Annotated in this window: 52 protein-coding genes and 1 riboswitch (2 of these 53 cut by a window edge); of the genes, 26 read left to right on the top strand and 26 right to left on the bottom strand. The window is 51.8% G+C overall.

The features are described 5' to 3' along the window. From HRM2_RS03490 to HRM2_RS03445, 10 genes are all read right to left on the bottom strand, one after another. Positions 1-2,108 carry the 5' portion of a PEP/pyruvate-binding domain-containing protein gene (locus HRM2_RS03490; protein ID WP_012663080.1) on the bottom strand. 442 nt of this gene lie to the left of the window's left edge, so the window shows 2,108 of its 2,550 coding nt (coding positions 1-2,108); the start codon lies at positions 2,106-2,108; its stop codon lies beyond the left edge, outside the window. A 32-nt stretch (positions 2,109-2,140) separates the two neighbouring features. Next, positions 2,141-2,521, bottom strand: coding sequence for a response regulator (locus HRM2_RS03485; RefSeq protein WP_012663079.1), 381 nt, complete (start codon positions 2,519-2,521; stop codon positions 2,141-2,143). Positions 2,522-2,611: 90 nt separating this feature from the next. Continuing rightward, positions 2,612-2,803, bottom strand: coding sequence for a hypothetical protein (locus HRM2_RS27540; protein WP_041273023.1), 192 nt, complete (start codon positions 2,801-2,803; stop codon positions 2,612-2,614). Positions 2,804-2,847: 44 nt separating this feature from the next. Next, entirely contained in the window at positions 2,848-3,852 is a 1,005-nt protein-coding gene (locus HRM2_RS03475; protein WP_012663078.1) for a hypothetical protein, read from the bottom strand. A gap of 139 nt (positions 3,853-3,991) precedes the next feature. After that, positions 3,992-4,417, bottom strand: a complete 426-nt coding sequence (locus HRM2_RS03470) for a response regulator (protein ID WP_012663077.1) — start codon at positions 4,415-4,417, stop codon at positions 3,992-3,994. Between the two features lie 33 nt (positions 4,418-4,450). After that, positions 4,451-5,242 carry a cytidylate kinase family protein gene (locus HRM2_RS03465; protein ID WP_012663076.1) on the bottom strand — a complete coding sequence of 264 codons (792 nt, stop codon included), beginning with the start codon at positions 5,240-5,242 and terminating at the stop codon, positions 4,451-4,453. Between the two features lie 56 nt (positions 5,243-5,298). After that, positions 5,299-6,111 carry a cytidylate kinase-like family protein gene (locus HRM2_RS03460; RefSeq protein WP_012663075.1) on the bottom strand — a complete coding sequence of 271 codons (813 nt, stop codon included), beginning with the start codon at positions 6,109-6,111 and terminating at the stop codon, positions 5,299-5,301. Positions 6,112-6,139: 28 nt separating this feature from the next. Beyond that, positions 6,140-7,972, bottom strand: coding sequence for an SLC13 family permease (locus HRM2_RS03455; RefSeq protein WP_012663074.1), 1,833 nt, complete (start codon positions 7,970-7,972; stop codon positions 6,140-6,142). Between the two features lie 136 nt (positions 7,973-8,108). Next, a complete protein-coding gene (locus tag HRM2_RS03450; protein ID WP_012663073.1) occupies positions 8,109-8,552 on the bottom strand; it encodes a universal stress protein in 444 nt (147 codons plus the stop codon). A gap of 216 nt (positions 8,553-8,768) precedes the next feature. After that, entirely contained in the window at positions 8,769-10,097 is a 1,329-nt protein-coding gene (locus HRM2_RS03445; RefSeq protein ID WP_012663072.1) for a sigma-54-dependent transcriptional regulator, read from the bottom strand. 851 nt (positions 10,098-10,948) lie between these two features. On the opposite strand from HRM2_RS03445, the gene HRM2_RS03440 reads away from it, so the two are divergent. The 10 genes from HRM2_RS03440 (at position 10,949) to HRM2_RS03395 (ending at position 22,951) form a co-directional block, all read left to right on the top strand. Further along, positions 10,949-11,971, top strand: coding sequence for a molybdopterin-binding protein (locus HRM2_RS03440; RefSeq protein ID WP_012663071.1), 1,023 nt, complete (start codon positions 10,949-10,951; stop codon positions 11,969-11,971). A gap of 42 nt (positions 11,972-12,013) precedes the next feature. Next, positions 12,014-14,731 carry a molybdopterin-dependent aldehyde oxidoreductase gene (locus tag HRM2_RS03435; RefSeq protein WP_012663070.1) on the top strand — a complete coding sequence of 906 codons (2,718 nt, stop codon included), beginning with the start codon at positions 12,014-12,016 and terminating at the stop codon, positions 14,729-14,731. Positions 14,732-14,846: 115 nt separating this feature from the next. After that, the gene (locus tag HRM2_RS03430) at positions 14,847-17,171 is read left to right on the top strand and encodes a pyridine nucleotide-disulfide oxidoreductase/dicluster-binding protein (protein ID WP_012663069.1); all 2,325 of its coding nucleotides are present in this window, start codon (positions 14,847-14,849) and stop codon (positions 17,169-17,171) included. A 1-nt stretch (position 17,172) separates the two neighbouring features. Further along, entirely contained in the window at positions 17,173-17,385 is a 213-nt protein-coding gene (locus HRM2_RS03425; RefSeq protein WP_012663068.1) for a DVU_1557 family redox protein, read from the top strand. 3 nt (positions 17,386-17,388) lie between these two features. Then, positions 17,389-18,123 (top strand): DVU_1556 family methyltransferase, encoded by a 735-nt coding sequence (gene trsM, locus HRM2_RS03420; RefSeq protein ID WP_012663067.1) that lies wholly within the window; start codon positions 17,389-17,391, stop codon positions 18,121-18,123. Beyond that, the gene (locus HRM2_RS03415) at positions 18,116-18,571 is read left to right on the top strand and encodes a DVU_1555 family C-GCAxxG-C-C protein (RefSeq protein WP_012663066.1); all 456 of its coding nucleotides are present in this window, start codon (positions 18,116-18,118) and stop codon (positions 18,569-18,571) included. The genes trsM and HRM2_RS03415 overlap by 8 nt, the downstream gene beginning before the upstream one ends. 2 nt (positions 18,572-18,573) lie before the next feature. Beyond that, positions 18,574-19,947 carry a radical SAM (seleno)protein TrsS gene (gene trsS / locus HRM2_RS03410; RefSeq protein WP_012663065.1) on the top strand — a complete coding sequence of 458 codons (1,374 nt, stop codon included), beginning with the start codon at positions 18,574-18,576 and terminating at the stop codon, positions 19,945-19,947. Further along, entirely contained in the window at positions 19,937-21,307 is a 1,371-nt protein-coding gene (locus HRM2_RS03405; protein WP_041273022.1) for a DVU_1553 family AMP-dependent CoA ligase, read from the top strand. The genes trsS and HRM2_RS03405 overlap by 11 nt, the downstream gene beginning before the upstream one ends. Next, a complete protein-coding gene (locus HRM2_RS03400; protein ID WP_041273021.1) occupies positions 21,300-22,343 on the top strand; it encodes an XdhC family aldehyde oxidoreductase maturation factor in 1,044 nt (347 codons plus the stop codon). The genes HRM2_RS03405 and HRM2_RS03400 overlap by 8 nt, the downstream gene beginning before the upstream one ends. Next, a complete protein-coding gene (locus tag HRM2_RS03395; RefSeq protein WP_012663062.1) occupies positions 22,340-22,951 on the top strand; it encodes a nucleotidyltransferase family protein in 612 nt (203 codons plus the stop codon). Before HRM2_RS03400 ends, HRM2_RS03395 begins: the two co-directional genes overlap by 4 nt. Here HRM2_RS03395 and cobC read toward each other — a convergent pair. The 11 genes from cobC to HRM2_RS03340 form a co-directional block, all read right to left on the bottom strand. After that, a complete protein-coding gene (gene cobC / locus HRM2_RS03390; protein ID WP_012663061.1) occupies positions 22,875-23,486 on the bottom strand; it encodes an alpha-ribazole phosphatase in 612 nt (203 codons plus the stop codon). The two genes, HRM2_RS03395 and cobC, sit on opposite strands and share 77 nt — an antisense overlap. Then, positions 23,461-24,003 carry an HD domain-containing protein gene (locus HRM2_RS24920; RefSeq protein WP_012663060.1) on the bottom strand — a complete coding sequence of 181 codons (543 nt, stop codon included), beginning with the start codon at positions 24,001-24,003 and terminating at the stop codon, positions 23,461-23,463. Before HRM2_RS24920 ends, cobC begins: the two co-directional genes overlap by 26 nt. Positions 24,004-24,014: 11 nt before the next feature. After that, complete coding sequence (gene nqrF / locus HRM2_RS03380) at positions 24,015-25,226, bottom strand: NADH:ubiquinone reductase (Na(+)-transporting) subunit F (RefSeq protein WP_012663059.1); 1,212 nt, start codon at positions 25,224-25,226, stop codon at positions 24,015-24,017. Between the two features lie 21 nt (positions 25,227-25,247). Further along, positions 25,248-25,856 (bottom strand): NADH:ubiquinone reductase (Na(+)-transporting) subunit E, encoded by a 609-nt coding sequence (gene nqrE / locus HRM2_RS03375; protein WP_012663058.1) that lies wholly within the window; start codon positions 25,854-25,856, stop codon positions 25,248-25,250. A 151-nt stretch (positions 25,857-26,007) separates the two neighbouring features. Then, complete coding sequence (locus HRM2_RS03370) at positions 26,008-26,640, bottom strand: NADH:ubiquinone reductase (Na(+)-transporting) subunit D (RefSeq protein ID WP_012663057.1); 633 nt, start codon at positions 26,638-26,640, stop codon at positions 26,008-26,010. A 33-nt stretch (positions 26,641-26,673) separates the two neighbouring features. Further along, positions 26,674-27,426 carry an FMN-binding protein gene (locus tag HRM2_RS03365; RefSeq protein WP_012663056.1) on the bottom strand — a complete coding sequence of 251 codons (753 nt, stop codon included), beginning with the start codon at positions 27,424-27,426 and terminating at the stop codon, positions 26,674-26,676. Next, positions 27,419-28,579 carry an NADH:ubiquinone reductase (Na(+)-transporting) subunit B gene (locus HRM2_RS03360; RefSeq protein WP_012663055.1) on the bottom strand — a complete coding sequence of 387 codons (1,161 nt, stop codon included), beginning with the start codon at positions 28,577-28,579 and terminating at the stop codon, positions 27,419-27,421. The genes HRM2_RS03365 and HRM2_RS03360 overlap by 8 nt, the downstream gene beginning before the upstream one ends. Further along, positions 28,576-29,904 (bottom strand): Na(+)-translocating NADH-quinone reductase subunit A, encoded by a 1,329-nt coding sequence (locus tag HRM2_RS03355; protein ID WP_012663054.1) that lies wholly within the window; start codon positions 29,902-29,904, stop codon positions 28,576-28,578. Before HRM2_RS03355 ends, HRM2_RS03360 begins: the two co-directional genes overlap by 4 nt. 120 nt (positions 29,905-30,024) lie before the next feature. After that, positions 30,025-30,954: a cysteine synthase A gene (cysK, locus tag HRM2_RS03350; protein WP_012663053.1), complete on the bottom strand. Its 930-nt coding sequence runs from the start codon at positions 30,952-30,954 to the stop codon at positions 30,025-30,027. Then, positions 30,938-31,915 carry a serine O-acetyltransferase EpsC gene (gene epsC, locus HRM2_RS03345; RefSeq protein WP_012663052.1) on the bottom strand — a complete coding sequence of 326 codons (978 nt, stop codon included), beginning with the start codon at positions 31,913-31,915 and terminating at the stop codon, positions 30,938-30,940. Before epsC ends, cysK begins: the two co-directional genes overlap by 17 nt. Before the next feature lie 85 nt (positions 31,916-32,000). Further along, entirely contained in the window at positions 32,001-32,501 is a 501-nt protein-coding gene (locus tag HRM2_RS03340) for a ferritin-like domain-containing protein (RefSeq protein ID WP_012663051.1), read from the bottom strand. Between the two features lie 294 nt (positions 32,502-32,795). On the opposite strand from HRM2_RS03340, the gene HRM2_RS03335 reads away from it, so the two are divergent. After that, positions 32,796-33,590, top strand: a complete 795-nt coding sequence (locus HRM2_RS03335; RefSeq protein WP_012663050.1) for a TatD family hydrolase — start codon at positions 32,796-32,798, stop codon at positions 33,588-33,590. On the opposite strand, the gene HRM2_RS03330 is transcribed toward HRM2_RS03335, so the two are convergent. Then, positions 33,577-34,767 carry a vWA domain-containing protein gene (locus HRM2_RS03330; protein WP_041273020.1) on the bottom strand — a complete coding sequence of 397 codons (1,191 nt, stop codon included), beginning with the start codon at positions 34,765-34,767 and terminating at the stop codon, positions 33,577-33,579. The two genes, HRM2_RS03335 and HRM2_RS03330, sit on opposite strands and share 14 nt — an antisense overlap. A 259-nt stretch (positions 34,768-35,026) precedes the next feature. Beyond that, positions 35,027-35,884 (bottom strand): AAA family ATPase, encoded by an 858-nt coding sequence (locus tag HRM2_RS03325; RefSeq protein ID WP_012663048.1) that lies wholly within the window; start codon positions 35,882-35,884, stop codon positions 35,027-35,029. A gap of 328 nt (positions 35,885-36,212) precedes the next feature. On the opposite strand from HRM2_RS03325, the gene HRM2_RS03320 reads away from it, so the two are divergent. The 7 genes from HRM2_RS03320 to HRM2_RS03290 all read left to right on the top strand — a co-directional run bounded on the left by HRM2_RS03320 (position 36,213) and on the right by HRM2_RS03290 (position 45,009). Further along, on the top strand, positions 36,213-36,413 hold the full coding sequence (locus HRM2_RS03320) for a twin-arginine translocase TatA/TatE family subunit (RefSeq protein ID WP_012663047.1): 201 nt from the start codon (positions 36,213-36,215) through the stop codon (positions 36,411-36,413). 258 nt (positions 36,414-36,671) lie between these two features. After that, positions 36,672-39,287 (top strand): [protein-PII] uridylyltransferase, encoded by a 2,616-nt coding sequence (gene glnD, locus HRM2_RS03315; RefSeq protein WP_012663046.1) that lies wholly within the window; start codon positions 36,672-36,674, stop codon positions 39,285-39,287. Between the two features lie 29 nt (positions 39,288-39,316). Further along, positions 39,317-39,655: a P-II family nitrogen regulator gene (locus tag HRM2_RS03310; RefSeq protein WP_012663045.1), complete on the top strand. Its 339-nt coding sequence runs from the start codon at positions 39,317-39,319 to the stop codon at positions 39,653-39,655. A gap of 35 nt (positions 39,656-39,690) precedes the next feature. Then, entirely contained in the window at positions 39,691-41,103 is a 1,413-nt protein-coding gene (gene glnA / locus HRM2_RS03305) for a type I glutamate--ammonia ligase (RefSeq protein ID WP_012663044.1), read from the top strand. A 263-nt stretch (positions 41,104-41,366) separates the two neighbouring features. Next, positions 41,367-42,509 (top strand): MFS transporter, encoded by a 1,143-nt coding sequence (locus HRM2_RS03300; RefSeq protein WP_012663043.1) that lies wholly within the window; start codon positions 41,367-41,369, stop codon positions 42,507-42,509. 5 nt (positions 42,510-42,514) lie between these two features. After that, the gene (locus HRM2_RS24915; protein ID WP_012663042.1) at positions 42,515-44,260 is read left to right on the top strand and encodes an ExeA family protein; all 1,746 of its coding nucleotides are present in this window, start codon (positions 42,515-42,517) and stop codon (positions 44,258-44,260) included. Then, a complete protein-coding gene (locus HRM2_RS03290) occupies positions 44,257-45,009 on the top strand; it encodes a general secretion pathway protein GspB (protein WP_012663041.1) in 753 nt (250 codons plus the stop codon). The genes HRM2_RS24915 and HRM2_RS03290 overlap by 4 nt, the downstream gene beginning before the upstream one ends. Positions 45,010-45,172: 163 nt before the next feature. On the opposite strand, the gene HRM2_RS03285 is transcribed toward HRM2_RS03290, so the two are convergent. After that, positions 45,173-47,323: an acetate--CoA ligase family protein gene (locus HRM2_RS03285; protein ID WP_012663040.1), complete on the bottom strand. Its 2,151-nt coding sequence runs from the start codon at positions 47,321-47,323 to the stop codon at positions 45,173-45,175. Between the two features lie 305 nt (positions 47,324-47,628). Continuing rightward, positions 47,629-47,823, top strand: a riboswitch (cobalamin riboswitch). A gap of 87 nt (positions 47,824-47,910) precedes the next feature. On the opposite strand from HRM2_RS03285, the gene thiC reads away from it, so the two are divergent. Continuing rightward, positions 47,911-49,230 (top strand): phosphomethylpyrimidine synthase ThiC, encoded by a 1,320-nt coding sequence (gene thiC, locus HRM2_RS03275; RefSeq protein ID WP_012663038.1) that lies wholly within the window; start codon positions 47,911-47,913, stop codon positions 49,228-49,230. A gap of 4 nt (positions 49,231-49,234) precedes the next feature. Continuing rightward, the gene (gene cobT, locus HRM2_RS03270) at positions 49,235-50,296 is read left to right on the top strand and encodes a nicotinate-nucleotide--dimethylbenzimidazole phosphoribosyltransferase (protein ID WP_012663037.1); all 1,062 of its coding nucleotides are present in this window, start codon (positions 49,235-49,237) and stop codon (positions 50,294-50,296) included. Positions 50,297-50,330: 34 nt separating this feature from the next. On the opposite strand, the gene HRM2_RS03265 is transcribed toward cobT, so the two are convergent. Then, positions 50,331-50,534 carry a hypothetical protein gene (locus HRM2_RS03265; RefSeq protein WP_012663036.1) on the bottom strand — a complete coding sequence of 68 codons (204 nt, stop codon included), beginning with the start codon at positions 50,532-50,534 and terminating at the stop codon, positions 50,331-50,333. Positions 50,535-50,555: 21 nt separating this feature from the next. Then, positions 50,556-51,935, bottom strand: coding sequence for an asparagine--tRNA ligase (gene asnS, locus HRM2_RS03260; RefSeq protein ID WP_041273018.1), 1,380 nt, complete (start codon positions 51,933-51,935; stop codon positions 50,556-50,558). Between the two features lie 144 nt (positions 51,936-52,079). Between asnS and HRM2_RS03255 the strand changes: the two genes are divergently transcribed. The 6 genes from HRM2_RS03255 to yidC all read left to right on the top strand — a co-directional run. Beyond that, positions 52,080-54,653, top strand: a complete 2,574-nt coding sequence (locus tag HRM2_RS03255) for a TIGR03960 family B12-binding radical SAM protein (RefSeq protein WP_012663034.1) — start codon at positions 52,080-52,082, stop codon at positions 54,651-54,653. Next, positions 54,647-56,206: an Rne/Rng family ribonuclease gene (locus HRM2_RS03250; RefSeq protein WP_012663033.1), complete on the top strand. Its 1,560-nt coding sequence runs from the start codon at positions 54,647-54,649 to the stop codon at positions 56,204-56,206. Before HRM2_RS03255 ends, HRM2_RS03250 begins: the two co-directional genes overlap by 7 nt. A 151-nt stretch (positions 56,207-56,357) precedes the next feature. After that, a complete protein-coding gene (gene rpmH / locus HRM2_RS03245; protein ID WP_012663032.1) occupies positions 56,358-56,492 on the top strand; it encodes a 50S ribosomal protein L34 in 135 nt (44 codons plus the stop codon). 14 nt (positions 56,493-56,506) lie between these two features. Beyond that, the gene (gene rnpA / locus HRM2_RS03240; RefSeq protein WP_012663031.1) at positions 56,507-56,860 is read left to right on the top strand and encodes a ribonuclease P protein component; all 354 of its coding nucleotides are present in this window, start codon (positions 56,507-56,509) and stop codon (positions 56,858-56,860) included. After that, on the top strand, positions 56,853-57,065 hold the full coding sequence (gene yidD, locus HRM2_RS25825; protein WP_012663030.1) for a membrane protein insertion efficiency factor YidD: 213 nt from the start codon (positions 56,853-56,855) through the stop codon (positions 57,063-57,065). The genes rnpA and yidD overlap by 8 nt, the downstream gene beginning before the upstream one ends. Before the next feature lie 103 nt (positions 57,066-57,168). Then, positions 57,169-57,671: the 5' portion of a membrane protein insertase YidC gene (gene yidC / locus HRM2_RS03235; protein ID WP_012663029.1), read on the top strand. 1,171 nt of this gene lie beyond the right edge of the window; the window shows 503 of its 1,674 coding nt (coding positions 1-503); it begins with the start codon at positions 57,169-57,171; the stop codon falls past the right edge of the window.

Below are 57,671 nucleotides of genomic sequence, written 5' to 3'. Positions count from 1 at the left end.
TTGAAATCCGACGGCATTCCCCGCATCTGTTTTTCCCACCGCTCGGGCCATGCAAGCCGTTTGTCCATGATCCCCTGCCACAGGGCTTTGAACGGCACGGATGCCACATTTTCCGGAGTCACTTTTTTCAAATGTTCCGGAATGGTGTTGTCAAGGTCGATGAGTTGAAATTTGATGGGTAAATCCGTGACCAGTTTTTTGCTCTTTTTGCTCCAGCCCCGGTCCTGCCTGTCGCCGAACCCAAACATGGTGCGCACGGCCATTTCATGCATGAAGCGAAGGGTATCATGGACGGATCGGCATGCACCGGCTTTGAATGAGGAGGCATCCGGGTCCAGCAGGTTGAGGGCAAGGATCAAATCGTACAGGGGACCGGATTTTTTCTGCTGACGGTTTTTCCTGGCAATTCTTGCCAGGACCCGTTCCCGGATACCGGGCCATCTCACCCCATCGTACACGGTTCTTTCGGTGGCATTGACGCTGAGGGTATTTTTCTTTAAAAGGTTGTGTGCAGTTTCTCCCATCCGGAATATGGATGGCACGGAAAATTCCCGGACAAGGGTTGCCAGATGGCCCACGGGGCTTCCCTCCATGACCAGCAACGCCGCTATTTTGGGAAGCACGGCCCCAAGCTCGGGCCGGGGATGGGCAACCAGGACAACGGCCCCTTCAGGAATCTGTGACAGTTTATCCCCGGGTGTCCAGAAGACCAGGGGACCTTCAGCCCGTCCGGGAAATATGGTTATACCCCTGGCAAGGATGGGCAGGCTCTCTTTTTTAATGGTCGGCCTTACCGATGCCGGGGTTCCATCCCCGGTGATGTTAAGGGGCCGGGCCTGTAAAAAACGGATTTTACCGGTTTTATCAATGGCCCATTCAATATCAAGTTCATGGCCGAATCGATCGACCACATCCATGGCAATCCGGGCAATTTCAAGAACTTTTTCCTGGGGGATATACCCTGCAGTACCGGGGTTTTCACCATCCGCTGCGGGCTTGACTTCTTTTGCCCCCATGACCTGGGTGATCAACGGCTCTTTCCCCTTTGCGACCATGAAGGTATCTGCCTGCTCCTCACCGGTTACCATACGGTTGGCAAGCCCTTGAACGGTGCTGACCACCAGGGTGTTAGCGTCTGGATTCCGGGTGTCACAGGTGTGCACCACACCGGCTGATGCGGCATCCACCATGGGCATGAACAAAACAGCCATGGGCGTATCAACTTCCCGGAAATGATGGTGGGTCCGATATCGAACGGCCCGGTCGGTAAATCTGCCAGCCAGGACATTAAGATAGGCATTGATGCAGTTTTCTTTTTTAATCTGCAGCTCACTGTCAAACTGACCGGCAAAGGAATGAACAGAGTCTTCACACACAGCCGAAGACCTGACGGCCCACAGCCGGGTGGAAAACCGCTGCTCAAAAAGTTCCATCTGCTCGACCATGGCGGTTTCGATCTCTTTACACACGGTTGATTCCCGTATCAGCCGCCGGATGGTTTCTGTCCGGGATTGAAAAAGGTCCTGGTCCTCGATTACATCCAGGTCGGTCAGGAGCAGTCGGATGCGGTCATGGAGATGGTTATCCTGGATGATTCGGTTGTATGCCGCGGTTGTGACCACAAATCCCGGGGGAGTCAGATCCTCAAATTCACGGCCAAGCTGCCAGATCCCGAACGCCTTGCCACCGATGACTGCAGGGTCCGGTGGCAACTCGGACGCAGAAGCCGTGGTTGCCATGGGATCAAGGGACACCACAAAGGGTTTATGGGCCGTTGACCGTTCTGCATCCGCATCCAGGGTCTTGTCGAGAAACAGCCCATCGGCCTGGTAACGCAGTCGAAAAAGGACCTCATACAACTCTGAATAGCTGTTTCCAGTCATGAGGTTGAGCTCCTGGGCCATGAGCAGGGCCTTGGTGATCAACATCTGGATAGGCAGTTTGATCCTTGGGTCATAGTGGCGCATGTGGTTTAAGTCGGCTTCAAGATCACTCAGGATCTGAAGGGCATTGCCGTTTTTATCAAGCAGGGACCTGAGTGTCTCATATTTAAATCTGAAATCATAATCCATCGCATAAACCTCATTTTTTTTGGACTGAACAGACATATCGATCCTCCTTCATCAATTAAGTTGTAACATCAGCATCCCAGTTCTTTGGATGCACGTTTGATGATTTCCCGGAGATCCACGGGTTTGAACGGTTTGGCAATAAAATCAAAGGCGCCTTTTGACAGGGCTTCCCTTGCAATCTCAACGGTGGCATACCCCGTGATGATGATGACCTTTGTGGTGCTTGATCGGGCAAGGACCTTTTCCAGGATTTCAATTCCATCCATTTTTTCCATGCGGATGTCGGTCACAACAATATCAAAGGGCATTTCATTAAACCGGGCCAGCGCCTGTTCACCATCTTGAAAGGTTTCAACCAGGTCCCCTGTTTTTTCCAGGGCAGGTTTGAGCCGTTTACCAACGATATCTTCATCATCAATAAGCATGATCTTCAGCGGTTTGTTTGGCATTTGTATTTCCCCGTTAGAAATAAAAGGTTGATAATTCATCTCAACGTTAAAGCAACCCACCCCAGAGGACAGGTCGTTTCGTTGCTCCGGCTATGCCGGTTTTATAAGAAACTTGCTTCGATCGGTCGGCGGAAACGGGTGTTGCCCTTCACTCATTCTCCCAGGCCGTCCATGGCCTGCTCCGAGGGAAATGGCAACTCCTTGGACCTCGTGTCCACCGTTGCCATTTAATCCGTTCAGGGCAACACCCGTTCCCACCAGCCTAATACTGTCGAGTTTCATGTTTCGTTGTGGCCGGATACCATCCCTCGCTCCGGCCGTGCCGGTTATTTGAAAAGGGTGTGGCCAATCATCATAAGCTCCTCTTCAAGGGCTTGGGTTGAAATGTCCAGACGCCATGCAAACTGACCATAATCTGTTCGTTCAACATGGAACCCCGGCGAAAGAAGATTGTCAAGCCCCATGGATTTGTCTGCGAAGATGAAAATAAAATCCGATTGCGCCTCTCCGCAGGCAAAGCTTTCCAGACGAAATTTAAAATCGGGTTTTACCCGGTTCAGGCTCAACTGGTGCTCGCTCACCCCTGCAATCCACTCCGGTGGATTGTGGGTCTTGTCCGTTGTTTCTCCGGTCTGCTTTGCCTTTGCATCCTTGAGCAGGTAAGCCAGGGGCAGACTGATCCCATGGCGGGTGGGACGCTCTTGTTTGGGCTCAACAGCCCCGTCTTTCCATAAATCAACCAGGTAGATCCCCAGGTCCCCTGGCCTGCCGGGCCTGGCTTTTAATCCGGTCAGTCGTTCCATGGCTGCCATGGATTCAACCCCCTGAATTTCTCCAAGGCCGCTGTCCATGGATTGGATCACCTTGAAAAAAATCTGCTCCATAAAAGCCATTACCGTCGGATCCTGGGTCGTCTCTTTTCCATTGAACCAGTTAAGGGCGTCAAACAGCAGTTGATATTCCGGATCCGTTGACCCTGTCGTTTCAGGGGCTTTGGTATTTTTGCCCGAAGGGTCCAAGGTCAAAAGGCGTCTTGCCCTGAGCTTATGTGCGTCATAGGATGCATAAAGCTCCTTCCCACTCGCCGGTGCAAGCACGCTGGCATCGTAGACCATCATCCCCAGGCGTTCCACCACGGCGTCAATGAGGGTGGTCACATAGTGACGGTCAAAGATATATTCACCAAGGGATTTTTCCCGGCCGTCGTCAAAAAAGGCAAACAATGCCCTTGCATTTTGCAGAAATTGTTTGAACCGAATGGTCTGAAGGCAAAACTGCCTGATCTCCGGTTCCTTCTGTCCCATTTTTTTCAGTCGTTCCAAGATGCTCATCACACTTCCTCCTCTGGTATTCCGGCAGGGCCGGGAAACAAAGACTTCTGGCCCACTCAAAAACAACTTTACATTTTGGAGGCCAGTTCATCCAGCCCTGCCACGTTGTGAAAATTCGGTGTATTTGGGACCGGTGGATTCAGTGCTCAACCGGCCCGGGCCCGCTGCCCGATGAAGACGATTCCATGGGAATGCCAAGGGCCTCGGCAGCCTTATAGATGATTTTTCTCAAATCGTCCGGCCTGAAAGGCTTGGCGATAAAATCAAACACCCCTTTTCCCATGGCTTCACGGGCAAGGTCGATTTTTGCATAGCCCGTGATCATGATCACCTTGGTGCGGGGCCACGTTTTCTGCACATGGGCCATCACCTGGAGCCCATCCAGCCCCTCCATGCGGATATCGGTCACCACGATGTCAAACTCTTTTTCATCAATTCTTGCCACTGCTTTTTCCGGGTCTTCAAACACCTCCACACAACAGCCAATCTTATCAAGGGCAGGTCTAAGACGCCTGCCAACAATGGGCTCATCGTCCAGCAGCAGGACTTCCAATGGTTTTGCCATTTTAATCGTTCTCCTGAATATGGTTTAAATATTTTATTTCACATGAACTTCCACATACCGGACGCCGTCAACCTTGCCGGCCATCTCTTTGATCAATGCAATCCGCTCTCTTTTCTGCCGGTTGGATGCCTTTGCCGTCACCACAACGGAGCCGTCGTGGGACTGGACGTTAATATCGGTCATTGAGTCTAAAAGGACCGTATTGACCCTGGCGGCAAGGGCCAGGTCCGACAGGCATTTCATGGAATAGGTCATCACTTGAAATTTCCGGTATTCTGCTGCGCCGGCTATTGTTCTGACCGCTTCTTCCGGATCGATCTGGTCAAGGTTGATCACCAGATCATACTGGGAGAGGTCTGTTTCATCAAACCCATAGGCAGCCATGGACCATTTTTTGCGTTGTTCCAGTTCAGCGGCGCAGCAGCGTTCAGTTTTTTCAAGGGAGAGCCCCCGGTGTTGAACAATTTCCTTGATCACCCGGTTTTTTCCTTTAAGGATGCGGACCTTCATGGCATGGGATACGCCGGTAACATAAAGGTGGGCCGCCACGCCATGGCAGACAATATTGTCTTTTAAAAGCCGGTCAAGGACCTCTGCTTCCAGGCAGGACAGGGCATAACGCCACTGTTTGGCCGTCATTTTTTTAAACAGCGAAGGGGTTGTCTTCAGGGCTTCATCCAACTGGTCAGGATCAATACCATGGGCCGATGCAACTTCGGCCAGGATGTGGTGATCAAGGGTTGTAAAGCCCATGGTTTCAGCGACTTTCTGGGCAATAATTTCTTCTATTTCCCCTGTATCCGCGGAAATAATAATGATGGACATGATCTTCTCCTTTGAGATTCCAGTCTTTTATCAATGGGATTTCCCACATCAGACCGTTAGATGGCATCCAGTGGGAATTCGACGCCGGCATGGGTTTCAAGATGGTTTATCCCTTTGATATTATTACGGATATTGTTAAGCTTTTTGACAAGCTTCCCGGAAGCTGAATCCCTGCCTTTCATATAAATCAACACATTACCATATTCACAGGCCACACCAAGGTTTGGGAACTCATCCACAAGGGCGGCCTTGACCCGACAGGCCACAGCCAGATCCGCTATTTCCTGCCGTCCTTGTTCAGTGGTTTGTAAGCCTTTGGTGCCTGCCGCCTGGCAGATGAAATCCACGGCATTATCAATGGAAAGTTTGTCAATGCAGATGCTTAAATCATAAAGTGCGGTATCCCGGGTATCTTCGCCATAGAGGGAACGGGTCCATTTGCGGCGCTGGCTGTCATCTGCCAGGATCAGAGAACGGGCCTCCTGGGGGGAAATTTTATCCCTTTTTACCATATTGGCAATGCGACCTTCAAGATTTTCCGTGATCCTGACCTTAAGGACATGGGGGATACCCTTGAGCAGCAAATGACCGGCCAGCCCGTGGTATACCAGATTATCGTTAAGGGCCCGTTCCACCAGGGAAGAGCGAATGTAGGCAATATAGGCATTTTTGCTGCGGCTGTAGCGATCCAGGATTTTAGGAGCATCGTGAATGGCGTTGATGAGTTTGATTTCAGGCACGTTAAAGTGATTGGAGGCGTCCAGGAGTACGTCCCTGCTGATGATATCAAAGTTGAGGCGCTGGGCCACTTTTTCAGCAACGGTTTTCCCCATGGAATAAGAGCCACGGGAGATCGTAATGATAGACATAATAAAGGTTCCTTTCCGGAATTAGCGGTTAAATGCCATAGACCAGGCTGATCATGGCGATCATGACAACCAGAAAAACCACACTGACCAGGGCGCCTGCCTTGATGAAGTCAACGGTTCGGTAATGCCCCGGGCCCATGTAAAGGGCATTGACCTGGTGGGTGGGCAGCATGAATGAATTACTCGTGGCAAGGCCGACCACCAGGGCCGCCATTCGGGGATCCGTGTGGGCAGCAATGGCCATGTTGACAACCAGGGGAACCAGCAGAACCGTTGCACCGACGTTTGAAATCACCAGGGTGAACATGGTGGAAAGCAACCCGATAACGGTCAAAAGAACAATGGGGGAGACATCCCCGATGACACTCAGGATGGTATGGGCAATCCATGCGGCAGCACCGGTTTTTTCCGTGGCAATGCCAAGGGGAATCAGGCCAGCCAGGAGAAAAATGGTCCGCCAGTCAACGGACTGATAGGCTTCATCAATGGTCAGAACCCGGGAGAGAATCATGCCCAGGGCCCCGGTCATCAGGGCCACTGACAGCTGAATTTTAAGCCCCATGATCATAACCAGGGCCGTGATGAGCCATAGTCCTGCCCATAGTGCCTTTTCAGGCCGCATCTCCTCTAAATCCGTGGGAAGGCTGAAAAGAAGCCCGCCTTCCTTCTGCAATGCACCAAGGCGCTTCCAGGTCCCATGGAGGGTGACCACATCACCGATCTGGATGACAATGTCATCAATTTTGGCACGATAGGTCTCTTCCTGGCGGTAGACACTCAAGGGCGTCACCCTGAACCGATCCTGGAAGTTAATCTCACGCAACGATCTTCCGGCAAAGGGGGAACGGGGGGCAACAACCGCCTCCACGGATCCAGCCGCATCACAGCCAAGACGTGTTCGATAGGTTTCCAGCTCCTCTTTCAGGTGAAGGCCCAGGTCTGTGGCCATCCTGAGCACATTTTTTTTCTCACCGCAGACCACAAGATCAATGCCCGAGCGGATCTCCATGTCAGGAAGGGGAGAGATCACGTGGTAATCAGGTGGTTCGGTAATGGCCACGACATTGAGCAGATACCGCCGTCTCAGATCTTCCACGATGATGGGATCCCGGTAATCGATAAAATCATCCGGGGTTTTCAATTCATAAATTTCAGTTGCGGTGACGGCTTTCTCCTCTTGCCCGTCTTCGGGTATTTCAGGGGAGGCAAAACAGAGATTCTGGGGCTCATCCTTGGTTTCACCCTGGGGCAGGATAAATCGACCCAGGAGAACAAAACAGGTGATGCCGCTTGCCACAAGAACAAGACCGATGGGGGTGACATCAAACAGGCCGAAGGGTTTTAAATTAAACGGGGCCAGAAGATCATTGAGCAGAATCAGGGGGCTGCACCCCACCAGGGTAATAGTACCACCAAGGATGGCGCTGAAACCCACGGGCATGAGCAGCCGCCCCAGGGGGATCTTCTGCATCTTGCTGATTCGCTGGATGGCCGGCAGAAAAAGTGCGGCAGCACCGATGTTCTGCATAAAGCTTGAAATAATTGCCACGGTCACCGAGATGGCAATGATGATCCTGGAGGCACTGTTGCCGGCAAGGCGAAGCACGGGCGCCACCAGTTTGTTGATCATCCCCGTTCGGTCCAGGCCCGCACCAATGATGATAACTGCGATAATCGAGACCACGGCATTGCTGCTCAGGCCCACAAAGGCTTCCTTGGGCGTCACCAGATGAAGCAGGGGAAGGGTGACCATCATCAGGATGGCGACCACATCCACCCGGACCCACTCAACGATAAAAAGAAAGATGGCAAGTCCGATCATGGCCATTACAAGGATCATATCAAGGGTTAAAGGTTCCATACGCACTCCGCTTTAAGATTAATAGTTCCACTGTTATAGTTTGATATGAAGCACCCTCTGAAAGATCGCAAACAGAGGTGTGTATCATTCGTTGTGGCCAGAACAGGTACCTCATTCCGGCCGTGTCGGTTTATGTTCATTCTGTCTCTTTTCTGCTCACGGTTAGAAGGGGACATTCAAGGCTTCCCATCACCTGGGAAATCCAGTGACGCCGGCTCCCCCGACCCTTGTCCGGCAGGTCATGGCCGCTGCCCCAGATGATTGACTGAAACGGGGGGCGGTCTGCCAGAAATTTCAGCATCTCCTGGGCCGGGTTCCCAATTCGAAGGGCGGAATTGACTTCAATGCCCTCCTGGATAAAGGGCTGTAGGCTTTCTGACAGGCGTTTCCCCATCCGCAGTTCAATATTTCGGATGGTGTTTCGTTTGGGGGTGATGGCTGTGCGGCCTGCAAAGGACATGGGTACGATGATCAAAAGCGTAACCGTTGAATCGATACGCTTGGCAAACCTTCGGGCATAAACCAGGGCCTCGGAAAGAATCTTTTCATTTTCAAACACAAGTAGAATTTGACGAAACATGGTTTGCCTCCTGGGGGGAGTGATTGCAAAAGGCCTGCCAGGTTTGATTAAATACTTAAATGCTTGATTTTAAAGATAATTTCTTATTTGCTTGAATTGAAAATCGGGACTGGGATGTTTCAAGATGCAACATAAATTCAAACCAGGAGGGGAAAACAGCACGGACAGGGTTGGGGATTGTTTTGTTGCAGAACCGAACACATCCGTTGCAAAAAGCTAGGACTGACCGTATTTTTTCATTTTTCGCCACAGGGAGGCACGGTCAATGCCGAGGATCTCAGCGGTTTTCGTGCGGACACCGCCGGTGATCCGCAGCAGGTGGGCGATGTAATCCTGTTCCAGTTCAGCCAGGGTCATCAAGGTTTCATCGGGTAATTTATAGCTCTGAAGTTCAAGCTCAATAAGGTCCGGCGGCAGGTCGCACACACGGATCACATCTGCCTTGCACAGTGCTGTTGCCCGCTCCAGAATATTTTCCAGCTCCCGCACATTTCCAGGAAATGCATAGTCATGCAGCAGGGCCATGGCCTTTTCTGAGATGGCCTTGATCCTTCGCCCACCCCGGCAGTTTAGACGGTTAAGGATGTGGTAGGCAAGAAGCGGGATATCCTCTTTTCTCTCGCTCAGCCCGGGCAGCTTGATATTCACCACATTAATGCGAAAATAAAGATCCTTCCGAAACCCGCCCTGGTTGACTGCGGTCTTTACGTCAACAGCCGTGGCGGAAACAATGCGGACATCAATGGCAACGGGCCGATTACCCCCCACCCGCAGGAGCTCGCCCTCCTGGAGTACCCTGAGAAGCTTCACCTGCATGGATTGGGGCATTTCACCTATTTCATCGATAAAAAGTGTCCCTCCGGTGGCTGTTTCAAGTAATCCGCAGGTTTGGGTGTCAGCACCGGTGAAAGCCCCTTTTTCATGGCCGAACAATTCGTTATCCATGAGGGTTTCGGTCAACGCACCGCAGTTAAAGGCCACAAACGGCCCTTTTCGACGATTGCTTGTGTCATGAATGGCCCGGGCCACAAGTTCTTTGCCGCTTCCAGAATCACCGGTGATCATCACATTGCAGTCTGTCGGCCCAATCTGCCCGATGATGGATACAATTTCCCTTATTTTGCTGCTCTTTCCAATGATGACCGGCATTTGACCGGACTCAGAAACCATGCCTCTCCATTGGTTGAGGTCAAGGGCCTGGTTCACCCGGTCCCTTACCTGGGTCGGGGTAAAGGGTTTTTCAAGGTAATAAAAGGCACCTTCCTTGGTGGCCTCAACAGCACCATCTAAAGAGGCATAACCGGTAATGAGGATCACCTCTGTGTCCGGGAAACGGGCCTTGACCCGGGTCATGAGATCCATTCCGTTCATCAACGGCATCTGAACATCGCTGATCACAAGGTCGCAGGGAGCCTGTTCAAGATGCTGCAAGGCACGCTGGGGATTTGAAAAGGCTGAGACACCATACCCCTCCTTTTCAAGAATCCGCCTCAGCTGCTTGAGAGTAATCGGTTCATCATCGATAATAACAATACGGGGTTTCATCCATTTCCTGCTAACGTTAAAAGGGCAGAATCAATTTTATTGACCTTGCCCTTTTTAGTCTTTTATTTCAATGAATTTATTCAAGACGTTGAAATTGACACATCTTTTTTTCCGATTTCCTTCCGCCAGGATTTTTTTAGTGGTGTGTATCAAGACTTATCCCTATTTGTAATGTCCTTTACCTCCCCGTCCCCCATTACAGATACACATTGGGGGAACAGGTGTTCTTCCATGTCCTGCCATGTAACGATACCGAATTTCAAATTAAAAACATCGTTTTTTTACGGTGTTATAGTTATTATAAGTTATTTTAACCCTTAAAAATATTTTTTTTCATATCTATTTGACAATTAATAACCATAGCCTTTAGTATTACAAGTAATTTTCTATACCCAGTCAATTACAGAGAAAAGTGAGAATAAACGGCCTGCCGGGGAGGGGTATCTGCCCAAAGCCACAAAAAGTTTTGAAATGCCTCCACTGATAATGCTTTGAAGGGCATTTCCTATAACTGGCACGGCCGAGGCGAGGTATTTGCTTTCGGCCACAATGAATATAGAAACTCGACAGCAGAGGTGGACGGGAACGGGTATTGCCCGCAGCGGATTAAACGGCAGCGGTCAGCATGGACGCTGAAGGAGCTGCCGTTTCCCTCGGAGCAGCCCAGGACGGGCTGCGAGAATGAGCGGAGGGTTATACCCGTTCCCGTCTACCGGTCAGACAAGAGTTTCATATAAAAAAATCGGCATACCCGGAGCATGGTCTCCGCTCCGGCCGCAACAAATGATACACGCCTCTGATTGCAATGCTTCGGTGGGAGTTTCATATGAAAAAGAAATAAAGGGGAAAGAATGAAGACAGTTCCCGTGCAGGAAGCCGTTGGTATGGTATTGTGCCACGATCTGACACGTATTGTACCCGGGGAGTTTAAGGGACGCGCATTTAAAAAAGGCCATGTGGTCCAGGAAGAAGATGTCCAGACCCTTCTTGAGATCGGCAAAGAACACCTCTACGTCTGGGAGGCAACCGAAGGGCGTATCCATGAAAACGAGGCTGCCAGTCGCATTGCCACGGCCGCGTCCGGACCGGGTATCCGCCTCACCCAGGCAAGTGAAGGCCGAATTAACCTTATTGCAGACAGGGACGGACTTTTAAAAATAAATGTCCAGGCCCTGAACCGTATCAACAGTATTGATGAAATGGTATTCGGTACCCTTCACACCAATCAGCAGGTCACCAAGGGCAGAGGTGTGGCAGGTACAAGGGTGGTTCCCCTTACCATTAAACAAGATAAAATCGAACAGGTGGAAGAGATCTGCCGCCAGGTGTTCCCCCTGGTTGAGGTCAAACCGTTTCTTGCCAGAAGTATCGGCATGGTAACTACTGGAAGTGAAATATTCAAAGGCCTGATCAAAGATAAATTCGGGCCGGTTCTTGAAGAAAAATTTAACCTTTTAAACAGTTCCATTCTACGACAGATCCTGACATCAGACGATCGTGAAATGACAACAAAGGCCATTAAAGACCTGGTCAATGAAGGCGCCCACATGGTGGTGGTCACCGGCGGCATGTCCGTTGATCCCGACGACCAGACACCGGCGGCCATCCGGGCAACCGGTGCCCGGGTTGTGACCTATGGATCTCCGGTTTTCCCGGGAGCCATGTTCATGCTCGCCTACCTGGGTGATGTCCCCATTGTCGGTCTTCCCGGCTGTGTGATGTACTACAAGGCCACTATCTTTGAACTGATCATCCCAAGATTGATGGCAGGAGACCCGGTCACCCGGGAAGACATCTCGGCCCTGGGCCATGGGGGCTTCTGTGAGAACTGTCCGGAATGCCACTATCCTGCCTGCCCTTTTGGGAAGAATTAATCGTAAACTAAAATTTATTTTTATAAAAAAGGAGAAACTGGGATGTTTAAAAAGACACTCATAGTCAATGGGATTTCCAGAACCATTCTGCACGACCCCAAAGCCACCCTGTCCACGGTTCTGAGGAAACAGCTGATGGTTCTCGGCGTCAAGGTTGGATGCGATGCGGGCCAGTGCGGAGCCTGTAATGTGATCATGGACGGCAAACTAATCCGGTCATGCATCACCAAGATGAGCCGTGTTCCCGAAAATGCCGTCATCACCACCATTGAAGGAATCGGAACCCCTGACAACCTGCATCCCATCCAGCTTGCCTGGATACGCCATGGCGGTGCCCAGTGCGGATTCTGCACACCTGGGTTCATTGTCTCAACCAAGGCCCTGCTTGACAGCACCCCCAATCCCAGCCGTGAAGATATCCGGGACTGGTTCCAGAAGTATAAAAATGCCTGCCGATGCACGGGTTATAAACAGATTGTGGACTCTGTCATGGATGCAGCAAGGGTTATCAACGGGGAAATGACCAAGGAAGAACTTGCCTTTAAAATTCCTGCTGACGGCCGCATCTGGGGAAGCAGCATGCCCCGCCCAACCGCAGTTGCCAAGGTTACCGGCACCTGGATGTTTGGCGCGGATCAAGGCGTTCTCATGCCCGAAGGATCCCTGCACCTGGCCCTGGTCCAGGCCGAAATCTCCCATGGAAAGATTCTATCCATAGACACCTCTGAAGCTGAAAAAATGCCCGGCGTCGTCAAGGTCCTGACCCATAAGGATGTCAAGGGTAAAAACCGCATCTCGGGTCTGATCACCTTTCCCACCAACAAGGGAGACGGCTGGGATAGGCCGATTCTCTGCGATGAAAAGGTTTTCCAGTATGGGGATGCCATTGCCATTGTATGTGCAGACACCAAGAACAATGCCGAGGCTGCCGCAGCCAAGGTCAAGGTTGACCTTGAGCAACTTCCCGAATACATGAGCGCGCCTGCAGCCATGGCCGACGATGCCATTGAAATCCATCCAGGCACGCCCAATGTTTATTACATCCAGAAAATTGCCAAGGGCGAAGAGACAGCTCCGATTTTTGAAAAGGCAGATTTTGTCATGGAAGGTGACTACTATGTGGGCCGCCAGCCCCACCTTCCCATTGAACCGGACGTAGGCTTTGCCTATACCAACGAGGATGGAAAGCTTGTTATCCACTCCAAATCCATTGGCCTTCATCTGCACATGTTTATGATCGCTCCGGGACTTGGCGTTGATCCTGAAAACATGGTCATGGTCCAGAATCCCACGGGCGGTACCTTTGGTTACAAGTTCAGCCCCACCATGGAGGCGTTGCTGGGTGTGGCAGCCATGGCCACGGGAAAACCCGTTCATCTGGAGTACTCCTACAAGCAGCAGCAGCAATATACGGGCAAGCGTTCTCCGTTCTTCACCAATGTTCGCATGGCAACCGACAAACAGGGCAAAATCCTGGCCATGGAGACTGACTGGACTGTTGACCATGGTCCCTACTCTGAGTTCGGCGACCTTCTGACCCTCAGGGGTGCCCAGTTCATCGGGGCGGGCTACGACATTCCCAACATCCGTGGCGAGGGCAGAACCGTCTGCACCAACCACTGCTGGGGCGCAGCCTTCCGGGGCTATGGCGCACCTGAAAGCCAGTTCCCCTCCGAGGTACTCATTGACGAGCTTGCCGAGAAAATTGACATGGACCCCCTGGAATTTCGCTTCAAAAACGTCTATAGAAAGGGTGCCACCACCCCCACTGGATGTGCACCGGATGCCTATTCCCTGCCGGACCTCATCGACTTGATCCGCCCAAAATACAAGGCTGCCAAGGAAAACGCCCTTGCCGCTTCCACCGACGAGATCAGCCGGGGTGTCGGCGTTTCCGTTGGCGTGTATGGATGCGGCCTTGACGGACCTGATACGGCTGAAATTGATGTTGAACTCAACCCGGACAACACGGTCACCGTTTTTGCCACCTGGCACGACCATGGCCAGGGAGCCGACAGCGGGGTCCTTGGCTCGGCCCACGAGGCCCTGCGGCCCATGAACATCCGTCCGGACCAGATCCGGCTGGTGCTGAACGACACAAGCCTCTGCCCCAATGCAGGCCCTGCCGGCGGCAGCCGTTCCCAGATGGTCGTCGGTCAGGCCATCCTCAACGGATGCCAGGCCCTGGTTGCTGCAGCCCAGAAAAGTGACGGGACCTTCCGCAACTATGACGAAATGAAGGCGGACAAGATTGCAACCAAGTGCCACGGCAAATGGTCCGCACCCTGCGCCAATGGAGACGAAAACGCCCAGGGAGATCCCCTGGCAGGATACATGTACGGGGTGTTCCTGGCCGAAGTTGCCGTTGAAAAGGCCACGGGTAAAACCACGGTTGAAGCCATGACCATTGGGGCCGACATCGGAGTTATCAACAACCGTCTCACCGTGGACGGCCAGATTTACGGCGGGGTTGCCCAGGGAATCGGTCTTGCCCTGACCGAGGATTATGAGGACATCAAGCGCCACTCAACCCTTGCCGGTGCTGGATTCCCCTATATCAAACAGATCCCGGACAAGCTTGATATCATGTACATTGAAACCCCCCGTGACCGTGGACCATTCGGGGCCGCAGGTGTGGGCGAAATGCCCCTGACAAGCCCCCATGCCGCCATCATCAATGCCATCTACAACGCCTGTGGGGCAAGGGTGAGGGATCTGCCCGCCCGCCCGGAAAAGGTGCTGGCTGCAATGCCCAAATAACCAATCCGGCCGGCCCATGGTATATGGGCCGGCCGCATCAGTTTTTTTTTATAACCGTCACGGCCGGGGCAGATATCATGTTCCGGCCATGCCGATTATCCAGAACAGGAAAAAAATGGACCAGAAAGAACTGCGCCAGGTGGAAAAACAATGTATTCAGGAGGAGGCCCCGGCCTGTCAATCAACCTGCCCCCTGCATATGGATGTGCGCACCTTTGTCCGCCAGATCAGCCTTGGCAGGTTTGATGATGCCTGGAAAACACTGGCAAGAACCCTGCCCTTTCCAGGCATCCTCAGTCGGATCTGCGACCATCCCTGTGAAACCCACTGTTTAAGGGAAGAACTTGGGGGTGCCATTGCCATCGGTGCACTTGAACGAGCGTGCGTGCACCAGCCCAAGCCCAGAATCCGAACCATCCCCATACCGAAAAAAAACCACACCATGGCCGTTGTTGGGGAAAATTTTAATGCCCTTGTCACGGCCCTGGATCTCTTGAAAAAAGGGTATGGCGTCACCCTTTTCACCACCGGCAATCAACTGGGGGGTACCCTTTGGAAAATAGATGAACGACTTCTTCCCAAAGGGGTCATCCAGGAGGAGCTTGCCATACTCGACACCCTGGGGCTCAAGATTGAGACACAGAGAATTGACAACAACGTTTCAGACCTTTTCCAGGCAGGCTTTTCAGCCGTTTATATCGACCTTTGCAGCCCGGATGCAGCCCCCCTTGCCCAGGGGAAAAGACCGACCGAAAGGACCTTTGCCCTGGAACACGCCGGAGTGTTTGCAGGCCCGGTCCCAGGCCTCGATGGCCAAAACCGGATATCACCCATTGACCAGGCATTCCAGGGAAGGGCTGCAGCCCTTTCCATGGAAAGGTACGTGCAAAAAGTGAATCCAATCGAGGGGCGGGATGATGAAGGGCCCTACCCCAGCCGGCTCTTTACCAACCTTGAGGGAATCACTCCCCTGGCCAAGATGCCGGCCAACAACAAAACAGCAGGTTACACCCTGGAAGAGGCAAAGGTCGAAGCAAACCGCTGCATCCAATGCCAATGCCTTGAATGCGTCAAGGTCTGCCCCTATCTCGCCCACTTCAAGGGCTACCCCAGAAAATATGCCCGGGAAATTTACAACAACGCCACCATTGTCCTTGGCAACCATGCAGCCAACGCCATGATCAACTCGTGCAGTTTATGCGGTCTGTGCACCGAGGTGTGCCCGGAAAACTTCTCCATGGCAGATCTCTGCCTTGGGGCCCGCAGGGATCTGGTGGAACGAAATAAAATGCCCGTGTCGGCCCACTGGTTTGCCCTGGAGGATATGGCCTTCAGCAACTCAAAGCAGTTCATGCTCGCAAGACATGCCCCTGGAAGGGAAGCGAGTGAATTTGTTTTTTTCCCGGGTTGCCAGCTTGCCGGGTCAAACCCGGAGCAGGTGATCCAGACCTATGCATTTCTGCGCAACAACCGGTCCCAGAACACGGGCCTGATGCTACAATGCTGTTCTGCTCCGGCTTACTGGGCCGGTGATCAACCCAGAACAGAAACAGCCATCGCCCTGATTGAAACAAACTGGCAGCAGCTGGGCAAACCTGAAATGATCCTGGCCTGTTCCTCGTGCATGGAGATGTTTAAACAATACCTGCCCCAGATAAAGGTCACCTCCCTGTGGGAGATCATGGACAGGGGGAATCTTCCCGATCAGATGCTGGGGGGAGTTAGCGGCGGAAAGGTATTGGGAACAATCCCGGCCATGGCCCTGCACGACCCCTGCACCACCCGCAATGAGCCACGGGTACACGAGGCTGTCAGAAGCCTTGCAGCAAAGCTTAACATTCCCATCCAGGAGCTTGAGTTAAGCCGGACAAATACCGAATGCTGCGGGTTTGGCGGCCTCATGGAAAACGCAAATCCAGAGATGGCCAAAAAGCAGATTGAACAGAGGCGCTTGGAAAGCGATCTTGATTTTCTAACCTATTGTGCCATGTGCCGCAACCAGCTCAGGGGAGCAGACAAACGAACCGTCCATATTCTGGATTATCTTTTCCCCGGCAAAGAATCTCCTGAAGACCCAGCCGCACGACCCAGGACAGGACTGTCGGAAAGCCGGAAAAACAGGGAACGACTCAAGACGGATCTCCTTGACCGACTGTGGAACCAACCCCCTATAGAAAAAGACCTTTTCCCCCTGTGCATGACACACGAAATAAAGACAACCCTTGAACAGCGGCGGATTTTGAACCAGGACATCCGAGCGGCCATTGCCCATGGCGAAGGGACAGGAAAAAAAATGCTTAACATTGACAACGGTCATTTCCTGGTATCCCACCGCCCGTCCATGGTCACCTTCTGGGTGGAGTACTCAGTGGTCGACACGGGGTATCAGGTCCACAACAGCTATTGCCACCGTATGCAGGTGACCCGGGAGCGACAATAATATGATCACCAACCTTGGCATCCGAGAAAACAAAGATTGGAAATGTCTGGCCTGTGATCAGCTGCTCAAACTTGACAGGGTCACTATCGAATATATGAACGGCAGTTTCACGGTGGAACTTCCCTGCTGCCCCTGTTGCGGCATGGTCCTGGTGCCAGAAGAGATTGCCGTGGGTAAAATGCTCGAAGTTGAAAAACTGCTGGAGGATAAATAGGCCATGGACAGGATTGCTGTAACCCCCCTTTACAAAAACCCTGCACTTAAACAATTGACCAAGCCCGTACTTCGGCCCGGGGGGCTTGAGCTGACCCGGGAGTCGGCCCGGGCATGTGATCTTCACCCCGGAGACCGGGTTCTGGACGTGGGGTGCGGATATGGATCAGCCGTAAGGATGCTGACCAACGAATTTTCCGTCAATGCCTGGGGGATTGACCCGGATATGGCACTGCTCCGATCCCATGGGACATTTACTGGGCCCCAGGCAAAGGCCCAGGCCCTGCCCTTCAGGTCCAGCAGCTTCAAGGCCCTGTTCTGTGAATGTGTGCTGTCGTTGACACCCGACATGGACAAGTCTCTTGCCGAGTTCCGGCGGGTGCTTGAACCCGGAGGAACGTTGGTGCTCTGCGATATCCATGTGCGGGAAAAAAGATACAGTGAGGAATTAAAACAGATTCCCCTGGCCTGCGGGTTCAGGCAGGCAGTGGAGCGGGAAAATATGGAAAAAAGGGTCGAAACAGCAGGCTTTGATCACCTTGAATGGGAGGACCTGTCGTTTTTATTGACCCGGCTTGCTGGCGAGATAATTTTTGAACACGGTTCCCTGTTGAACTTCTGGTCCAAAATCTTTGGCGGCCCATGCAGATCCTCCCACCATACCTGTGAGGCCATCCGTGCAAGCCGGCCGGGATATTTCAGAATTTTTGCAAAAAAAATCAGGAGAAACGATGAGTGACACCATGATGCGCATGATCCCTTTGCAGGCTGAAGGGTATCCATGCAGCCAGATGATGATGATCATGGCCCTTGAAGAACAGGGCCGGACAAACCCGGGCCTGGTTCGGGCCATGGCAGGACTTGCCAAGGGAATGGGAACAAGTTCCGGCTCCTGTGGAGCCCTGGGCTCAGGCACCTGTATACTGGCCCTTTATGCGGCAAGGGGAGACAGAGGTGAACAGGCCCTGGAAAGCTATGAACCCATGCTGGCCCAATTGAACGAATGGTTTGAACAGCAGACCCGTGATTATGGCGGCAGCCTATGCCACCAGATAACCGAGGAAAAGGCCGGTTCCCTGGAGATGGCCGGCCGATGTGGCAACCTCATCGCCGCCACCTATGACCGGGTAATGGAGATCCTTGTGGAAAACGGCATAGACCCTTCTGTTTCAAGGGACGAGCCCTGAAAATGCACCCTGGACAAACCCGGGTGCTTGCCCATACCCATAGCCTCTGTCCCCACTGCCTGAAAAAGATTAAGGCCCAGCGGGTGCAGCGGGGAGACTCGGTTTTTCTTGTGAAAGAGTGCCCTGACCACGGCCCCATGGAGACTGTCATCTGGCAGGGCAAACCCGGGATCGAACAATGGGTTAGGAACAAAACCCGGTCAGGCCCGGAACGACATGCCACAGCAACACACAAGGGATGCCCCTTTGACTGTGGCATCTGCCCCCAGCACAACCAACGGACCTGTACGACACTGATCGAAGTAACCCAGCGTTGCAACCTCAACTGCCCGGTCTGCTTTGCTGACAGCAACAACCTTATTCCTGATCCCGATCTTGACGAAATCCAACGATGGTACAAACGGATAAAAACGCTGACCAATGGCCAGTGCAACATCCAGATTTCCGGAGGAGAACCGACCATCCGGGACGATCTTCCCGAAATCATCCGCATGGGCAAAGCCATGGAGTTTGGCTTTATCCAGGTCAACACCAATGGCCTTCGACTTGCAGAAGATGAACCTTTTTTGATCCAACTCAAACAGGCCGGGCTTGACAGCCTCTTTCTCCAGTTTGACGGAATCAATGACACCGTTCACCTGGCACTCAGGGGAAAACCCCTCCAGAAGATCAAAGAGCGTACCATAGCTCTGTGCCAGAAGCACAACCTTGGCGTAGTACTGGTGCCCACCCTGGTTCCCGGGACAAACGACTCCCAGGTGGGAGAGATCATCCGCTTTGGCCTTGAACGTTCCCCCCATGTCCGGGGCGTTCATTTCCAGCCCATCAGCTATTTTGGACGCTTTCCCAACCCCCTTGAACTTAAACAACGAATCACCCTGCCCCGGGTAATCCAGCACATTGAATCCCAGGCCGGAATGGACCCATCCTGGTTTCGCCCCCCCGGCTGAGAGAATGCCCTGTGCTCGTTCCACGGCAATTTTGTCATCATGCCAGATGGACGGCTGACCCCCCTGACCCGCCACCAACCGTCAACAGCGGTTGAAGACGGTTGCCGGGGTGCATCCGGAACCATCGGTTTTATTGCCAGACAATGGGCCTCTCCTTCGGCGAAGGAGCAGCAATATCAACAGGGAATTCCTTGTGATTATCTGGCAAAAAACCCCATGGATCTTGGGATTTTTTTAAGCCGGTTAAAAACCCATATGTTTTCAATCTCGTGCATGGTATTCCAGGATGCCTGGAACCTGGATCTTGAACGGGTTCAGGATTGCTGCATCCATGTGTTTTCACCCGACGGCCGACTGATCCCCTTTTGCATGTACAACCTCACCGACGTCGATGGCAGGAGTCTTTATCGAAACCATGAATATTGACATCACCCCCCTGGACCGCTGGATCGTCACCAGGACAGCATCCCGGTTTCCTGGAGAGCCTACCACTGGAATTACCACACAACTGGAAGCCTACCAGCTCTGGATGCTGAAAAAAACGCTGACTCTGGCCAGGGAGAAAAGCCCCTTTTACCGGAATCATTTAAAAGGAATCAACCTGGAAGACCTTAGATCCGTTCAAGACATCCGGCAATTGCCCTTCGTCTTTGCCCGGGACCTGGCAGACCACGGTCTGCAGATGCTGTGTGTCTCCCAGGGTGAAATTGCAAGGGTGACCACCCTTCAAACCTCAGGCACCACGGCCCGTCCCAAACGCATCTTTTTCACACAACATGACATGGAAAATACAGCCGAATTTTTCACCCGGGGCATGGCAACCCTTGTCAAGCCGGGTCAACGGGTAATGGTGCTCATGCCCGGCCCCAACTTCGGATCCGTTGGTGAACGGGTAAAAACAGGCCTTAGCCAAATGGGGTGTTCGACCCTTGTCAACGGATTTGTGGATAACCCCGGCAGTGTGGTCAAAAAAATAGCAGCGTTCAGGGCGGACTGCATCATCGGCCTGCCGGTTCAGGTACTCAGCCTGGCCCGATCCTCCCGGGCCACAGCCCATGGATCCTCCATTTCCACCAACAGGATCAAGAGCGTCCTTTTAACCGGGGATTATGTGCCCCTGTCAATCATCCGGGCCATCAAAGAAATCTGGCACTGTCCAGTTTTCATCCATTATGGTATGACTGAAACAGGTCTTGGCGGCGGAGTCGAATGCCGGGCCCAAAGGGGATGCCATCTGCGGGAGGCGGACCTTTTTTTTGAAATCATTGATGAAAACGGTTATCCCCTGCCATTGGGACAGGTGGGAGAGGTCACCGTCACAACCCTCACCCGAACAGGCATGCCCCTGATTCGATACCGCACCGGGGACAGGGCCTGTTTTCTCGAAGATCTCTGCCCCTGCGGATCACGCCTCAAACGCCTGGACAGGGTCCGGGGAAGGAGCGTGGTCAGGCTTGGCAGCCAGGAAATCCGCCTGGATGAAATGGACGAGGCTGTTTTCAAGCTGGATAACATGGTTGATTTTCAGGTCACCCTGGTGGAAGCAACGGTTGCAACAGCCGGGATTCACCTGTTGAATGTCGAGTTCTGGTCGATCCCGGATAAGGTCCAGGGCCTGGAACGTAAGATAGAACAGGCCCTTTACAAGATTCCGGCCATCCGACACCTCATGGATCAGGGTGAGTTAACAATTAACAGCATCTTTGCTTCTAATGCAAAACTTTTTTCACGGCCCATTAAACGAAGCATAAAGCAAGAAAGGATAAAGAAAAAAATAAATGTCTAAAAACGATAAGGCAGTTTGGGAAAGTTTAAACCAGGGTACCCCCGTTGTCATGGCCACCATATTGAGCAAACAGGGGTCAGCACCCAGATCTGCCGGAACAAAGATGGTCGTCCATGGGGACGGCAGCATCAGCGGAACCATTGGCGGCGGGTGGATCGAGGCAAGGGTGCAGGACCTTGCCGGAACTTTTTTCAAGACCCGGACCGGCGCATTGATTCAGGAATTCACCCTGGATGCCCGGGCATATGCAGACATGGACATGGTCTGTGGCGGTGATGTCACCCTGCTGCTGGAATACCTGCCGGCCACGGCCCTGAACCTTGAATTTTTCCAGAAACGCATGGACCTTGAGGCCGTGGGGCAGAATGGTTTCCTGGCGAGCAGGCTTGCTAAACAACCGGATGGAAGCTATACCGTGGATCGTTTCCTCATCTCAGGCCAGGAACAGACAGGGCCCTTTGCCCTCAGTCAGGCATCCCTGATCCGGCTGTCAGACCAGGCAGAAATGATGCGATCACCTGGCCTGATTTACCTTGACGATGGGACCTTTTTCATCGAACCCGCCCGGTTCAACGGCACCCTCTACATCCTCGGGGCTGGCCATCTTGCCATTGAAACAGCCCGCCTTGCCGCCCATACGGGATTTAAACCCATTGTCATGGACGACAGAAAAGAATTTGCCAACAACCAACGTTTCCCCATGGCCGACACCCATGTGCTCGACAATTTCGATGGCTGCTTTGACGGATTCACCATCGGGGAGGGCAGCTACATCGTCATCATGACCCGGGGACATCTCTACGACCGGACCATCCTCGAACAGGCCCTTGAAACCCGGGCCACCTATATCGGCATGATCGGCAGCAGATCCAAGCGAAAAATCATTTATGACTATCTCCTGTCCCAGGGCGTATCCCAGTCACGTCTGGACACGATCCACGCCCCCATCGGACTTGCCATCAATGCCCAGACCCCGGAAGAGATCGCCGTGAGCATTGTTGCAGAACTTATCCAGGAAAGGTTCAACGCCGTATGAAATATTCAGCCCTGATTCTGGCCGCAGGTTTTTCATCCCGCATGGGCAGATTCAAACCCCTCCTGCCCCTTGGAACGACAACGGTTCTGCAACGGGTGATATCGATCTTCCAGACGGCCGGGGTCGAGGATATCCGTGTGATTACTGGCCACAGGGCAGACGATATCGAACCGTTTGCAACGGTTATGGGGGTAAAAACAATATTCAATGCCGATTTTAAAAACGGAATGTTTTCGTCGGTACAAACAGGGGTCCAGTCACTTTCCCCGGAAAGATCTGCCTTTTTTGTCCTGCCCGTGGACATTCCCCTGGTGGCCCCGGACACCGTCAAGGGATTGCTTGCCGCCTGGGAGGCAAACAGGCCCGTTGTTGCCTATCCCATATTTCAGGGTCGACGGGGTCACCCTCCCCTGATCTCCATGGGGATCAGGGATCATATTCTCAACTGGTCGGGCCATCAAGGATTGAGGGGAGCACTTGAAGCCCTCGAAGATCCTGGCCTTGAAGTTGAAACAGACGACAGATACATTCTCATGGACATGGACCGGCCCGAAGATTACGAACAGATACAGCAGTGGGCGCAGACCCCTGACCATCCAGCCCGCTGATGATATTCAGACATCCATAGGTCTGGTCAATGGTAAACAGATCCTTGAGCGCCTTGCCCAGGAGATCACACAAAATCATCCGGTTGACCCCGGCATGGGCCACGATCAGGCTGTCACCCCTGTTCTGGCGGGCAATTTTCTGAAACGCCGGCACCACCCGGGCAAAAAGGTCTGCAAAGGATTCCCCTCCAGGGGGCCGGTAATTGACCAGATCCTTGCCCCGGGCCTCCCAGGCCTGGGGGCAATCGGCCTTGATCCGTGCAAAGGTTTGTCCATCCCAGTCACCCAGGTCGATCTCCCCTAATTCGTTAACCCGTGTAATATCATGGTCTGCCTGTCCCGTTACAATCCGGGCAGTCTCAACACACCGCGACAGGGGGCTTGAAAAGACGTGATCAATTTTGATATCAGCAAAATACCCCTGCCAGAACCGGGCCTGGTCAACCCCTTTTTGACTGAGTTCCACATCTGTCTGCCCGATGAATCTTTTGATTTCACTGCCTTTAATTTCACCGTGTCTCAACAGATAGATCATTCAGCACCACCATGATGTCCTGCTTTAAAATTCTGGAAAGTTTCGCCCGTATAATGCAAAAAGTTTCAAGGCGATGGCCAATGGCTTGAACCGCCTCAGGATCTGCACTGAAACGGATCAATTTTTTATTGAACCGCTCTTCAACATCCAGGCAGAATCCGTCATTGACGGTCAGTTTGTCTGCAAAATAAACGATCTCCGATTCAGTAACGGGCCCATCTGAATCGCTGGTTAAATCCATGTGAACGGCAACAATGTCTGCCACCTCTGGAAATCCAAGATCCTCCAGAATTTTGCCGCCCCTGACGGCATGATTGGGCTGTTTTCTTGCGATATCATGGAGAAGTGCCCCGGCATTAACCAGATCAACATTCAGCCGGGACGGTGTTTGATCCAGGAGTGAGCAGATTTTATCGGCTGTCCGGGCAACTCGCACACAATGCCGGACAATTCGGTCATCGGCAAAAGGACTGGTTTCAAGCAATTCCATGCACTTTAAAGGTTCGGGTATCTGCATCTTTTTGTCAGTTAGAACTTATCGTAAAAGATCATCTCATCCTCTACCCCGAAGTCGTAAAGTGCCCGGATAATGGCGTCGATCATGGGTGGAGGTCCACACAGGTAGTATTCAATCTCCGTTGGATCCTCATGGGTTGCCAGATAATCGTCACAGAGAAAGTTGTGGATAAACCCCGTGGGACCTGTCCAGTTGTCCTCAGGGTCGGGGCTGGAAAGGGCAATGTGGTACTTAAAGTTTTCATACCGTTGTTCAAGATCCTTGAAGGTCTCATCGTAGAACATCTCTTTTTTGGACCTTGCCCCGTACCAGAAAGAAATCTTCCGATGGGTGTGAATTCCCTCCAGCTGTTGAAGGATGTGACTGCGAAGGGGGGCCATGCCGGCACCTCCACCAACAAAGCACATCTCATTTTCAGTTTCCCTTGCCATGAACTCACCATAGGGACCGCTCACCTGCACCTTGTCCCCGGGCTTGAGGCTGAACACATAGGAAGAACCAAATCCAGGGGGAATACCCTGGGTGCCCGGCGGCGGGGTGGCAATCCTGACGTTCAGCATGATGGTCTGGTTGTCATAGGGGGGATTGGCCAGGGAATAGGCCCTGAACCCAGGTTTTATACCTTTTGCCCTCAATTCCATGAGGTTGTATTTTTTCCATTCACTCACATATTTGCTTTCAATATTAAACTCTTTAAAGTTTAAATCATACTCGGGCACGTCGATCTGGAAATAGGCGCCAGCCTTGAAATCAATGGGGGTTGCGGGTTTGAGCACCAGTTCCTTGATAAAGGTTGCCACATTATGGTTTGATACCACTTCGGCATCCACCTTTTTAATGCCGAAGATCGATTCCGGCAGTCTGATTTCAAGGTCGTTCTTGACCTTGAGCTGGCAGGCGAGGCGCTTGCCGGCAAGCTTCTCCTTGCGGCTCAAATGGCCAAGCTCAGTGGGAAGAATGCTTCCGCCGCCCTTGATCACCTCACATTTACACATGCCGCAGGAGCCGGAACCACCGCAGGCTGAAGGCAAAAAGATCTCCTGGCTGGAAAGGGCCGACAACAGTGTGGGGGTACCGGCCACCTTGATTGAATGGTCCTTGTCATTGTTGATGACAATCCCATGCTCGCCCTTGGTTGTCACCTTGGCTTCCACAAAGAGTAACACCATGACAAGGGCAAGGATGACGCCCGAGAAGACCAGTATGCTGATGAGGTAGATCAATTATCGTCTCCTTGATTTTTTTTACAGGGTAATCCCTGAAAACATCATAAAGGTCATGGCCATGAGCCCTGCAACGATCATGGTGATGCCGAATCCCTGGAGCCCGACAGGAACGTCGGCGTACTGGACCTTCTTTCTAATGGCGGCCATGGAGACAATGGCAAGCATCCAGCCCGTGCCCGAGCCTGCGCCAAAGACCATGGACTCCACCAGGGTGTAGTTTCTCTCCACCATGAAAAGGGAGGTACCCAGGATGGCGCAGTTCACAGCAATCAGGGGAAGAAAAACGCCAAGGGCCGCATATAGAAGGGGGGAATATTTATCAATGACCATCTCAAGGGCCTGGACAATGGCGGCAATGACCGCAATAAAGGTGATATACTTTAAGAAACTCAGGTCCACATTGGGCAACCCGGCCCAGGCCAGTGCCCCGGGTGCCAGCAGTCCGTGGTAAACCACCCAGTTTACCGGGCTTGTGACGGTGAGGACAAAAATTACGGCAAATCCCAGGCCCGTTGCTGTTTCAATGTTTTTGGACACGGCAATGAACGAACACATGCCCAGAAAATAGGCCAGGAGAATATTTCCAATAAAAACCGAGTTAATAAAAAGACTGAACAGGTCACCCATTGCCTACTCCTTTATATGATTATATGAAACTTGTACCATTCCGCCGACCAGAGGAAGGTTTTGCCCTCCCCCCGGTCGCCTCTGTTGTCGAAGATTCAAGTTTCATGCTTCGTTGTGTCCGTGAGCCCATATTCCGCTCCAAGCAGGCTGCTTATTTGTTTTCATGGGAGACGCCCGGCAGACTGTTTTTCAGCCAGACCAGAAGCCCGATAATAAAAAAAGCGCCCGGTGCCAGCACCATGAGCCCCATGTTCTGGTACCCGGCTTCTATCATGAACCCGGGAATAACGGGTATGCCGAAGATATTGCCCGACCCCAGAAGTTCCCTGATAAAGGCCACAGCCACAAGGATAAGCCCATATCCTATACCGTTGGCAATACCGTCCACAAACGAGTCCCCCGGGGTGTTGGCAAGGGCAAAGGCCTCGGCCCGTCCAAGGACGATGCAGTTGGTGATGATAAGCCCCACAAAGATCGATAGCTGCTTTGAGGTGTCGTAGAAAAAGGCCTTGAGCACCTCGTCCGTGATGATGACCAGGGAGGCAATGATGGCAAGCTCCACAATGATCCGGATGTTTGAGGGGATCTGTTTACGCAGCAACGAGATGGTAAAACTGGAACAGGCCGTGACAACGGTGAGGGCAACGGCCATGACAAGGGCCGTTGACATCTTGACCGTAACGGCAAGGGCCGAACAGATGCCGAGCACCTGGAACGCCACTGGGTTCTCCCGCCAGATGCCCCGAACCATTATGTCCAATCGGTTTGATTTTTCTTTTGCCATGGGAATCCTTTTATCTTTAAATGGGTGGTAGCCTTATTTTTTTACCGGGGCAGGTTCTGGGGTGCCTGCACCTTTTGGGATCAGGTCATGCTGCCGAAAGGTGATCGAAACGGCATCATACTTGACCAGGGTGGATTTAATGCCCTCGGAGAGGTACTTCCCGGTCAGGGTGGCCCCGCTGATGCCGTCCACATAATTTTCCTGTTCCGATGCAGGCAGATTTGCCACTTTACCCTTGGCAATGCCCACCGAGACAAACTTGTTCTGGGCGTTAACGATCTTTTTACCCTTGAAATTTTTCTGAAACCAGGCACTTTCAATCTCTCCGCCCAGCCCCGGGGTCTCTGAATGGTTGAAGATTGAAAATCCGGACACGGTCTCACCGTCCGCCTTAAAGGCAAGATATCCCTGGATCTTACCCCACAACCCCCGACTGTTGATGGGCAGGATATACCCCTGGATACGGCCGTCACTCTTGTACAGGTAGAGGTGCAGGGCATTGGGATCCACTTGTTCAAGAATTTTCCCCTGGCTGTCCACAATTGCCTCCTCAATATGGGCGTCATAGAGGCGGTTGATTTCATCCTTTGAAGGTTTTTTACCCGGCTCAACCAGGTTGGCAGCCTTGAGAAGGTTAACGCGTTTATCAAGGGCGATGTTCTCCTGCTGAAACCCCTTTAAACCGCTTGCCGCACCACTGATGAGCAGACTGCATACAAATGAAACCAGCAGGGCAAAACGAATCACATTTTTTCGGCTGTTTTTATCCGGTCGGGTTTCAGACATTGGGAATCCTCTTTGATGATTTATATTTAACCACCCCATGGTCCAGCAGTGCCGAGAATACGTTCATGAAAAGAATGGCAAGCATGGTGCCTTCGACAAAGGCGGGGTTGACCACCCGAATCACCACCGTGAGAAAACCAATGAGAAACCCAAACATCCAGCGACCGGGATTGGTCCCAGGCGCAGACACGGGATCGGTGGCCATGAAACAGATGCCGAACAAAAACCCGCCGGCGCACAGATGATAAAGGGGACCAGCATGGCCCCAGGTGCTCGCATTGCCCGGGACAAGGTAGAAGGCAAGGGATGTGGCAACAAGACCAATGATGCCACCGGCAATAATGCGAAAATTTCCAATCCGGGTAATCACAAGGAAGGCGCCGCCCAACAAACAGCACAGGGCCGAGGTTTCACCGATGCTGCCCGGCACAAACCCCCAAAAAAGGTTGGTCAGGGAAAAACCGGCCTGGGACAGGGCCTGGGTGATCGTCCCGCCGTCAACACCGGTTGTGGCAAGGGCCGTGGCACTGGAAACAGCGTCCACGCCGTTTGTGCCTGCAATCCAGACATTTCCAGACATGGAAACCGGGTACGAGAAAAAAATAAAAGCCCGGGCCGTGAGGGCGGGATTGAGAATGTTTCGGCCGGTTCCGCCAAACACCTCTTTACCCATCACAACACCAAAGGAAATGCCAAGTGCCACCTGCCACAGGGGAATGGTGGCGGGCAGGGTCAGGGGAAACAACATACCCGTGACAAAGAACCCTTCGCTGATCTTGTGTTTACGCACAACGGCAAAGAGAATCTCCCAGAAAAACCCCACCACATAGGAAACCACGATGATGGGCAGGACATACCGTACACCCAGGAGAATGGCTGCAACCACATCCAGTTGCTGGCCCCGGGCAATGCCTGACTGGAGTCCTGTATTGTAGATGCCGAACAGGATTACAGGCACCAGTGCCACAAGGACAAAAGTCATATAGCGTTTAAGGTCCAGGTTGTCCCGGATAAAGGGCATCACCCGGTTCACAGGCGACGGGAAAAAGAAAACCGTCTTTGCCGCATCAAACAGGGGCTCAATCCTGGCAAAACGTCCAGACCCTGTAAAATGGGGCTCGGTCAGATCAAAAATTTTTTTTATGGGGTTCATTGTTTATCCTTATAAAGGGCGTCCATTCCATGGCGCAGAATCTGGGCAAGCTCGATCTTGGACGGGCAGGCATAGGAACACAGACCGCATTGACAGCAGTCCAGAAGACCGCACTCCAGGGCGTTTTCAATCTCATCGCTCAACAGGGCCTTCATGATGAAGTTGGGCATGAGATCATTAGGACAGATCTTTTCACAATAACTGCAGTTGATGCAGGCCCTTACTTCCCCGTGGCGGGTGCAGTCCACCTCCTTGGGCTCGGGAAAAAGGCAGGAAAGAAAGGTTTTTGAAACCGTTGCCTTGGCCTTGCCCGGACGGATAAACCCTAACAGTTCCTCACCGTCCGGGGTATCGATGAGGTTGAGTGTATTTTCAAAAAACCCCAGGTGATCGTCAGGTTCCACGATCCTGCCGTTGAACCGGCCTGTGGTGATGAGGCTCCTGTCAATAAAATCGCCTATAAGGGCTTTGACCGGGGCCCCCTGTCGGGTCAGAATATGGGGACGATGTTCCCTGCCCCGGGTGACAGTGATGATCTTTTGGGTGGGGTATCGGCCGGTCATTAAAAACCTGGCCATCATGACCAGGTGATCTGCGGCGATGCACCAGGAACTGTTTTCTGCTGAATCTTTTTTGAGATGGTAAAGAACGGCACCGGGATTCCAGGCAGGATAGATGTCGGGCACCGTGTGGGTAACCGAAGACTTCACCTTTCCCAGCCGTTCAAGGCTGCCCTCCCTTACCGTTACAACGATCCTGTCGGACAATCGTTTCAACACCTCAAGGCCAAAATGAAGTGCGGTCTGCTCTCGTTCAAACACAACACCCGGATCAGGGGAAAAAGGATCGTTTCCCGAAAGGGAAACAATGATCATGGAAGGGGTGTGGCTGGCGTCTGCCGTGTCCATTGCCGGGAACTGGCGAAGGGCCTGCCACATCCCCCCCTGTTTAAGGCGTTCCACAAGGACCTGCCTGGACACTTCGCCAAGCGCTGACAGGGAGATCGGGTCAAACTCAACAAAATCCTCGGCACCTTCAAGGCTGATAACGACCTCGTGCAATCGCCTGCGTTCGCCGTACACGATTTTCTGAATCACGCCCGTGCCCGGTGACACATATTGTACGGATTTATCCCGCTTGTCATAAAACAGGGGGGCCCCAGTCTGGACCCTGTCACCCTCCTTGACCATAAGTTTGGCCCGGATATGGGGAACATCCATGGCGGATAGACCAAGGGTTCTGGGATCAGAAAGCTCAATGATGCCAATGTCAGGCATGCCGGCAAGGGGAGTGGTAAATCCTTTGGAAATCTTGATCTTTTCCATCAATTAAATTCCATTCGTTAAATATGTTTAAAACCTGGGTGACAGCATTTCCGGGAAACGACCCTGCTTCGATCATTCAGGTCATTTTATCAAAAACATAGTTAATATCAACCCTATTGTCTAAACAGAGTCAAGGAAAAGATCGGTGCTCAAATATCTTTCTCCCGTGTCGGGCAGAATAACCACCATGAGTTTTTCCCTGTTTTCCTCTTTTGAGGCAAGATCGATAACAGCCTGGATGGCGGCACCCGACGAGATACCGCAAAGGATGCCTTCGTCCCGGGCAAGCTGTTTTGCCTGTTTCATGGCATCGGCGGATGCCACCTGGACAATCTCATCCACAAGGGAAAGATCAAGAACCTGGGGAATGAACCCGGCCCCGATACCCTGGATTTTATGGGGTCCGGGGGCGCCACCGGACAAAACAGGAGACTCAGCCGGCTCCACGGCAACAGCCCTGAACGACGGCCGCCGCTGTTTGATCACCCCGGCGACGCCGGTGATGGTGCCGCCGGTGCCGACCCCTGACACAAGGATGTCAACCTTTCCGTCGGTATCAATCCAGATTTCTTCGGCCGTGGTTTTTGCATGGACAGCCGGGTTGGCAGGGTTGGAAAACTGATCGGGCATAAATGCATTATCGGTCTCAGCCACAATGGCCCTGGCCTTTTCAACGGCACCTTTCATGCCAAGGGGACCCGGTGTCAGCACCAGGGTTGCCCCCAGGTGTTTCAACAGTTTGCGTCGCTCCACACTCATGGTTTCAGGCATGGTGAGAATCAGTTTCAACCCCTTGACCGCCGCTGTAAAGGCAAGGGCTATACCGGTATTCCCGCTGGTCGGCTCCACAATGACAGTGTCTTTGGTGATGAGCCCCTCTCGTTCAGCGGCCTCGATCATGGCAACACCAATGCGGTCCTTTATGCTGCCCATGGGGTTGTACGCCTCGACCTTTCCCAGAATTGTTGCATGGTACCTGGAACTCAAACTCTTTAAATGGACAAGGGGTGTGCATCCCCAGCCCTTTGTAAGATCAGATAGAATATTCATTTTCCCTCTCCTTGTATCGATAAATAAGCCTGGGGGTTTCAATAAAAACCTTGGTATCGGCAGGGATGGATTCGGTGATCCAGACGTTTCCGCCAATGACCGACCCTCGTCCAATGGTTGTCTGCCCCCCGAGAATGGTGGCCCCGGAATAGACGATGACATCATCCTCAATGGTGGGGTGGCGCTTCTTTCCCTTGAGACTCTTGCCCGAACCCGGTGGCAGGGAAAGCGCTCCAATGGTGACGTTCTGATAGATCCTGACATTGTTGCCAATGATGCTTGTCTCGCCAATGACAATACCCGTCCCATGGTCAATGACAAAACGCCGTCCAATCCGGGCGCCGGGATGGATATCGATGCCGGTAAGACTGTGGGCATGCTCGGACATGATCCGTGGCAGCTGGGGAATCTGAAGCTGATGAAGAATATGGGCAATCCGATACACGGTGATGGCAAAGAGCCCGGGATAGCTGAAGATCACCTCGTCATGGCTTTTGGCTGCAGGATCACCATCATAGGCCCCCCTTACATCCTCGGCAAGGGCCTGTCTGACTCCGGGCACCTTTTCAATGACGGCCAGGGCCATCTCCTGCCCTCTTCTTTCACAATCCGTGCAGGCCTGTCCATATCTAAGGCAGTCATGGCGCATGACATGCACAATCTGCTCGGACAGAATGTCGTGGAGCTCGGAAATATTCTGGCCCATGCAGTAAGCAAGGTTAGCTGCATCAAGCTTTTTTTTCGAGAAATAACCGGGGAAGAGAACCTCCCTGAATTTATCCACCATGACCTTGACCGAGGTGGAAAAATGGATAGGCTCATCCCCGATGTGGGCAAAGCAGGTCTCATCCTCCATACTGGCAAGGACGGTTTCGATTACACCGGGAAGCTTTTCCCTGTGCTCGGATATGAATTGATGTTCGCTCTTGCATGCAGCGTCGCTTGCGTTGAGGATCTCCATTGTCGGCTCCTTTAAAATTGGCATAATGTAAAATTACTATACCACAATGTAGGCATTGTCAAGCCAGACAAAAAAGTTCCCCTGGTTAATCTTCCATATCCTTTTCCATGAAATTGAACCAGTATCCGCTGCCGGTTGCATAATCCAGTTGAACCTGAACCACCTCCACATGGCGCTGTTCAATCTCATAAAACTTCTCGAGCATCTCCCTGATGGGGCCCTGGGAATTTTCGCAGGCTTTTTTATAAAAACGGCTGGTTTCAATTTCCAGGCCCAGGGCTGCATTCAGGACCCGCTTGACATCGCCGAGCATCTGTTCTGGAATCCGATCTTTCATCTGCTCAATCCCATCATCAACCACTGGCGAGATGTCGGATTTCAGGCTTTCAATGTCAATCTCTCTTTCCTGGGCAAGCAGATCCAGACCGTGTTCCAGAAAATCAATGTGGGATTGTTCATCATCGGCCAGGGCCTTAAAAATGGATTTTCCCCTGTCATCGTCAATGGTGTCTACTGCGGACAGATACAGATCTCGAATCTTTCGCTCATAGATCAATGCATTTTTAAAAATATCCTGGGAATTCATATTGCCTCCTTGTTCGGACCATTCCGGTCTTCAACCCAAGGTCCAGTTAACACCATCTTACCTGTTTGCCTGTTTGATATCCAGTCAACGGGTCAGATATTTTACATGGATAACCCCATGGAAATTCACGATACAGGCATGGGAGAAATGACATTGTATATATATCACGAATCCAAGCCATTCACCAAAGCAATTCTAATTAGAATTGCTGCCAAATCCATGTTGAGCTTGATCTTGACCTTAATATCCTGTAAATATGAATGTTTTTACCATTGACATGAGGAGGAATAAACCATGAGGCTCTTTGACAGCCATTGCCATATTAACGATCCCTGTTTTGAAGAAGATTTTGACCCAATGCTCGAGCGCGCCAGCGAGGCCGGGGTTAAGGCCATGATGATAGCAGGGGTCAGCATTGAAACATCTGAAAAAGCCATCTGCCTTGCCCGAACACATGGCAATATATATACGGCCGTGGGCATCCATCCCCATGATGCCGAAGGCTGCACCTCTGAAACCATCGATACCTTAAAGGAACTTGCCCAGAACGACTGCGTAAGGGCCTGGGGAGAAATCGGCCTGGACTTTAACCGCATGCACTCGCCGGCCAGTGTTCAGGAACTATGGTTTGAAACCCAGATGGCCGCAGCCGAAGATCTCGGCCTGCCAATGATCTTCCATGAACGAGACTCCATGGGACGGTTCCAGGAAATGGTCAAGGCCTTCAACTTCAAGGCTCCCCAAGGCGTTGTCCACTGTTTTTCAGGAACAAAAGAAGAAATGTTCAGCTACCTTGACCTTGGCTTTCACATCGGCATCACGGGTATCCTTACCATCAAACAACGGGGGGCCGAACTTCGCAGACTGGCCCCCATGATCCCAGAGGATCGCATCCTCATCGAAACGGATGCCCCCTATCTCACCCCTGCCCCCCGGAAAAACAAGGTGCGTCGAAACGAACCCGCCTTTGTAAAATTTGTAATGGAACGGCTGGCCGAGGTTAGACAGGCGGATATTGAAACCTTGTCTGAAACCGTGTGGAACAACACCTGCAAGCTTTACAATGTTGACCGTCCTAGCGGATCATAAGACGGGATACAGCCTTTTCCAGGCCATCCAGGGAAAGTTCAAACATGGGAAAAACCGAAGAAATGGCCATGATGGAATGGGTATACCCCCACATGGACTCCTGCACGGGATTGAGCCACACACAATGGGCAAAGGTTTCAGCGATGAAACGCAGGCGCTCAATGCTCGGCTTGCCGCTCCTGCCACTTACGTGGATGGAACCGTCGGCAGCCATGAGTTCATAGGGTGCCATGCTGGCATCCCCAAGAACAATGAAACGGGTTTCAGGATCACGTCGGGTAAAATCATCCACCCGTAAGGGCTTCCGATATCGCTGGGGGTCTTCCCACACATGGTCGTAGATGGTGTTGTGGAAAAACACCGTCTTGACCTCCTTGAACTGGGCCCGGGCATAGTCAAACAGGGTCTGAACCACGGAGATGTAGGGATCCATGGACCACCCCCCGTTGTCAATGGCAAGGATAATCTTGAGGCGGTCCCGCATGGATCGATCAAAAACAAGCTCGATCTCACCGGCATTTTTCATGGTTTTGTAAATAGTGTCGTGGATGTTGATCTCGTCCCTGGGACCGGTGGGCACCATGTTGCGAAGTCTTTTTAAAGCTTCTCCCACCATGGCCTGAGTTAACGGCCCCCTTGCAGAGTAGTCCTTGTAACGCCGCTCGTTGGCAACTTTTACAGCAGACTTGTTCCGGGACTCTCCACCGACCCGCATACCGCCGGGGTGGTAGCCCGAGTGCCCCACCGGGGATGTGCCGCCCGTGCCGATCCATTTGTTTCCACCCTCATGGCGGCCCTCCTGGTCTTTGAGCCGCTGTTTGAAATAGTCGATGAGTTCATCCGGGGAGAGATCGGCAAGTTTGGCCGGATCAATACCAAGGGCGTTGGCCAGCTGTTTGGGATTTTTCAGCCATTCGTCAAGCATGGCCCTTGCCACCTCATCAACCTCAAACCCACTGCTGTCGGGGAGCGCGACACCTTCAAAGCAGAAGGCAAACACCTGGTCGTAGAGATCAAAATAACGTTCACTCTTAACCAGAACGGCCCTGGCCGTGGTATAAAAATCATCCAGTGTTGAGACAAGCCCCCTGTCCAGGGCCTTTTGAAGGGTTAAAAAAGCCGTGGGTGAGACAGGAACCCCCACCTCCTTGAGCTTATAAAAAAATGTGATGAACATGGTCCAGCCCTCTCCATATTTATAAGAAACTCGTATCATTCCGTCAACCAGAGGAAGGTATTGCCCTCCGCTCATTCTCGCAGCCCGTCCTGGGCTGCTCCGAGGGAAACGGCAGCTCCTTCAGCGTCCATGCTGACCGCTGCCGTTTAATCCGCTACGGGCAAAACCTCCCTCTGGTCGCCTCTGCTGTCGAAGATTCAAGTTTCATGCTTCGTTGTGGCAGCAAGCCATAAGCCATACCCTGCTCCGGCCATGCCGACTAGAAAAGCCGCCGCCTTGGGGTGAGGCTTCTTGCCCGGTCATAGTCCGGACTTTTCTTGAACAACACCCCGAGAAAGGGGAGTTCTCCCTTGATAAGGTCCCTGGACTTAAAGTCTGGATCGGCATTCAAGGCACGAATCCAGTTAATCAGCTCCCTTGTCGCTGGTTTTTTTTCAACCCCGTCCAGTTCACGCATGGTAAAAAATGCGTTGATGGCATTTTCGGCAAGAGTCTTGTCGATATCGGGAAAATGAATGTCAATGATTTTTCTCATCATTTTAGGATCGGGAAAGGCAATGTGGTGGAAATTGCACCGACCCAGGAATGGATCGGACAGGTCCTTTTTGGCGTTTGAGGTGATGATGATCACAGGCCGGTTCACGGCCTTGATTGTCTGGTCGGTCTCAATGATGTCAAACTGCATCTGGTCCAGCACATCCAGCATATCATCCTGGAAATCGGTATCGGCCTTGTCGATCTCGTCGATGAGAAGAACGGTGCGGTGGGGTGCGGTAAAAGCCTGGCCGATCTTGCCCATCTTGATGTAATCATCGATATTGCTCACCTCCCGCATGGAATCTCCAAAGCGGCTGTCGTTGAGGCGGGTCAGGGTGTCATACTGATAAAGGGCTTCAATAAGCTTCATGCTGGATTTCACATTGAGCACAATCAGAGGCATATCAAGACTTTCGGCAATTGCGTAGGCCAGCATAGTCTTGCCAGTTCCGGGCTCGCCCTTCAGCAGAAGCGGCATCTCAAGGGCCATGGAAACATTGACGATTCCTGCAAGTTCACTGTCAAGCACATATTTGGTGGCACCGGAAAATCGTACATTTGACGGGCTGTTGTGTGTCATGGGAACTCCTGTTAAAGGTTGCACAAAAATATTATGTTTTAAATTCATATACCCCGCATCTGATAATTTTTCAATGATTAGAGCACTAACGTTTTTAGATGTAAAATTTAATCCCGGGTTCCAGGTCATCCCATCTCATTTGGTTTGAGCCTGAAAAAAAACCGGCACCCGCCCCCATAAAAATTTCTGGAACAACTCCAAAAGGCATGAACAAAGCATCTGGAATGGGAACGCTTCTAAAACATTGACACTTCACAAACACAATGGTATCTATTTCATTTGATTTTACGCAACAGGCAACAAAATATCATAAAAACAGGAGTAGGTGATGATTGGTGGACTTGGAATGCCAGAACTGATAATTATCCTTGTGATTATCCTCATCATATTTGGAGCGGGAAAACTTCCTGAAATCGGCTCTGGAATAGGAAAAGGGATCAAGAATTTTAAGAAAGCAACCCGGGATGCAGAACTTAACGAAGGCGACAAGGACGACAAGGAAAAAGAGCAGGAAAAATTGGACAAGTAGTATCCCGTCAAGCCTGACTCACCGGATTTCAACCTGGAGCCGCAAATTTTGTGCGGCTTCAGGTTATGCCACTTCTCATTTATTACGTTTTTGTAAATTTGATTCCTTTAATGTAATTTTTTTAAAGCAATCAAATCCTGGAATGCAGTACCGGCGAACCTCTGACCCCGGGCACAGAAATTGCTTATACATTCTCCAGTCGTGCAGTTATGACTCTATCGGCTCAACCATAATTGTTACAAAAACTTCCAGGAGACCATGGATAAACTTGATTCCCAGCAATTAATAGAACGACGCAATGTCCTGGTAGAGCGATTTCTGAAAAAAAGACAGCCCGAATTTCTTGTTGCCTTTACCCAAATTCTGGATGAATACTTTCAGACGGTCTTTACCAAAAGTGACGCAGCCCGAACCATGCTGACCAACGGCAACCCCGTTGCCCTGATTGCCCTTGGCGGGTATGGTCGCCAGGAGCAATGCATCCATTCTGATGTAGACCTTCTTGTTCTGTTTGAAAAAAAGATTCCTCCAAACGCCGACGATCTGATCAAGGAGCTTGTCTACCCCCTGTGGGACGCCCGCCTTGAAACAGGTTATGCCGTCCGGACCATCAAGGAGTGTCTCTCCATGGCCTGGGAACAGTTTGATGTGATGACAACCTTCCTTGACGCAAGGTTCATCTGCGGCGCTTCCCACGTCTACCTCCTGCTCATGGAGCGGTTCAAAAAGGAGCTTAACAGGCGCCACCTTGCCACAAGCCTTACCCGGCTGGTGAAAAACGGAGAAAAACGCCACACCGATTTTGGAGATTCCACCTATCTGCTCGAACCCAACCTCAAATCCGGCCACGGCGGGTTAAGGGATTACCACACCCTGCTCTGGTATGGGCGTATCAAGGCTGACATAAAGACCAGAAAAGAGCTTGAACACCATGGTTTCCTCTCCCATGACGAATTTGAGACCCTTGAGGAAGCCCTCAATTTCATCTGGCAGGTCCGAAACATGCTCCACTATCTGACGGGCAGAAAATGTGACCAGCTCCATTTTGATCACCAGGTGGAGGTGGCAAAACAGCTGGGCTATCATGATAAAAAGGGTCTGGCCGGGGTTGAGATTTTCCTTGGCGACCTTCATACCCGCACCGACTTCATCAAACAGATCACCCAGGTGGTGACCGAAGACATCCTTTTTACCCGGTCCCCGCGCTTCGGAAAGCCACGGATCAAACCGACCAAGCACCCCGGCATTATCATCCGGCAGCGAAGGCTTTACTTTTCGTCGGTTGAGGAGATCCCCTCTCACCTGGAGCTTCTCCTCAAAATCTTTGTGGAGAGCGGACGACTCAAGATACCCATCTCCCTTGAGTCAAGGCGGATTGTTGCCGACTTTGCCCCTCTAATTGACAAAGGCTTCAGAGAGTCCCCGGCCAATGCCCGGGATTTTGAAAAAATCCTCGCCTCCTCCCTGTGGGAGTTCAACGTTCTGTTTGTCATGCTGGCAACCGGACTTCTCGAACGGTACATACCTGAGATGTCGGCCATCGCCAACAAGATCCAGTACAATCAGTACCACCTTTTCCCCGTGGACAAACACTCCATACGCTGTGTTCAGGTGATCAACGGATTCAAGCGTCGGAAAAAAGATTCTGAAGCCGATTTATACTCAGCTGTTTTCAATGAGGTCAGAAACAGAAGAATTCTACTCCTTGCGGCGCTTTTCCATGACATTGGCAAGGGAGATCCCGCCTCTGAACATTCGACAAAGGGGGCTCAAATAACAGCCGTTATTTTAAAACGTCTGGGGTACAATCCCGGAGAAATCCAAGAGGCGGTTTTCCTGGTACAAAACCACCTGTTTCTTGTCAAAACGGCCACCAGAAGGGATATCAGCGATGAGGAGACGGCCGTATTCTGTGCAAGCAAAATAGAAACAGTCAGCAGATTAAGAAAACTCTACCTCCTGAGCGTCGCAGACTCCATGGCAACCGGATCCAAGGCATGGAACGACTGGACCGAAAACCTCCTGCGCGATCTTTTTTTAAAGACCCTCAACATCCTGAAAAAAGGGGAACTGGCTTCAAAAAAAGCAACCCGGGTTATTGAGGCTAAAAAAGCGGAGGTTCTGGCACTCAAACGCGACGGATGGAGCGAAAGCAGCCTGCTCCGGGAACTTGACTCCATGGCCAACCGCTACCTCCTTCATATGGCGCCCGACGTTATTGTTGAGCATTTAGAGCTGTTCAAAAAGCTTGGAAATAAAAATTTCACCTGGAAAATCTCCCGGGAAGCCAACTCAGACGTCAGAACCGTGGCCATCTGCGGAAGAGACAAGCCCGGGTTTTACTCCAAACTTGCCGGTGTCTTTTTCCTTAACAACCTTAACATTCTGGGGTCCCAGGCCTTTTCGTGGGGCGGAGAAATTGTACTCGACATATTCAAGGTGACCCCTCCGGCCGACCGCATATTTGAAGCGGAAAAATGGGAGACCGCCGAACAGCAACTATACAAGGCCTTGGACGACGACACCTTTCTCCAGCGACTCAGGTCAAAGATTCCAAAAACACTTACCCCCCCCAAGGGAAATATCCTCAGACCCAACCTTGTCAAAATAGACAACGCTACCTCAAGTTTTTTTACGATTATTGAGGTCTTTACCTATGACTTCCCTGGCCTGCTCTTTGCCGTAACCAACGCGCTGTATCGCCAGGGGCTTGATGTCCGCATGGCCATGGTGGCCACAAAGGTGGACCAGGTGGTGGATGTATTTTACGTTCGCTCCATGGAAGATAACAAAATTCAATCAGACGAAAGGGCAGAACAGGTCAAACAGACAATTTTAAAGGCACTTCCGAAAATAACCATGGGCACGGAATAAAGCCATGCCCGACAATAAGGAGATTCTTAATGAAAAAAATTGAAGCAATTATAAAACCGTTTAAACTCGATGATGTCAAGGAGTCATTAAACGAAATCGGAATCCATGGCATGACCATCACTGAGGTCAAGGGATACGGCAGACAAAAAGGACACAAGGAGATTTATCGTGGCGCCGAGTATGTGGTGGACTTTGTGCCCAAGATCAAACTTGAAATCATTGTTGACAAGGAGAGGGCCGATGAAGTAGTGGAAACCATATGCAAGGCCGCCAACACGGGTAAAATCGGCGACGGAAAAATCTTTGTCATGCCCGTTGAACAGGTCATCCGGGTCAGGACAGGGGAAAAAGGGATCGAAGCACTATAGAACCCAATTCCAACACACAAAGGTGGAGGCAAGAGATGAAGGCAAAAGACGTTGTTGCAATGATAAAAGAAAAAAACATCCGAGTAATCGATATCCGATACATGGATTTTCCAGGTACCTGGCAGCATTTCACCGTCCCTGCCTGCGAATTTACGGAATCCTCGTTTGAGGACGGCTTTGGATTTGACGGTTCAAGCATGAGGGCCTGGCAGAATATTGACAACAGCGACATGATCGTTGTGCCGGATTCTTCCACGGCCGTAATGGACCCCTTTTTTGAAGTTCCCACCCTGGCGGTGATCGGAGATATTCTGGACCCCATCACCCATGAGCCCTATTCCAGGGATCCCAGGTACATTGCAAAAAAGGTCGAACAGTACGTCAAGAGCACGGGTCTTGCCGACACCATCTATGTGGGACCTGAACCTGAGTTTTTCATCTTTGACAATGTGCGATATGCCTCGGAAAACAACGCCAGCTTCTACGAAATCGACTCCAAGGAGGCCATCTGGAACTCCGATCGTGATGAAATGCCTAACCTGGGCTACAAGATCCGCCACAAGCACGGCTACTTTCCCCTGCCGCCTTCAGATCAGTACCAGGACATGAGAACCGAAATGATGCTCACCCTTGAGGATCTTGGCATTGCCATGGAGTGCCAGCACCATGAGGTTGCAACGGCCGGCCAGTCTGAGATCGACCTGAGGTTCTCAAGCCTTGTCAAAATGGGGGATCAACTGGCCTGGTTCAAGTATGTGCTGAAAAATGTGGCTGCAAAGTACAACCACTCGGTCACCTTCATGCCCAAACCGTTGTTTGAGGACAACGGGTCGGGTATGCACACCCATCTTTCCCTGTGGAAGGAGGGAAAACCGTTGTTTGCCGGCAACAAGTATGGCGGGGTATCTGAGATGGCATTGTTTGCCATCGGCGGTATCATGCACCACTGCAAGGCGTTGTGTGCCATCACCAACCCCACCACCAATTCTTACAAGCGCCTGGTACCCGGGTTTGAAGCACCCATCAACCTTGCCTACTCAAGCCGTAACCGAAGCGCTGCCATACGCATTCCCATGTACTCCCAAAACCCGAAGGCAAAACGCATCGAATTCAGAACACCAGACCCCTCGTGCAACGGATATCTGGCCTTTTCCGCCATGACCATGGCCATGATCGACGGCATCCAGAACAAGATGGACCCAGGTGATCCCATGGACAAGAACATCTACGATCTGCCACCTGAAGAGCTGGCAGAGATGGGATCGGCCCCGGCTTCCCTTGAGGAGGCCCTGGATGCCCTTGAAAACGATCACGCCTTTCTGCTCAAGGGCGGTGTCTTCACAAAGGACGCCATTGAGCGCTGGATCAAGTACAAACGCGAAAACGAGGCAAAGGAGGTGAGCCGTCGGCCCCATCCCCATGAGTTCTTCCTCTACTACGACATTTAGATAGTATTTGAACGAAAACTCACCCATCTGCGGCGTTGGTGCAAAATTTTGCAATCCTCACGTACAATAGTACGCTCCGGTTTCAAAATTTTTTGCGCCTTGCATATGGGCAAGTTTGTGAGCATAGCTCCTCTTCGAGCCGTTCAAAAACGCGTTTTCGTTCAAACAATAGATTGATCCCAGATTTCATAAAAAGGGCCGAGAACAAAAATCCCGGTCCTTTTTGACATCCATCACCCAGGCGCTACCCAACCAAAGGCCCCATGGAAAAAAAGCCCTTCCAGACCACCAACGTCGTTCTTCTCTCATTTTCACACTTTGTCCATGACATTTACACAAGCTTTCTTGCACCCCTTCTGCCTTTGATCATTGACAAACTCAGCATCAGCCTCGGCCAGGCTGGGGTGCTGTCTACCATGCTCCAGTTACCCGCCCTGCTCAACCCCCTGATCGGCGCCCTTGTGGATAAAAAAAGACTTGCACGTTGGCTTGTCATTCTAACCCCCAGCCTCACGGCCGTTCCCATGAGCCTTGTGGGAAATGTGGACTCATTTGCAGCACTCTTGTTTCTATTTCTCCTGGCAGGGACCAGCGTGGCCCTGTTCCATGTACCAGCCCCGGTTCTCATCTGCCAGGCATCGGGCAATCAGGTGGGCCGGGGAATGAGCTTCTACATGGCAGGCGGCGAGGCTGCAAGAATGCTCGGACCGCTGATTGGCGTTGGTTTTGTCAGCCTGTTCGGCCTGGATCACTTTTATCCGGTCATGCTCTTTGCCATTGCCACCTCGATCCTGCTCTTCCTGAAACTCGCCCCGGTGGAAATAACGCCCCCACCCGCAAAAAAAGCAACTTTTTCCTCAGCATTTACCATTCTCGGGCCGGTCCTTGTTCCCCTGGCCGGCATCCTTTCGGCCAGGGCCTTCATGCATTCGGCCATGGCCGTGTTTCTTCCCGTATTTGTGGAACGGCAGACCGGGAACCTCTGGCTTGCCGGATCTGCCCTTGCCTGCTATGAGGCCATGGGCGTGGTCGGTGTTCTTACCAGTGGAACCTTGAGTGACCGCATGGGCAAGCGCCGCATTCTTTTCATTGCCCTTGCCGCAGCCCCGGTCACACTTCTGGGTTTTGTGATGTCAACAGGCGTCATACGTTTTACCATGCTCCTTTTGACCGGCTTCTTTATCCTCTCAACAACACCCGTGATGCTGGCCGTTGTGCAAAAGGCAGGTAAGGAAAGTCCCGCTGCCGCAAACGGTCTATTCATGATGGTTTCTTTTGTGGTAAGATCATTCACCATTGTGGCGGTGGGCATCATCGGCGACCATACGGGCCTTGAGACCATGTATGTAATTTCGGCCCTGGCAGGATTTTGTGCCCTGCCCTTTCTCGCAAAACTCAAGGTCTGAACACCATGTACAACACCTATTTCGGTTTTAAGGAAAAGCCCTTTAAACTTGTCCCCAACCCTGAATTCCTCTTTCTCGGGAAAAGCCATGAAGAGGCCCTTGCCCACCTCACCTATGCCACCACCCAGGGAGATGGGTTTGTGGAAATAACAGGGGAAGCCGGTACGGGCAAGACCACCCTGTGCCGTGTATTCCTGGAAAACCTTGATCCAGGTGTAGATGCCGCATTTATCTTTAACACAAACCTGGATGCCCTGGGGCTCTTAAGGGCCGTCAACAAAGAACTCGCCATTGACGCCACAGCCGACACCCCCACCGAACTCGTTGAAACCCTGAACCATTTTCTCGTTGAAAACAGCCGCCGGGGAAGATCGGTGATTCTTCTCATTGACGAAGCCCAGAATCTCAGCATCGAAACCCTGGAACAGCTAAGAATGCTCTCCAACCTGGAGACCACAAAGAACAAGCTGATCCAGATCATCCTGGTCGGTCAGCCTGAACTTGAAACGCTTCTGGGCTCCCATGCCCTTCGCCAGCTGGGCCAGCGCATCAACCTGAGCTGCCGCCTGCTGCCCATGAGCCTCAATGAGACCCGGGCATATATCAACCACCGCGTCAATGTGGCATCCAGAAGAGAGGCCAATCTCTTTGCCCCGGGTGCCCAACGGTCGATCTACCGCTATTCCGGAGGCATACCAAGACTGATAAACATTGCCTGTGACCGGGCACTGGTTGTGGCTTACAGCCAGAACCGCCCCAGGATCGCACGGTCCACGGCAAGGCTTGCCATCCACGAACTTTCATCTCGCGGGCAAGGGCGACGGCCCGCCCTGGCAACGGCTGGAAGATTCTTACTCCCGGGGCTGATTGCCCTGGTGATAGGCCTCCTGGTTTTCCACAGGCAGATTTCGTTTCTTCCTTTTTCTTCACCCCCTTTGTCTGTCCAGAACGCCCAGCAAAGCACAGGGACAGACGTTCCAGTCAACCTCCCGTTATCAACGCCGTCCCCAACAATGGACACGCTTTTACCGATTGTTCCTGGAATCAAAAAAAAGGTTACACAAGGCCCGATCCGATATCAAAAAACCGTTCGGCACTACCTTGCTGAAAACAGCCCCACCGCCACCCGGGAGACCACCCTGGGTCGTGTAATCTCAATATGGAAACAGCAGATTACCCCCACCATCACCCCCATGGTCAGCCAGATCCAGGCAGACCATGACTTTTTCAAAATAGGGGCCATGGAACAGGGATTGGCGGTAATCCGCCTTAAACAAGACGTTTCAATAATCAAGGCACTCAACCTGCCCGTTATCCTTCCCTTTATCCTTCCAGACCAGAACACGAAGGGCTACCTGCTGGTTTCAGCCATAGCAGACCAGAACGAGTGGATCATCACGGCAGGAGAGGCTCTGGACGCCTGCAGAATCCTGCCCGAAACGCTTGCCCCCTTTTTAACCGGGATGGCCTATATCCCGTTCCGGGAGAGCCCAGGGCTAAGCGGTATCATCTCAAAGCGTTCCCCTGGCTCCCAGATTATCAACCTGAAGCTTCTCCTGAAAGCCATTGGGTTTCAAGGCATCAACCTGACCGCTGATTATGACGACAGGGTCAAACAGGCCATCATTGAAATCCAATCAGAAAACGGAATCACCGTCGACGGGCTTGCCGGCCCCATGACCAGGATCCTTCTCTACAACAGGGTAAGCTCATTTTCCACGCCCCATTTAAGGAGTCCAGGCAAACCGTGAGCAGCATATTAAAGGCCCTTAAAAAACTTGAGCAGGAGACCCTGGAGGAGCAGACAGAACCCACACCTGCCATGGGCCTGAATATCCGACCGGAACGAAACCGCCGGAAAGAAAAAACCCGCCGAACAACAAACAAAACAACCCCGTGGATCTGGATCATTTTCCTGACCCTGCTTTTCATCGGCGCTGGCACATTTGTAACCTTTTTTTTCCATGGCCCTGGAACGGTGACACCGGCTCCACCCAAAACAGCCCAGGCCCCAGAAACGGCTCCCATTAAAACAGAGGCAAAACCAACACCCGACATTGCCGTTGCCAGACAGCCAAAACCCCCTGCCCCGGTAGCCCAGGCAGAACCATCACAGCTTCCTTCCCCAGCACCCCATGCCGCCCCACTCCAAAGGCCTGGGTCCAGACATCAAGGCTTGTCACCACAACTTTCCAAGGCCATTCCCCCTTCCGAACCTTCTCCACCGGCCATGGGAACCCTTGATTCTTCACCACAACCACCTGCCCCCAAACCCAATCAGGTTACCGGCACTGAAATTTCAGTCATGGAAGACGCAAACCTGACAATCAACGCCATATCCTGGTCAACGGTTCCTGAAAAACGCCTTGCCGTCATAAACAGCATCCTTGTCCGGGAGGGACAGACCGTGGGAGGATTTCGCCTGGTTGAAATTGAAGAAGACCAGGTGATTGTAGAGCAATCCCAAAAAAAATGGCGGGTGATGTTCAGGCTTCGGTAAACGCCAGAAATGATATTCTCAGTTATTGGATTTTAAACTTTGGCCCTTAGGGTCATGGAAACTTTGCCCAATCCAGGGCACCGATTTTTGAGTATTGCCGGGTGGGGTTGTGATCAACCCCACCCCGGCAATACTTGCTTCATCTGTTTATCGATGTTTCAAGTCAATCCGCTGCCTTTAAAATAATCCGGCAGTCTGCAACGGTTGCCCCACACCCCTCCTCGTGAACCAGCATGGGATTAATATCCATTTCCATGATCTCCGGATTGTCCATAACCATATCGGAAATGCTCACCAGGGTTTTTTCGATCGTTTCAATATCAGCTTTGGGTTTACCCCGGAAGCCCTGCAACAGCCTGTAGCCCTTTATTTTCTGCATCATTCTGCGGGCTTCATTTCTGCCAATGGGGGCCAGACGGAAGTCTACATCCTTAAATATTTCCACAAAAATACCCCCTAGACCGAACATCAGCAACGGCCCGAAAATCGGATAGCGATTTACCCCCAGAATGACCTCTTCGCCGGGAGTTGCCATCTTCACCACCAGAACCCCGTCGATAATCGCCTTGGGATCATACGCATTGGCATTGGCAATAATCTGATCAAAAGCCTTTTTGACTTCCCCATCGGAGTTAAGGCCCACCATTACACCCTTGGCATCGGATTTATGAAGAATCTGGGCCGATGCAATTTTCATGACCACCGGGTATTTCATTTCCGATGCCAGGGCAATCGCCTCTTTGGCTGTTTTGGCCAGTTTTGTGGGCAGAACGCTCATCCCGTAGCATTTCAGCAACTCAATCCCATCTAATTCACCCAGCCGTGTTTTTCCTGCGTCAAGACACCCTTTAATAACTTCAGCCGCCCGCTTTTTGTCATGCTTTAATTCATACTGTTCAAGGTGCTGTCGGTTCAACCATTTGGAGAACCGAAACAATGCAGCAAAGGATTTGGCTGCATTTTCGGGGAACTTATACACCGGATAACCATATTCCTGCAGGTATTTCACCCCGGCTGACACATCAACAATGCCCATGAAACAGCTCAAAATCGGTTTGGAGGACCGTCGGGCAACCTTGACAATGGCCTTGGCGGTGCCCTCGACATCAGTCATGGACTGGGGTGTCAGGATCACCAAAGCCCCATCCACTCCATCGTCATTGATAACTGCAGCAAGGGCGTTTTCATAGCGATCAAAGGCGGCATCCCCAATGACATCCACCGGGTTATGAATATTGGCTGCCGCCGGCAGATGACTGGCCAGTACTTTAATGGTTTCATCACTGAATTCGGCCAGCGTAAGCCCTGATGTCATGGTCATATCCGTTGCCAAAATGCCAGGACCGCCCGCATTGGTGATAATGGCCACCCGATTTCCGGCAGGCATTTTTCGAACTATTTTACCCAGTGCACTTTCTTTTTTACATGCAAAGGCATTGGCAAAATCAAACAATTCATCAATGGTGTCCACCCGAATGATACCGGACTGTTCAAAAATGGCATCGTACACCGCTTCGGAACCTGCCAGTGAACCGGTATGGGATGCCGCAGCTTTTGCCCCGGCACTGGTTCGGCCGGACTTGATGGCCAGTATGGGTGTGGGCCGGCTTCCTGAGGTGATCTCTTTTACCGCCTGAATAAATTCCGGCCCCCGCCCCAGTGCTTCCTGGTAGATCATGATAACATCCGTATCCATATCCTCATGGAGGTATCGCAACAGGTCCAGTTCATCCACGTCGGCCTTGTTGCCGATGGAGATAAATTTTGAAAACCCGAAATCACGATTCGCGGCAAAATCAAGAACAGCGGTGCAAAGTGCCCCACTCTGGGAAATAAAAGAAATATGCCCTGCCTGGGGCATTCTGGCTGAAAAACTGGCATTCATCCGAACCCCGGCAAGGGGGTTGATAACCCCCAGGCAATTGGGCCCCACCAGACGAACCCCTGCAGCCTTGCACATGGCGATGAGTTTGTCTTCCATCTCCGCACCTTCTCCGCCCACTTCACGAAAACCGGCGCTGACGATGACGATGCCCTTGACTCCTTTTTCAATGGCCTGGGCCACGGATGTCAGGGCCAGTTTGGGAGGAAGAATAATAATCGCCAGTTCCACAGGATCCTCTATGTCCATAATCGTATTATATGCCCTTACACAGAGTATGGATTTGGATCCCGGGTTTACGGGAAACAGCATTCCAGTATACCCCCCCTTGAGAATATTGGCAAAAATATCATGCCCAACCTTTCCCGGTGTTGCCGAAGCACCGACAACGGCAATAGATTGTGGTGAAAAAATAGCATCAAGTCTTTCCATATAATGAACTCCTTATGTTTAAATTTAATTTCAAATGCGGCAACACTTACCGCAAAACAAACCTTCCGTAAAGCAATTTACAAGCCAACGTATAATCATTTCTTTTTAATCCATTAATATTTCAACAGGTTAAAAAAAATAAGGGCGAACGGCCTCAAATTTTGTATGCCAGGTGTCAAATTCTTTTACAAGGTGTAACCCAGCCGGTATCAATATTATAGAATAACATGGAAACAGACATATCTGTCATTTATCAGTTGATTTACCGTATTGACAAGACCCCAGATTTAATGATAATGGTCTTCAAAATTTGTTTTCCATAATGCTTGCCCCAAAGGGCATTCAAGGGAACCCGGTGAAATTCCGGGACGGTCCCGCCGCTGTAAGCGAGTACCGGTTTTTGCACAAGGCCACTGAAGTATGTTTTAAAATGCTTTGGGAAGGCGCATCAATCGGGTTGATCCGCAAGTCAGAAGACCTGCTGTATGGAAAAATAACCTTACCCAGGAGAGATGGTAAATCCCAGGGCTGACACCTGTCGGTTCCGGGATTTTTTTTGCCGGAACCCTTGGAAAAAGGAGCTTTTAATGAAAACACAGATAGAACTTGCCAGGGACGGGATCATCTCCAGGCAAATGGAACAAGTGGCAGCAGACGAAAATTTCAACCCTGAAATCATTCGCACCCGGGTGGCCGCAGGCGAGATTGTCATTCCCTGCAATCCCAACAGAACCAATCAAAAAGTGGTCGGCATCGGCACCGGACTCAGAACAAAGATCAATGCCTCCATCGGCACCTCGTCAGATATCTGCAGCATCGAAAATGAGGTACAAAAAGCCATTGCCATTGAAGAGGAAGGGGCAGACACCCTTATGGAGCTTTCCGCCGGCGGCAACCTGGACAAGGTTCGCCAGGAGGTGCTCAAGGCCGTCAATCTCCCCGTTGGAAACGTTCCCCTTTACCAGGCGTTCAAGGAGACAGGCCGAAAATATAACGATCCCTCAAAGCTTGACCCGGAATTTCTCTTTGACCTGATTGAACGTCAACTCAGCGACGGGTTGAGTTTCATGGCCATCCACTGCGGCATCAACCAGTACACCATCGAACGACTCAGAAAACAGGGTTTCAGGTACGGGGGACTGGCCTCCAAGGGCGGCACCTTTATGGTGGCGTGGATGGATGCAACCGGCAAAGAGAATCCCCTTTACGAGCAGTTTGACCGGGTATGTACGCTGATGAAAAAATACGATGCCGTCCTCTCCCTTGGCAACGGCATCCGGGCCGGTGCCATCCACGACAGCCACGATCGGGCCCAGATGGCCGAAATGATAATCAACTGTGAACTTGCAGAGCTTGGCCGGGAACAGGGATGCCAGATGATGGTCGAAGGACCGGGCCATGTTCCCCTGGACGAAATCCAGGCCAATATCATACTTGAAAAACGCATGAGCGGCAACGCCCCCTACTATGTGCTCGGTCCCATTCCGGCAGATACGGGTGCAGGATACGACCATATTACCTCAGCCATAGGTGCTGCCTCCTCCACCTGGCACGGGGCAGATCTCATCTGCTACATCACCCCTGCCGAACATCTGGCCCTTCCCACCGAGGCAGATGTAAGAGAAGGGGTCAGGGCCACAAAGCTTGCCGTCCGCATCGGAGACATTGCCAAATATCCAGACCGCAGGGAAAATGAGCGTCTGGCATCCATGGCAAGGCGGGACATGCGATGGGACGACCTTGAACAGCACCTGCTCTTTCCTGACATTGCCCGAAAAACAAGGGCCAGCCGTGCGCCCGAGGATGGAGGGACCTGCACCATGTGCGGTGACTTCTGCGCCATGAAAAAGGGAAATGAAATTTTCAAAGACGATATTAAAAACGACAAGATAGCCCCTGGAGCATAAAGCTATGAAAACCTTAGAAAGAGCCATGGCAGCCATCCAGCCGCCCGATACTGAGATCTATGAACAAGCCCTTGCACGCCTTGCCCAGCAGGCCAGACCCGCCGGAAGCCTCGGCGTTCTGGAACAGACATCGGCAAGGCTTGCAGCCATCGCAGGCACCCTTGACGTCCACCTTGACAAGAAAATGATCATTACCTGCGCCGGTGACCACGGGGTTGTGGACGAAGGTGTGAGCCTCTTTCCCCGGGAAGTGACCCCCCAGATGGTCATGAACTTTGTCAACGACGGTGCGTCCATCAACGTGCTGGCCCGCCATGCAGGTGCCGCCATCAAGGTGGCGGATATAGGCGTGGATTTTGATTTTGATCCGGACCTTCCCATCTTCCACAAAAAGGTAAGAAAGGGGACGTCCAACTTTACCAAGGGTTCTGCCATGACCCGGGCAGAGGCGATTGCCTCCATCAACGCCGGTGTGGCCATTGTGGACGAGCTGTTTGAGCAGGGCGGGGTGGATCTGCTTGGCACAGGCGACATGGGCATCGGCAATACAACGCCATCGGCCGCCATCATTGCTGCCTTTTCCGGAATTGCCCCTGAACAGCTCACGGGCCGGGGAACGGGCATCGACGACGCCATGTTCGCAAACAAAATTCAGGTAATCCGCAAAGGACTTGAGGTCAATCAACCAGACCCCAGGGATGCCATTGATGTTCTTGCCAAGGTGGGTGGATTTGAAATCGGCGGGCTTGCAGGCCTTGTGATCGGGGCTGCAAGCCATGGCATCCCCGTGGTTTGCGACGGCTTTATCTCCACGGCAGGCGCACTGATCGCCTGCGAGCTTGTACCCGCTGCAAAGGCGTATCTGTTTGCAAGCCACCGTTCCATTGAACAGGGCCATTGTTTCATGCACGACCGCCTGAACCTGACACCACTGCTTGACATTGGCTTCAGGCTCGGGGAAGGAACAGGCGCAGCCCTGGCTTTTAATCTGCTGAGCGCCTCAACAAGGATCCTTGCCGAGATCAAGACCTTTGAAGAGGTTGCCATTAGAAACGAAAACAGATAGAATCTGTCTGCCCCCGTCCATGGCGGGGGCAGGCTTATTCGCCCATGAGATCCCCACAGTCAAGACCACATTTTTCCTCAAGACGCTCAACCCTCAACTCAAGCTTCAGAAGATAGGTTTCCATAAGCTCCATATACTGGGCAAAGGTGTAGGAAATTCCAAGCTCCCTGGTTTTAGACTCAAGGCGTTCCCTTAAATCTTCAACCGACTCCGTTTTCCGTTCTTCAAGTGTTGGCATGATACCTCCCTTGTGACCCCGCTAAAAATTGATGGCTCCCGGTGTTCTCGGGAACGGCACAACGTCACGTATGTTGGTGATGCCGGTGATGAGCATGAGGAACCGCTCAAAACCCATTCCAAACCCAGAATGGGAAACCGTTCCAAATCGTCTCGAATCAAGGTACCACCAGTAATCTGCCTTGGAAAGTCCCATCTCATCCATTCTGCGCTCAAGATGGTCAAGGCGTTCTTCACGCTGGCTTCCACCGATGAGCTCTCCAATCCTGGGCACCAGAAGGTCAACGGCCGCAACGGTTCTTCCGTCGTCGTTCTGGCGCATGTAAAAGGGTTTTATATCCTTGGGATAGTTGGTGAGAAACAACGGTTTTTTAAAATACTCTTCGGCAAGGAAGCGCTCATGTTCAGACTGGAGATCCATTCCGTTGTCCACGGGAAACTCGAATTTTCGGCCCGACTTCTGGAGAATCTCGACACCCTCGTCATAGGTGACCCTTTCATAAGGCTGTTCAACAAGGGTATCGAGCATACCCCCAAGGCTTTTATCCACAAATTTGGTAAAAAGCGAAAGATCCTCGGCACAATGTTCCATGACATGGCGGGTCAGCGCCTTGACCAGCTCCTCACCGTGGTCCATGTTGCCGTCAAGGTCACAAAAGGCCATCTCAGGCTCGAGCATCCAGAATTCAGCCACATGGCGGCTGGTGTTTGAATTTTCCGCCCTGAAGGTGGGTCCAAAGGTGTAGACATCGCCCAGGGAAAGGGCAAACATCTCAGCAGAAAGCTGGCCTGAAACGGTCAGATTTGCCTGGGTGCCGAAAAAATCCTCGTTGAAATTCATCCGTCCCTGTCGGGCAACCTCGGCTGGATCAAGGCTTGTCACCCTGAACATATCCCCTGCCCCCTCACAGTCCGAGCCTGTGATCACAGGCGCTGAAAGACAATAAAACCCCCTGTCCCGGTAAAACATATGAATGGCCTGGATCACCTCGGAACGAATACGGAAAATGGCTCCGAACTTGTTCGTCCGCGGCCGCAGGTGGGCGATGGTCCGCAGGAACTCATCTGTATGCCGCTTTTTCTGAAGGGGATAATCTTCAGGTGAAAGACTTATGATTTCAACCTCCCGGGCCTGGACCTCCCAGCTTTGACCCTTACCGGGGGATGCCACAAGGGGGCCTGTAACACTTATGGCTGACCCCGTGGTTATCCGCTCAACCTCAGGGTAATTGGCAAGATCCGCCCCTGCAATGATCTGGATATTTTTCAGGCAGGAGCCATCGTTGACCTCCATGAACGAAAAATCCTTTGCGTTGCGTTTTGTTCTGACCCAGCCTTTTACCACCACACTGTCCATGGCTGTTTTTGATCCAAGCAGCTGGTTTATCTTTACTCTCTGCATCATTCACCCCTTGTCCCTATCGATCAGGAGAACACATTAAAGGATATCTTCCCCAAGTTATCGTTGCTTTCTATTTATTAAAATGAGATAGTAACTACTTTGTAAAAATACACTAAAACCATACAATTATAAAAGCTTATTACCATGAACAAAACAAATATTCAAGAGATCCTGCCCCTTGTGGAAATGCCCAGCCGTTACCTCGGCAATGAGGCCAACACCATCAAAAAAGACCCTTCAACCGTTGATCTCACCTTTGCCCTGGCCTTTCCTGATTTATATGAAATCGGCACCTCCCATTTTGGTATGCAGATCCTGTACACCATCCTGAACCAGGAACCAAAGATTGCTGCAGAACGGGTATTTACCCCGGCCCCGGATATGGAGGGCCTGCTCAGGGATCGACAGATCCCCCTTTGTTCCCTTGAGTCCAGAAAGCCCCTCAACACCTTTGACATCATCGGTTTCAGCCTTCTTTACGAGCTCAACTTCACCAATATTCTTACCATGCTCGACCTTGCCCAAATTCCCTTTTACGCGGACCAGCGGCCGGACACCTTTCCCCTGGTCATTGCAGGCGGCCCCTGCGCCTTCAACCCCGAACCCCTGGCCGATTTTTTTGATCTTTTTGTAATCGGGGACGGTGAGGAAGTCATTGTTGAAATTTCAAACAAAGTGATGGAATGGAAGGCCACTCAAAAGGATGCCGCATCAGAACCGGGCGCTAAACAAGCGCTTCTCAAGCGGCTTGCAACCATCCAGGGCATCTATATTCCCTCTTTTTACCGGGCAGACTTCAACGACCAGGGGTTCCAGACCCTTGAGCCGTTGTTTCCAGAGCACGCCACGGTCAAAAGGGCCATCCTCACCGACCTTGCAAAGGTCCCCTTTCCCACGGAACCCATTGTCCCGTTTGGAAAACCGGTCCACGACCGCCTCAGGCTTGAAATTGCCAGGGGGTGTTCCAGGGGGTGCAGGTTCTGCCAGGCCGGCATAATCTATAGACCAGTGAGGGAGAGAACCGTCCCAGACCTTGTGGAAATCACCCGAACAGCCATGGCGGCAACGGGTTACAGTGACGTCTCACTCCTGTCGTTGAGCACTGGAGACTACAGCGACCTTGCGCATCTCATGGAAGAGCTGCTTGCCATTAATTCCGATCAGTGCACAGCCATATCCCTGCCGTCCATCCGGGCAGGCAGGCTCACCCCGGAGCTGATGAGAATCATCAAACGGGTAAAAAAAACCGGGTTCACCATTGCACCCGAGGCCGGCACCCAGAGACTCCGGGACGCCATCAACAAGAACATCACTGAACGAGACATTGTGGATACGGTGACCAACGCCTTTGACCTTGGATGGCGCATGATCAAGCTCTACTTCATGAACGGGCTGCCCACTGAGACCCAGGAGGACATCCAGGGCATCTGCGACCTTGCCCTACGACTTGCAGCCATCAAACCCCAGGGAAAGGGAAAGGCCAGGGGCAAATCAAAGGCCAACATCAACCTGAGCTTTGCCACCTTTATTCCCAAAGCCCACACCCCGTTCCAGCGCTCGGCCCAGATTTCCACCCAACAGTCCATTGACAACCTCAACTTTCTCAAAAAGAATCTCAGACATCCGGGCATCAACCTTAAATGGCAAAACCCCGAGATGAGCCTTTTAGAGGGGGTCTGGGCCAGGGGAGACCGGCGCCTTGCCCGGGTTCTTGTTGCGGCCTGGGAAAAGGGATGCCGTCTGGACGGCTGGTCGGACATGTTCAACTTTGACCTATGGGTGACAGCCTTTAATGAAACCGGGGTTGACCCCGCCTTTTTCACCACAAGGGAACGATCCGCAGACGAACCCCTTCCCTGGGACCACATTGACTGCGGTGTATCGCCCCAGTTCATGGAAGAGGAGTTCCAAAAGGCCCTGACACCCGAAACCACGGCTGACTGCCGGGAGAACGGGTGCATGGGGTGCGGCATCTGCGACTTTGAAACCATTGAACCCGTTGTCCACCCCTGTGCACCACCTTTAACCGGGGCTGCTGTGTCCGACACACCCATGGCAAGGCCTGGTGACAACATGAACCTTGCCAAGTATCGAATCTATTACTCCAAGCTTGGTGACGCCCGGCACTTCGGTCACCTTGAACTTGCCAAAATCATGCGCAGGGCCATTAGAAGAACCGGCATAAAAGTTGCCTATTCCAAGGGGTTCAATCCGAGTATGCAGATGTCGTTTGACGACCCGCTGCCCATCGGTATGGAGAGCCAGGAGGAGTTCTTCAACATCACAGCCGAGGCCACAACAACCCCGAGGCAAATTGTCACAGGGATTAACAAGGTCCTGCCCAAATCCATCTCCATCACCGGATGTGCACCCCTTGCCGCCATCCGGAACAGCCAAAAGGTCAACCCGGAAACGACCTACCGCATCACCCTCAACGGCGACACCTTTGACAGTCAGGAAATTGATGAGTTCATGACCCTGTCCGAATTCCAGGTGGAAAAGACAAGCTTCAAGGGCAAACGACGCACCATCGACCTTCGAAAGGTGACTCAACGGATAGATTTTCTTGATTCATCACACATTGAAATGGTATTAATAAAGGACGAGGACCGAACCATTCGGCCAGCCGAAATTCTCACCACGGTCCTGGGCCTCCCTGAAAAAGCTGTCCAAACGGCAACCATTGTGAAACTCAAACAGGGGAATTCCATATGCTGAAAGAGCTCGTTGTAAATGCCGCAGAACATGAAACCCGGGTAGCCCTCCTTGAGAACGGCACCATTGCTGAACTTTTCATCGAACAGGACGACGAGTCCAATATCACGGGTAACATATACAAGGGAAAAATCCAGCGGGTGCTGCCGGGAATGCAGGCGGCATTTGTAGACATCGGGCTTGCCCAGGCTGCCTTTCTCTACGTGGACGACATATACGACGAGACCAGCCAGGAGCTTGCCCGCCGGTTTGAACAGGAAAGTGATGCCGACCCCAATGATCCGGATCTGAAGCCCGTGGACGACACTCCGATTCCCATGGAGTGGAAACCATCGTTCACAACCGAGGCAAGCATCGAAGATCTTGTGACCGAGGGCCAGGAAATCCTGGTGCAGATCTCAAAATCCCCCATCGGCACCAAGGGCCCACGGGTGACGGCCCACATCTCGCTGCCTGGTCGATTCATGGTACTCATGCCCACGGTGGACCATGTGGGTATATCCAAACGAATAACGGCAGATTCTGAGCGGACAAGACTCAAGGAGCTGCTGACCAGCGTTCGCCAGGACAACTTCGGCTACATCTTCAGAACCGCAGCCCAGGGCATCGATGAGCAGCGCCTGAAAAAAGAGATCGCCTTTCTCACAAAAACCTGGGAAAGCATCCAGAAAAAGAACAAGACCTCGGCAGCGCCGACCCTGCTCTACCGGGATCTCACCGTGACCTTCAGGGCCGTTCGGGATCTTTTGACGGACGAGGCTGACAAGCTTGTCATTGATTCAAAAATCGGCTATGAAAGCGTGCTGTCTTTTCTGGACAAACTCATGCCCGACATTCACGTTTCCGTGGAACTCTACCAGGGCAAGGAGCCCATATTTGACGCCTACAACATTGAGGGAGATATTACCAGGGCATTAAAAAAAAAGGTGTGGCTCAAATCCGGGGGTTACATCATCATCGACCCCACCGAAGCCCTGGTGGCCATTGATGTTAACACGGGCCGATACGTGGGCAAACACAACTTTGACGAGACCATCCTAAAGACCAACCTCGAGGCGGTCAAGGAAATTGCCTACCAGATCCGACTGAGAAACATCGGTGGCATCATCATCATCGACTTTATTGACATGAAGCGTACACAGCACAAGGAAAAGGTGATGAACCTTCTCATTGAGACCCTGAAGCGGGACAAGGCCCAGACCAATGTACTGCCCCTGAGCGAACTGGGCCTGGTTCAGATGACAAGGAAAAGGGTAAGAAAAAACCTCACCCGTACCCTTTGTGAACCCTGTTTCTACTGCGGCGGAGACGGTATGCTCCTGTCCAAAAGGTCCATCTGTTACAAGATTCATCGGGATCTGATGAGTGAGGCCAACGACATCATGGGCAATATGTTCACCGTCAAGGTTCACCCTGAAATTGCCCAGTTGCTCCACGGAGAACAGGAACATTTAATCATTTCCCTTGAGCGGGAGATCAGGCGGCCCATCACCATTTATCCCGACCCCCAATACCACATTGAGGAGTACCACATTTTTGAAACCCTGGCAAAATAATCCATGGGTCCAGACATGCAACTATTGTCAATGAAATCTTGACACATCTCGAATAATGCATTAAGATTTGATGTTTATTATGGCAGTTTAGTACGGTGGGAAAGCCGCCGATAGTTATTTTGTTTTTTAAACCTGTAAGGATTTATACCTCATGAAAAGAACATTTCAGCCCAGCAGAATCAAACGCGCAAGAAGACACGGTTTCAGGAAAAGAATGTCCACGGCAGCCGGCAGGCGCATTGTAAACAGCAGAAGAGCCAGGGGAAGAAAAAAGCTTACCGCTTAGAAAAGGCTTGAGAATTGGGCAGCTATTCGTTCCCTAAAACTGAACGGCTCTTAAAAAGGGCCGACTTTTTAAAATTATCCAGATCTGGAAGAACAAAACAGACACGGTATTTCATTGCAGCCATGCTCGGGTCAGAGACAGACACAACCCGCCTGGGCATTACTGTATCCAAAAGAGTAGGAAACGCAGTAGAGAGAAACAGAATAAAGCGGATTGTCAGAGATTATTACAGACTAAACCGAGATACGATCTCAGGAAACCGGGACATCAATATAATAGCAAGAAAATACGTGGCCTCCCTCAACAACCGGGAAGTTAGAGATGAACTTGGCAAACTCTTCAAAAAGATTGTGAGATCTGATGGTTAAGCGGTCAATACTGTTGCTCATCAAGGTATACCAATACTTTATTTCCCCCTTAACAGGGCCGACCTGCCGCTTCTATCCAACGTGTTCCCAATATGCATTTGAGGCTGTCATGATCCATGGCAGCCTTAAAGGCTCTTGTCTTGCAGTAAGGCGCATCTTAAAATGCCACCCGTTCCATCCCGGCGGTTATGACCCTGTTCCCTGAACCGAAACCTCTGATGAAAACCCCTCTCTTGTTTTTTCCATTTAATCCATTAGATCTGGGTTGAACAACATTTTATTCATCACATTCATCACTGGGAGACAAGATGGACGATCAGAAACGGCTATTCACTGCCATTATCCTTTCAATAGTAGTTATTGTAGGGTGGAACTTTTTCTTTGTAGATTCAAAACCTGTACCGGAAAAACCGGACCAGGCTATCGTATCAAATGAACAGCCAATGGCCGGTAAGGGCGACATAGCCCCCATTACCGATCCCGCACCGTCCCAACAGACAGAGATCGACGCAGCTCAACCCCCTGCTACAGCGATCCCGACTCGAAACGCAAGAACCATCCAGGTATCAAACCAGTTTTACAACATTGCCATCTCAGAGACGGGGGCAAAGGTCAACAGCCTTACCCTGAATGCATATAGGGAGACATCTGAGAAAGACTCTCCCTTGAAGGAAATGGTCTCCCCGAACCTGACCGGAGGCCTGTTTGGCGTTTCCCTTGACGGGAAAAGTATCCCGGGCCTTGAAACAGCCTTGTTTACAGCCCAGACGCCATCCGACCAGCTCAATCTCGACCAGGGCAAAAAAAGCCT

Origin of the sequence: Desulforapulum autotrophicum HRM2, assembly GCF_000020365.1 — a bacterium.
GTDB lineage: Bacteria > Desulfobacterota > Desulfobacteria > Desulfobacterales > Desulfobacteraceae > Desulforapulum > Desulforapulum autotrophicum.
This window is presented reverse-complemented; position numbering and strand designations above follow the sequence as displayed.

Excerpts from the sequence above, each read along its gene's own strand:
- cysK (WP_012663053.1), bottom strand. The coding sequence starts at position 30,954 with ATGAATATTCTATCTGATCTTACAAAGGGCTGGGGATGCACACCCCTT.
- HRM2_RS03340 (WP_012663051.1), bottom strand. The coding sequence starts at position 32,501 with ATGAATTCCCAGGATATTTTTAAAAATGCATTGATCTATGAGCGAAAG.
- HRM2_RS03485 (WP_012663079.1), bottom strand. The coding sequence starts at position 2,521 with ATGCCAAACAAACCGCTGAAGATCATGCTTATTGATGATGAAGATATC.
- asnS (WP_041273018.1), bottom strand. The coding sequence starts at position 51,935 with ATGCAGAGAGTAAAGATAAACCAGCTGCTTGGATCAAAAACAGCCATG.
- HRM2_RS03460 (WP_012663075.1), bottom strand. The coding sequence starts at position 6,111 with ATGTCTATCATTACGATCTCCCGTGGCTCTTATTCCATGGGGAAAACC.
- HRM2_RS03255 (WP_012663034.1), top strand. The coding sequence starts at position 52,080 with ATGAACAAAACAAATATTCAAGAGATCCTGCCCCTTGTGGAAATGCCC.
- HRM2_RS03360 (WP_012663055.1), bottom strand. The coding sequence starts at position 28,579 with ATGAACCCCATAAAAAAAATTTTTGATCTGACCGAGCCCCATTTTACA.
- glnD (WP_012663046.1), top strand. The coding sequence starts at position 36,672 with ATGGATAAACTTGATTCCCAGCAATTAATAGAACGACGCAATGTCCTG.
- HRM2_RS03445 (WP_012663072.1), bottom strand. The coding sequence starts at position 10,097 with ATGAAACCCCGTATTGTTATTATCGATGATGAACCGATTACTCTCAAG.
- HRM2_RS03440 (WP_012663071.1), top strand. The coding sequence starts at position 10,949 with ATGAAGACAGTTCCCGTGCAGGAAGCCGTTGGTATGGTATTGTGCCAC.
- cobC (WP_012663061.1), bottom strand. The coding sequence starts at position 23,486 with ATGATCTATCTGTTGAGACACGGTGAAATTAAAGGCAGTGAAATCAAA.
- HRM2_RS03300 (WP_012663043.1), top strand. The coding sequence starts at position 41,367 with ATGGAAAAAAAGCCCTTCCAGACCACCAACGTCGTTCTTCTCTCATTT.
- cobT (WP_012663037.1), top strand. The coding sequence starts at position 49,235 with ATGAAAACCTTAGAAAGAGCCATGGCAGCCATCCAGCCGCCCGATACT.
- HRM2_RS03395 (WP_012663062.1), top strand. The coding sequence starts at position 22,340 with ATGAAATATTCAGCCCTGATTCTGGCCGCAGGTTTTTCATCCCGCATG.
- HRM2_RS24915 (WP_012663042.1), top strand. The coding sequence starts at position 42,515 with ATGTACAACACCTATTTCGGTTTTAAGGAAAAGCCCTTTAAACTTGTC.
- HRM2_RS03330 (WP_041273020.1), bottom strand. The coding sequence starts at position 34,767 with ATGTTCATCACATTTTTTTATAAGCTCAAGGAGGTGGGGGTTCCTGTC.
- HRM2_RS03455 (WP_012663074.1), bottom strand. The coding sequence starts at position 7,972 with ATGGAACCTTTAACCCTTGATATGATCCTTGTAATGGCCATGATCGGA.
- HRM2_RS03325 (WP_012663048.1), bottom strand. The coding sequence starts at position 35,884 with ATGACACACAACAGCCCGTCAAATGTACGATTTTCCGGTGCCACCAAA.
- HRM2_RS03250 (WP_012663033.1), top strand. The coding sequence starts at position 54,647 with ATGCTGAAAGAGCTCGTTGTAAATGCCGCAGAACATGAAACCCGGGTA.
- HRM2_RS03415 (WP_012663066.1), top strand. The coding sequence starts at position 18,116 with ATGAGTGACACCATGATGCGCATGATCCCTTTGCAGGCTGAAGGGTAT.
- rpmH (WP_012663032.1), top strand. The coding sequence starts at position 56,358 with ATGAAAAGAACATTTCAGCCCAGCAGAATCAAACGCGCAAGAAGACAC.
- HRM2_RS03265 (WP_012663036.1), bottom strand. The coding sequence starts at position 50,534 with ATGCCAACACTTGAAGAACGGAAAACGGAGTCGGTTGAAGATTTAAGG.
- yidD (WP_012663030.1), top strand. The coding sequence starts at position 56,853 with ATGGTTAAGCGGTCAATACTGTTGCTCATCAAGGTATACCAATACTTT.
- HRM2_RS03450 (WP_012663073.1), bottom strand. The coding sequence starts at position 8,552 with ATGTTTCGTCAAATTCTACTTGTGTTTGAAAATGAAAAGATTCTTTCC.
- nqrE (WP_012663058.1), bottom strand. The coding sequence starts at position 25,856 with ATGGGTGACCTGTTCAGTCTTTTTATTAACTCGGTTTTTATTGGAAAT.
- HRM2_RS27540 (WP_041273023.1), bottom strand. The coding sequence starts at position 2,803 with ATGAAACTCGACAGTATTAGGCTGGTGGGAACGGGTGTTGCCCTGAAC.
- HRM2_RS03310 (WP_012663045.1), top strand. The coding sequence starts at position 39,317 with ATGAAAAAAATTGAAGCAATTATAAAACCGTTTAAACTCGATGATGTC.
- HRM2_RS03320 (WP_012663047.1), top strand. The coding sequence starts at position 36,213 with ATGATTGGTGGACTTGGAATGCCAGAACTGATAATTATCCTTGTGATT.
- HRM2_RS03425 (WP_012663068.1), top strand. The coding sequence starts at position 17,173 with ATGATCACCAACCTTGGCATCCGAGAAAACAAAGATTGGAAATGTCTG.
- HRM2_RS03405 (WP_041273022.1), top strand. The coding sequence starts at position 19,937 with ATGAATATTGACATCACCCCCCTGGACCGCTGGATCGTCACCAGGACA.
- trsM (WP_012663067.1), top strand. The coding sequence starts at position 17,389 with ATGGACAGGATTGCTGTAACCCCCCTTTACAAAAACCCTGCACTTAAA.
- HRM2_RS03370 (WP_012663057.1), bottom strand. The coding sequence starts at position 26,640 with ATGGCAAAAGAAAAATCAAACCGATTGGACATAATGGTTCGGGGCATC.
- epsC (WP_012663052.1), bottom strand. The coding sequence starts at position 31,915 with ATGGAGATCCTCAACGCAAGCGACGCTGCATGCAAGAGCGAACATCAA.
- HRM2_RS03475 (WP_012663078.1), bottom strand. The coding sequence starts at position 3,852 with ATGAGCATCTTGGAACGACTGAAAAAAATGGGACAGAAGGAACCGGAG.
- HRM2_RS03400 (WP_041273021.1), top strand. The coding sequence starts at position 21,300 with ATGTCTAAAAACGATAAGGCAGTTTGGGAAAGTTTAAACCAGGGTACC.
- HRM2_RS03435 (WP_012663070.1), top strand. The coding sequence starts at position 12,014 with ATGTTTAAAAAGACACTCATAGTCAATGGGATTTCCAGAACCATTCTG.
- glnA (WP_012663044.1), top strand. The coding sequence starts at position 39,691 with ATGAAGGCAAAAGACGTTGTTGCAATGATAAAAGAAAAAAACATCCGA.
- HRM2_RS03465 (WP_012663076.1), bottom strand. The coding sequence starts at position 5,242 with ATGTCCATCATTATTATTTCCGCGGATACAGGGGAAATAGAAGAAATT.
- thiC (WP_012663038.1), top strand. The coding sequence starts at position 47,911 with ATGAAAACACAGATAGAACTTGCCAGGGACGGGATCATCTCCAGGCAA.
- HRM2_RS03430 (WP_012663069.1), top strand. The coding sequence starts at position 14,847 with ATGGACCAGAAAGAACTGCGCCAGGTGGAAAAACAATGTATTCAGGAG.
- HRM2_RS03335 (WP_012663050.1), top strand. The coding sequence starts at position 32,796 with ATGAGGCTCTTTGACAGCCATTGCCATATTAACGATCCCTGTTTTGAA.
- HRM2_RS03355 (WP_012663054.1), bottom strand. The coding sequence starts at position 29,904 with ATGGAAAAGATCAAGATTTCCAAAGGATTTACCACTCCCCTTGCCGGC.
- HRM2_RS03365 (WP_012663056.1), bottom strand. The coding sequence starts at position 27,426 with ATGTCTGAAACCCGACCGGATAAAAACAGCCGAAAAAATGTGATTCGT.
- HRM2_RS03285 (WP_012663040.1), bottom strand. The coding sequence starts at position 47,323 with ATGGAAAGACTTGATGCTATTTTTTCACCACAATCTATTGCCGTTGTC.
- HRM2_RS03470 (WP_012663077.1), bottom strand. The coding sequence starts at position 4,417 with ATGGCAAAACCATTGGAAGTCCTGCTGCTGGACGATGAGCCCATTGTT.
- HRM2_RS24920 (WP_012663060.1), bottom strand. The coding sequence starts at position 24,003 with ATGCAGATACCCGAACCTTTAAAGTGCATGGAATTGCTTGAAACCAGT.